Source organism: Aestuariivivens marinum, assembly GCF_022662175.1.
Classification (GTDB): domain Bacteria; phylum Bacteroidota; class Bacteroidia; order Flavobacteriales; family Flavobacteriaceae; genus Aestuariivivens; species Aestuariivivens marinum.
Map to the genome: position 1 here is coordinate 230686 of NZ_JAKMCR010000003.1, position 57671 is coordinate 288356.

The following is a 57671-nucleotide window of genomic DNA, read 5'->3' on the forward strand; positions in this document are numbered from 1 at the left end:
TTCATTATTTGATTTGTATTCATTCACGATTGAAAATGTAGGGCTGCTTACTTCATCTTTGCTTCCCAAAGCTTTTACTAAAGATTTTATCAATGTTGTTTTGCCGCTGCCCATTTCACCTCGGAAAAGCAATACTTTAAAATTTGTAAGCTTTAACAACTCATTAGCAACATTTTCTACCTGATTCAGGCCATAAACTATTTCCAATTTAAACTTAAATTTATATGCAATATTAGTAATAAAATTTAAAAAAACCTAAAAAAACATGTATTTCATCGGTAATATATGCTTTTTATGGATTTATTTAGGTTCAAAAACAACAAAAGGAATAATCATTTCTTCTAATGAAACACCACCGTGCTGATATGTATTTTTATAGTAACTCACATAATGATTGTAATTGTTTGGATAAGCAAAAAATAAATCGCCTTTTGCAAAAATATATGAGCTACTCATATTTATAGAAGGGAGATGGATGTTTTTGGGGTTTTTAGATTCAAATACATCTTTAGAATCATAAGTTAAGCTTCTGCCTGTTTTATAGCGTAAATTTAAACTGGTATCTCGATCACCGATAACTTTAGAAGGATTTTTTACATTAATTGTTCCATGATCTGTAGTTAGTATTAGTTTAAAACCTATTTGTTGAGCTAACTGAATCATTTCAAGCAAGGGGGAATTTTTAAACCAACTATAAGTTAACGACCTATAAGCCTTGTCGTTTGATGCAAGTTCTTTTACAACCTCCATTTCGGTTTTAGAATGCGATAACATGTCAACAAAATTGTAAACCACAACAGTTAAATCATTGTTTTTAAGTGAATTAAAGTTATCAACTAAGCGTTTTCCCGATTTTAAATTAGTTATTTTATGGTATTCATAATTTAAGTGATTTAAACCAAGGCGTTTCATTTGGGTTTGTAAAAATTCCGCTTCAAATAAATTTTTTCCACCGTCATCAGTATCGTTCTTCCAATAATTTGGAAATAATTTTTCCATATCCCTGGGCATTAACCCAGAAAAAATAGCATTTCTGGCATATTGGGTAGCTGTAGGTAAAATGCTATAGAAGGCCTCTTCCTTTTCCTTTTTGTAATAGTTGCTAATGATTGGCTCTAGGGATTTCCACTGGTCATAACGTAAATTATCAATAACTATAAGAAGCGTGGGCTGTTTTTTGCTAATTTCCGGCACGATACACTCTTTAAAAAGTGTATGGGACATTATTGGTGAATCTGTATTGGATTGAAACCAACTTTCATAATTTTTATCAATAAACTTGCCGAATTGAATGTTTGCTTCGGTTTTTTGAGACTCTAAAATTTCAAACATACTTGCATCTTCAATATCTTCCAATTGAATTTCCCAATAAATTAACTTTTGGTATAAACTTGCCCATGCATCATGTGAGTTTACCATGGCCATATCCATAGCTATTTTTCTAAATTCTTGTTGATAGTTTGAAGTCGTTTTTTCTGAAACCAATCTAGAATGATCTAAATTCTTTTTTAGACTTAGCAATATTTGGTTTGGATTTACTGGCTTGATAAGATAATCTGCTATTTTATTACCAATAGCTTCCTCCATAATGTATTCTTCTTCACTTTTGGTAATCATAACAACAGGAAGATTGGCTTGCTTTTCTTTAATTTCATTTAGAGTTTCTAAACCAGTAAGCCCAGGCATGTTTTCATCTAAGAAAACGATATCAAAATTTTGCTCATCAAGTACTTCAATAGCCTCCCTTCCGCTATTACACTTGGAAACTTTATAATTTTTTTGCTCCAAAAATAAAATATGGGGCTTTAATAAATCAATCTCATCATCAACCCAAAGTATATTTATCATATTATTTATATTTTAAATGTATCAGAAATTTCAAATAATCAATTTCTAATTAATTTATATTTGTAAACAGTTAATTTAAAAACTTAAAGTTTGAATAAACTTAAAATATTAAACGATCCAATTTACGGATTTATTACCATACCAAATTCGTTAATCTTTGATTTAATTCAGCACAAATACTTTCAACGGTTAAGGCGAATAACCCAAATGGGAATGTCTTATTTGGTGTATCCTGGTGCTCACCATACAAGGTTTCATCATGCTATTGGTTGTGTGCACCTCATGCAGAAAGCTGTTAATGTACTTCGTTTTAAGGGAGTTACAATATCTGAAGATGAGGAAGAAGGTTTATATGTTGCAATTTTATTGCATGATATTGGTCATGGTCCTTTTTCACATGCTATGGAGCATAGTATTGTAAATGGCATTTCCCATGAAGGTATTTCCCTGTTGTTTATGCAGGAGCTGAACGAAGAATTTAACTCAAATTTAACGCTGGCCATTCAAATATTTAAAGGTGAATACCCAAGGAAATTTATGTGCCAATTGGTTTCAGGGCAGTTAGATATGGACAGATCAGATTATCTAAAACGAGATAGTTTTTATACAGGTGTTGCTGAAGGTAATATTAACAGTGAACGATTAATTACAATGTTAAATGTTGTAAATGATGAACTTGTTGTAGAAGAGAAAGGTATTTATAGTGTTGAAAAATTTTTGATTGCCAGACGGTTTATGTATTGGCAAGTATATTTACATAAAACAGGGTTGGTAGCCGAACAATTATTGATTAGGGTGTTAAAACGAGCTAAAGAATTGACAAAAAAAGGGATAAGATTACCTTCTAGTCAAGCCTTAACGTTTTTCTTAGAAAATGATATCTTGCATGAGGATTTTAACAGTTCAACTTTGCAAATTTTTGCACAATTAGATGATTTTGATGTTATTTCTGCCATGAAGGAATGGCAGTGCCATAATGATTTTGTTCTGAGTAAACTATGCAATATGATTATTAACAGAAACTTACTAAAAATTAAGATAAAAAATAAGCCAATTAAATTACCATCCTTGACTAAAGAAATAGAAATGTTTACCCAAACAAATCAAGTTTCGGAAGCTGAAGCTGAATATTTTGTTTTTACTGGAGAAGTTTCCAATCAAGCTTATGAGCCTAAAAACAAGAAGATCAATATTTTGTTTAAATCTGGTAAAATTCAAAACATTGATATGGTATCAGATCAACTTAATTTAAAACCACTATCTAAAACAGTAACTAAGTATTATATTTGCTATCCAAAAGAATAGATTGTTTATCCAATTGCATTTCATCAATTAGAACAGGACGCAATACTTTGTTACATTTTTCATATTTTTGCGGAAATTAAATCAAAACCAACAAACTAAAACGTGTGAAATTTACAGCACAACAAATAGCAGAAATTTTAGAAGGAGATGTTGTAGGAAATGCTGAAGTTGAAGTTTCTAAACTTTCTAAAATAGAAGAGGGCACCGAAGGGTCTTTAACATTTCTAGCAAATCCGAAGTATACACAATACATTTATTCTACCAAAGCTTCTATAGCTATTGTAAACAAAACATTCAAACCAGAATATAATGTTGGCGCTACCCTTATAAAAGTAGACGATGCGTATTCGGCATTTTCAAAGGTATTGGAATATTACAACTTAGTAAAACTTAATAAAAGTGGTATTGAACAACCATCTTTTATTTCGGAAACTTCTAGTTATGGGGCCAATGTATACATTGGCGCATTTTCTTATATAGGGGATAATGTCATTTTAGGTGAAAACGTAAAAATTTACCCCAATGCATATATAGGAGATAATGTTACAGTTGGGGACAATACTATAATTTTTTCAGGTTCTAAAATTTATTCTGAATGTGTTATAGGAAGTCATTGTGTAATCAACTCTGGAGCTATAATTGGAGCAGATGGTTTTGGTTTTTCTCCAAATGAAAATGGTGAATATATAAAAGTTCCCCAAACAGGTAATGTTATTTTAGAAGATTTCGTAGACATTGGGGCTGCTACAACTATTGATAGAGCAACTTTAGGGTCTACTATTATAAGAAGAGGGGTCAAACTGGACAACCAAATTCAAATAGCGCATAATGTTGAAATTGGAAAAAATACTGTTATTGCAGCCCAAACAGGAATTGCTGGCTCCACTAAGATCGGTGAAAATTGCCAAATAGGAGGGCAGGTTGGAATAGTTGGGCACATTTCGATTGGTAATAATGTAAAGATACAAGCACAATCGGGTATTATACGAAATGTAAAAGATAATGAGGTACTTCAGGGTTCTCCAGCACTAGGTTATAATGACTATAACAAATCGTATGTTCATTTTAAAAACTTACCTAAGATTGTAAAAAATATTAATGATATAGATAAAAAATTGAATGGGAATAGTTAGTACGGAAACCAAACAAAAAACTATAAAAAAAGAAATTTCCTTAACAGGGGTGGGTTTACATACTGGAAAGGATGTAACATTAACTTTTAAATCTGCTCCTGCAAATTCTGGCTTATCCTTTAAGCGCGTCGACTTAGAAGGTGCTCCAGTTATTGAAGCTAATGCCAGTTATGTAACCAATACTCAGCGAGGTACATGTTTGGAGAAAAACGGTGTTACAATACAAACATCAGAACATGTTTTGGCAGCATTGGTAGGATTAGATATTGACAATGCTATTATTGAGCTTAATGAGTCCGAACCTCCTATCATGGATGGTTCTTCTAAGTTCTTTGTTGAGGCTTTGGAAAAAGCCGGTATTGTAGAACTTGATGCTTTTAGGGAAGAGTTTGTAGTTACCGAAATAGTTTCGTATACCGATGAGGAAACAGGGAGTGAAATTTTAATCATGCCCGCCAAAGAATATCAAATAACTACTATGGTAGATTTTGGCACTAAAGTGTTGGGTACCCAAAATGCTACTCTAAATAACATTTCAGATTTTAAAAAAGACATTTCAAACTCTCGAACATTTAGTTTTTTGCATGAGATTGAAATGTTGCTGGAAAATGGGTTAATAAAAGGTGGCGACTTAAACAATGCCATTGTTTATGTAGACAAACCTCTATCCCCTGAAACTATGAACAAGTTAAGAGTGGCTTTTAAAAAAGACAATATTGCTGTTAAGCCTAACGGGATACTTGATAATTTAACTTTGCATCATCCTAATGAAGCTGCTCGACATAAATTATTAGATGTACTTGGTGATTTGGCATTAATAGGGACTCGTATAAGAGGCAAGGTTATAGCCAATAAACCAGGACATTTTGTAAATACCCAATTTGCAAAAAAACTGTCTAAGATTATTAAGAACGAAAGGCGCAATAATGTTCCAAATATAGATTTGAATCAAGCGCCCTTGATGGATGTCACACAAATCATGGCCATGTTGCCTCATAGACAACCTTTTTTATTAATTGATAAAGTTTTTGAGCTTACTGAAAACTATGTAACAGCTACTAAGAATGTCACTATGAACGAAGAGTTCTTTAGAGGACATTTTCCAGGAGCTCCGGTAATGCCTGGAGTACTGATTGTGGAAGCTATGGCCCAAACAGGTGGGATATTGGTGTTGAACACAGTACCTGATCCAGAAAATTATTTAACTTTTTTCATGAAAATGGATAATGTTAAATTCAAGCAAAAAGTAATGCCTGGTGATACTTTGATTTTTAAATGCTCTTTAATTACTCCAATTCGTAGGGGTATTTGCCACATGCAAGGTTATGCTTATGCTAATGGAAAATTATGTGCTGAAGCAGAACTAATGGCTCAAATCACTAAAGTTAAATAAATTATGTAGCGAGTAATTTTAGAACTCACATGAATTTTTTTGTTTAAAATTCCAAGAGCACATTATTTACATATTTATTAAAATAAAACACAAAAATGAATCAACCTTTAGCATACGTACACCCTGGAGCAAAAATTGCAAAAAATGTGGTAATAGAACCCTTCACTACCATACATAATAATGTTAAAATAGGCGAGGGCACTTGGATTGGCAGTAATGTTACTATTATGGAAGGTGCTCGCATAGGTAAAAATTGTAATATTTTCCCTGGAGCTGTTATATCTGCTGTACCACAGGATTTAAAATATAACGATGAAGAAACTACTGTTGAAATTGGTGATAATGTAACTATACGTGAATGTGTTACCATAAATAGGGGAACTGCAGATCGTATGAAAACAGTTATTGGTAATAATTGCTTAATCATGGCTTATTGCCATATTGCCCATGACTGTATAGTGGGTAATAATTGTATTTTTTCCAATAACAGTACATTGGCAGGACACATTACCATTGGTGATTATGTGGTTTTGGCGGGTATGACGGCTGTTCATCAATTTTGTTCCATTGGTAATCACGCCTTTGTAACAGGTGGATCTTTAGTTAGAAAAGATGTGCCTCCTTATGTAAAAGCGGCAAGAGAACCATTGTCTTATGTCGGTATCAATTCTGTTGGACTGAGAAGAAGGGGGTTTACTTCGGATAAGATAAGGGAAATACAGAATATTTTTAGAATACTTTATCAAAAAAACTACAATAACACACAAGCTTCAGAAATCATTGAAGCTGAAATGGAAGCCACTCCAGAGCGTGATGAAATTTTACAATTCATTAAAAACTCTCATCGTGGTATTATGAAAGGATATTTTAAATCAAATTAATTATAATGGCAAGTACAAGTGATATTAGAAACGGGTTATGTATTAGATATAACCACGATATTTATAAAATTATAGAGTTTTTACATGTTAAGCCTGGTAAAGGACCAGCTTTTGTAAGAACGAAATTAAAAAGTGTTACTACAGGAAAGGTTATAGACAATACGTTTTCTGCTGGACATAAAATAGAGGATGTTCGTGTTGAAACACATAAATTCCAATTTCTATATAATGATGGTGAATACTATCATTTTATGAATACTGAAGACTACACCCAAATTCAATTACAGGAGGCTGCATTGGACAGACCCGATTTAATGAAGGAAGGTGAAATTGTAACAGTTTTAATAAATACAGAAGATAATATGCCGCTTTCTATTGAAATGCCAGCCAGTGTTATATTGGAAGTTACCCACACTGAACCTGGTGTAAAAGGAAATACAGCTACTAATGCCACTAAGCCAGCAACTGTTGAGACGGGAGCTGAGATAAATGTCCCTTTATTTATTAATGAAGGTGATAAAATTAGGATAGAAACCGAAAAAGGAACTTATAAAGAACGTATTAAAGAGTAAAATCAGTTTGCAGCTTTAATTGTATTGTCAATAGTTGCTCAGACTTTCAACATTACTAATACATACCGTTAATTACCTGCTTAATATGAAGTTTCCAAAGCAATATACCTTAAAAGAAATTGCCAGTCTAATTGGCTGTGACTTTGTTGGTAATGAAGATTTTCCTGTTTTAGGAATGAATGAAATTCATGTGGTTGAACCAGGGGACATCGTTTTTGTCGATCACCCAAAATATTATGATAAGGCCTTGAATTCAAAGGCAACTATTGTTCTAATAAATAAGAATGTTCCTTGTCCAGAAGGTAAAGCTTTGCTGATCAGTCATGATCCATTTAGGGATTTTAATAAATTAACCCAGTTTTTTAAGCCCTTTCGGCAAACGAATAAATTAATTTCAGATTCAGCGATTATTGGTGAGGGTACGATTATTCAACCTAATTGCTTTATAGGGAATAATGTGATTATTGGTAATAATTGCGTTATTCATCCCAATGTCTGTATTTATGATGATACTGTCATTGGAGACAATGTAATTATTCATGCAGGAACTGTTCTTGGAGCTAGTGCCTTTTATTACAAAAATCGTCCTGATGGGTTCGACCAACTATTATCAGGGGGTAGGGTGGTCATTAAAAACAATGTTCATATTGGTGCTTTATGTACAATAGATCGTGGAGTTACTGGCGACACAGTTATTGGTGAAGGTTCAAAATTGGATAACCAAATTCAAATTGGCCATGACACCTCTGTTGGTAAAAAATGTCTAATTGCATCACAGGTTGGCATTGCAGGTTGTGTTATTATTGAAGATGAAGTAACTATTTGGGGGCAAGTTGGTAGTACCAGTGCGATAACTATTGGAGAGAAAGCTGTAATATTGGCCCAGTCCGGTATAAGTAAATCTTTAGAAGGACATAAAACCTATTTTGGATATCCTGCCGAAGAATCTAGACTTAAGCTCAGAGAACTTGCCCTAATAAAAAAAATACCTGATATCATTCAACAATTAAAAAACAAAGTATAGACTTTATTTATACAGTGCAATACATTACTTTTGTCACACTTTTTTAAACGATTTAAAAAAAATAAAAACATGAGTGTTTTAGTAAATAAAGATTCAAAAATAATAGTACAAGGATTTACTGGTAGTGAAGGTACATTTCATGCTGGACAAATGATTGAATATGGAACCAATGTAGTTGGTGGTGTCACTCCAGGAAAAGGTGGCCAAATCCATTTGGATAAACCTGTGTTTAATACTGTAAAAGAAGCTGTAGATCAAGTTGGTGCTGATACGACCATTATTTTTGTGCCACCTGCATTTGCTGCTGATGCCATAATGGAAGCTGCCGATGCCGGTATTAAAGTTATTATAACCATAACAGAAGGTATTCCTGTTGCTGATATGATAATTGCCTCTAACTATATTAAGAACAAAGACTGTCGTTTGGTTGGTCCAAATTGTCCAGGTGTAATTACGCCTGAAGAAGCAAAAGTAGGAATCATGCCAGGTTTTGTGTTTAAAAAAGGAAAGGTAGGTATTGTGTCAAAATCCGGAACATTAACATACGAAGCGGCCGATCAAGTAGTCAAGCAAGGATTGGGTATTACTACAGCTATTGGTATTGGGGGTGATCCTATTATAGGTACTACTACCAAAGACGCCGTAGAACTTCTTATTGGTGACCCAGAAACAGAAGCTGTTGTGATGATAGGTGAAATAGGTGGGCAATTAGAAGCAGATGCTGCTAATTGGTATAAAGAAAGTGGTAGTAAAAAACCAATTGTAGGTTTTATTGCTGGTGAAACTGCACCAGCTGGACGTACTATGGGACATGCAGGTGCTATTGTTGGAGGTAGTGATGATACTGCACAAGCCAAAAAGAAAATTATGAGGGCTTGCGGTATTCACGTTGTGGATTCACCTGCCGAAATTGGTAAAAAAGTAGCCGAGGTAATGGCTTAATAATATGATCTGTTAATACTAAAGGCCTCACATTTTTTGTGAGGTTTTTTAGTATATAGTATTTTGTTATTAGTATATTTGAATTTCAACAATTTTATAAAAAATAAAGTCAATGATATGAAATTATTAGAAGGGAAAACAGCGATTGTTACTGGGGCAAGTAGAGGTATAGGAAAGGGTATCGCCCAAATTTTTGCAGACCAAGGAGCAAATGTTGCTTTTACTTATAGCTCATCGATAGAAGCTGCGAAAGCCTTGGAAGATGAATTAAATGCCAAGGGAATCAAAGCTAAAGGCTATCAAAGTAATGCAGCTAGCTTTGAAGAAGCCCAAAAATTAGCTAATGATGTTGTTGCTGAATTTGGAAGTATCGATATCTTAGTTAATAACGCAGGTATAACTAAGGATAATTTATTAATGCGTATTAGCGAAGAAGATTTTGATAAAGTTATTGAAGTAAACCTTAAATCGGTTTTCAATATGACCAAAGCAGTCCAGCGTACTATGTTAAAACAACGTAAGGGATCTATTATTAACATGAGTTCGGTTGTAGGGGTTAAAGGTAATGCAGGTCAAACCAATTATGCAGCTTCCAAGGCTGGTATCATAGGGTTTTCTAAATCTGTTGCCTTAGAATTAGGCTCTAGAAACATTAGAAGTAATGTCGTTGCTCCTGGCTTTATTGAAACCGAAATGACTGCAAAGTTAGACGAAAATGTAGTGAAGGGTTGGCGTGATGCTATTCCATTAAAACGTGGTGGTACACCTGAGGATATTGCTAATGTTTGTGTGTTCTTAGCTAGTGATATGAGCGCCTATATTACAGGGCAAACCCTTAATGTAGATGGTGGTATGCTAACTTAAAATTTGCAATTAAAGATTTACAATTTGACGGCGAAGTTTTAATGTATGTAAAAATTGTAAATCGTAAATTTAAATAATGCAGACCGAAACCGTATTATATTTTATACTCGCTGGAATAGCTGCTTTATTTATAGCAGGATTTCAATATTACAAAAACGAAAAAAGTATGTCTAAGTTAAACATGCTTTTTTTGTTTTTAAGATTTCTTACTATTTTTTCAATTTTATTATTACTCATCAATCCTAAGTTTCACCAAGAAACCATTTCAATTGAAAAGCCTAATTTGATTATAGCTGTAGATAATTCAAATTCAATTGTTTATCTAAAACAGGAGGAAAAAGTTAGGGAATTAGTTCAAAGGATTATGGATAGTGAGGCTTTAAAAAATAAGTTTAATATTGATGTTTACACCTTTGGAAAAGATTTTAGTGCTACAGACACTTTGACGTTTTCTGAAAAACAGACAGATATAAACGGTGCTATTAACCAGCTTTCCCAACTATATAAACAAACCACATCGCCTACATTACTTATTACAGATGGAAACCAAACTTATGGTAACGATTACGAGTTTTCATCTTCAAAATATAAACAGCCTATTTATCCAATTATTTTGGGGGATACCACTGCCTACACCGATTTAAAAATCCAACAATTTAATGTAAATAGGTATGCCTTTTTAAAAAATCAATTTCCTGTTGAAGCCGTTCTTGTTTATAATGGTTATGATAATGTTCAATCAAAATTTGCAGTTAAAAAAGGAGATGTCGAAGTATATTCAAAAAATATTAGTTTTTCAAAAGACAATAATTCTAGTATAATTAACTTTACGCTACCAGCTTCAACTGTAGGTGTAAGTAGCTACCGAGCGACATTAACTCCAATTGAAAATGAAAAAAATAAAATAAACAATACAAAGCTTTTTGCTATTGAAGTAATAGACCAAAAAACAAAAGTAGCCATTGTAAGTGCATTTTTGCATCCAGATTTAGGTGCCTTAAAGAAAAGTATTGAACGTAATGAACAACGTTCCTTAACACTTTTAAATCCAGATGAGGCAATAAATCAAATTGATGATTTTCAATTAATTATATTGTACCAGCCAAACCATATCTTTAGGGATTTATATAAGTTTCTAGATAAAACAAATAAGAATAGATTTATAATTGTAGGAACAAAAACGAACTTGACTTTTTTAAATGAAGTCTCTAAAAACTTTCAACATGAAATTTCTGGACAGCTAGAAGATTATCAAGCTCAATTGAATTTGAATTATTCACCTTTTTTAGTGGATGATATCAATTTTGAGTCTTTTCCTCCGTTAAGATCTAATTTTGGTGCAATTAATTTTAGTGTGCCATTTCAAACTTTATTAACCAAGACCATAAATGGCAACCCAACCATCGATCCTTTACTAGCAACTATTGAAACCAATGATAAGAGGGAAGCTATTTTGTTGGGAGAAAACATTTGGCAATGGCGAGCCCAAAGTTTTATAAGCACAAAGTCATTTAACCCTTTCGATGATTTTTTAGGGAAAGTGGTTCAGTATTTGGCATCAAATAAGCAACGAAACCGATTGAATATTGAATATGAAACATTCTATAATGGCAATACCAACATTATTGTTAAAGCACAATACTTTGATAAGAATTATCAATTTGATGCCAGGCAATCGCTAAACATTACTGTTAAGGATGATATTTCGGGTGACACCAAGATACTTCCCTTTGTGATTAAAAATAACAATTACCAAGTGGACTTGAGTAGTTTGTCGCCTTCTAAATACAGTTTTACGGTAAGCCTATCAGATGAATCTATTTCACAATCTGGAAACTTTCAAATACTGGAATACAATGTAGAGCAACAATTCTTAAGTGCCAATGTAACAAAGTTGCAACGTTTGGCTACTAATAGCAATGGAATATCTTATTTTATAGATGAAACAACTAATTTGTATAGTGATCTATTAAATGATTCACGTTATTTGCCCGTTCAAAAGAGCCATAAAAATAGCTTACCTTTGATAGATTGGAAATACTTGCTTTTAATTATAGCTTTGAGCTTATCGGCTGAGTGGTTTTTAAGAAAATATAACGGATTAATTTAAAATAAATACAATGGAAAAATTACCAAAAGTTGCCTTACCTTTTATAATAGGCGCAATCATTTTAATTATAGTATTAGCTAAATCTGCTGTAACTATAGACGCTGGACATGCAGGAGTTTTATATGAAACGCTAAGTAATGGGGTAGATCCCGAAAAAGATGCTTTGGGACCAGGTTTTCATATTATTGCTCCTTGGAATAGAGTTATTGATTATGAAACCCGTCAACAAGAAGTTCCAGAAGCAATGTCTGTGCTTTCATCTAATGGTTTGGATATTAAATTGGATGCATCTGTTCTATACGAACCTGATGTCAAGAATTTGGGAAGGTTACATAATGAAAAAGGAGAAAGTTACTTAAAAAGGGTTTTGCAACCTGCTGTTCGTAGTGCGGCACGTAGTGTTGTTGGTCGTTATACTCCAGAGCAATTATATTCCAGTAAACGTGACGCCATTCAAGAAGAGATATTTTTAGAAACCAAGAATATTGTAGAAAGCCAATATATTCAACTTAACAATATTTTAATTCGAGATGTAACACTTCCACCTACTATTAAAGAGGCTATTGAACGTAAGCTAAAGCAGGAACAAGAATCTTTAGAATATGAATTTAGATTGGTTACTGCATCAAAAGAAGCTGAAAAACAACGTATCGAAGCGCAAGGAAAGGCCGATGCCAATAAAATTTTAAGTGCATCACTTACCGATAAAATTTTACAGGATAAAGGTATAGAGGCCACTATAAAACTATCAGAATCAGCTAATAGCAAAGTTATTGTTATAGGTTCAGGAGATTCAGGGATGCCTATTATTTTAGGGAATCAATAAGTACATCAGTGTTTATTTAGTATTTGATAGAGATTCCCTGGAAGTAATGATGTGGACTTCTTTTACCTTATTGGACAAAAACTGGCAAAAACTTTTCTTGATAAGTTTTTGCCTTGTTTTTAGTGTGCTATTTTTGAATGTTTTTGTGCCTTATAATATTAATTTATGGGAGGACGATAAGGGCGTTGATCAATTTATAAGACTTTCTAAATTTTCTGCAATAGGTATTTCTGTTTTAGCTTTCTCACAATTTGTACTTAGAAAACTGTTTGGAGTCAAAAAATTTAGGCTTGTAGAATTTGTATTTTGGGTGTTTTTTGAAATAACGTTAATGGCTTTTGTGTTATCGCTTATTTACCAATACGACGGAGTAGTGTTTTGGCCTTTTTTTCTTGAATGCCTCCATTATGCATCATTAGTAATTATAATTCCATATACAATTTCACTACTTATAATTTATGTAATTCAGCTAAGGCAAAAGCGAAACATAAAAAGTAATTTGTCAAGCATTACAGATTTAATTGGTATCCCAGATGAAAATAATGCCGTTAAACTATCCATACCTGTAAACAGTTTATTATATTTTGAATCGGCAGACAATTATGTGGCTGTCAATTATATTGACGACAATAAGGTAAAAAAAAAGCTTATTCGAAATACACTTAAAAACCTAGAAATAATTTTGGATAATGCAATTGTTAAAAGGTGTCATAGGTCATATATTGTTAATCTAAAAAACATTAAGCTCATAGAAAAAGTCTCTGGAAAGTTTTTAATTCATGTAAAAAACAGTGACGTAGTCATCCCTATATCTGCCAATTATATCCCACAATTTAAAACACATATGTATTAGGGAATCTATTTATCCCATAATATTCTTTTTTGTCCCTATTTTTTCGTGTTAACACATTGGTTGTATAATTTTGGATGGAATAATGAAATAAAATATAAAATAGTAACTTAATTAATTATGAAAAAAAATCTTTTTGTATTAGTAGTAATAGCATTTCTTTTTTGTTTTAAAACAAATGCCCAAGAGTCGTTAAAAAACTTTGAAGGCCCATGGGTGTATACATGTAACGATGCTCCTTATGGATACCAATCGGGAACATTAATAATTGAACACAAAGGGAATAAATACATCGTTAAAGTTGTATATGAAGATGGAAGTGTCGTTAATGCACAATCATTAAAAGTAGAAAATGACATTTTATATTTTAATGTCAATGTAGAAAATGAATCCGTCGATGTTCAATTGAAGAAAGAAGGGGGTAAGTTAAAAGGAAAAGCAATAAATAATTATGGTGAAGAATTATTGTTAACCGCAGTAAAAAAGGTTAAATAATTGATAGGTTTGTTATATGAACTATTTTCATTGATAACCCTTAAAAATAACTGTTAGATATACGTTTATTTAAATATTTTTAGTTTGTGGCCTTATTTAATGTTTAAGTGCTAAAAAAAACAATCAAGAATTGCTTATTTTTAAAATAATAAAAAATGTATCCATAATATTTGGTATTGTTTACTATTATTATTGATATTTGTATATATAAATCAATGTAATGACTTTTATTCATGTGCATCATCATTTTCTAATTTGCTCTCAAGCGAAGTGAAGATGTATTGAATAAATTCAACATATTTTTAACCCGTTTGAGACCATCAAGCGGGTTTTTTATTTCTAATTGTTTTACAATTTGAAATAGTCTTCACCCAAGTGAAGATTTCATAATATATATAAACTCAATAAAATAAAAATGAGTAAGCTAAGAATTGCAGTACAAAAATCGGGTCGATTGAATGAAGATTCGATGCAAATTTTAAAAGATATCGGTATTTCTATTGATAACGGTAAAGACCAGTTAAAAGCCTCGGCTAGAAATTTTCCTGTAGAAGTATTTTATTTAAGAAATAGTGATATACCACAATACCTAAAAGATGGCGTTGTAGATGCTGCCATTATAGGTGAAAATGTTTTGATAGAAAAGGGAGAAGACATAGAAATAGCTGAAAAATTGGGGTTTTCAAAATGTCGTGTATGTATAGCGGTTCCAAAATCTGTAAAATATAATAGTATAAAAGATTTAGAGGGTAAGCGTATTGCAACATCCTATCCAAATACAGTTCAGGACTTCTTGAAAAAAGAGAGGGTTGATGCCAACCTTCACATTATCAACGGTTCTGTTGAAATTGCACCAAATATTGGTTTGGCTGATGCCATTTGTGATATTGTATCAAGTGGAAGTACTTTGTTTAAAAACAACCTTAAAGAGGTTGAAACCATTTTAAAATCTGAAGCCGTTTTAGCTGTTTCTCCTCTTTTAAGTGATGATAAACAACCTATTTTACAAACAGTTCAATTTAGAATACAATCAGTTCTAAAAGGCAGAAATTCGCGGTACGTTTTATTAAATGCCCCTAATGATAAGTTACAGGATATTATTAATGTGCTTCCAGGTATGAAAAGTCCAACAGTTCTACCACTGGCAGAAGAAGGTTGGAGTTCTGTTCATTCTGTAATTAGTAAAAATGAATTTTGGAATGTTATTGATGATTTAAAAGCTAAAGGAGCCCAAGGCATCTTAGTTTGTCCTATAGAAAAAATGGTATTGTAGTATGCAAGTAATAGAAAACCCAAATAGCGCAAGTTGGCCAGAAATTTTAAAACGTCCTACACAAACGGTTAATGATATTGAAGGTGTTGTTAATGAGATTTTTCAGGACGTTAAGAAAAATGGTGACTCTGCTATTCAGCAATACACCCAGCGGTTTGATGAGGTGTTCATACAAAACAATTTGGTTTCGGTTGATGAGATTGAAGCAGCAAGCAATAGCGTATCAAAACAACTAAAGGATGCCATTAAACATGCCAAACAAAACATTGAAATCTTTCATGCTGCGCAAAAAACAGCTAGGGTAGAAATTGAAACTACAATTGGCGTACAATGTTGGCAGGAAAAAAGACCTATTGAGCATGTTGGTTTATATATTCCAGGTGGTACAGCACCATTATTTTCAACAGTATTAATGTTGGCTGTTCCTGCGAAATTAGCTGGTTGTAAAGAAATAGTTCTATGTTCTCCACCTAATAAATCGGGCAAAGTGGCCCCTGAGATTTTATACACGGCATCATTGTGTGGCGTAACTAAAATTTTTAAGGTAGGTGGTATACAAGCTATTGCTGCATTAACTTTTGGTACAGATTCCATACCCCAAGTATATAAAATCTTTGGTCCCGGAAACCAGTTTGTGACTGTGGCAAAGCAACTAGCAACAAAATATGGTGTAGCCATCGATATGCCTGCTGGACCAAGTGAATTGTTGGTTGTTGCCGATGGCTTCGCCAACGCATCTTATATTGCTTCAGATTTGTTAAGTCAGGCCGAACACGGTACAGATAGTCAGGTTATTTTGGTGTCTACATCCAAGCGTTTAATTTTTGATGTTTCAAAAGAGCTTGAAAAGCAATTAGAGCTTCTTCCACGTAAAGCAATAGCCAAAATAGCTATTGCAAACTCAAAGCTTATTTATATCGAAAATGATGAATTAGCATTAAAACTGATTAATACCTATGGACCAGAGCACTTTATTATTTGTACAAAGAATGAAGGTTTTTATGTAGATGGTATTATGAATGCAGGTTCGGTTTTTATAGGTAATTATACACCTGAAAGTGCAGGTGATTATGCGTCGGGAACCAACCATACCTTACCAACTAACGGATTTAGTAAGGCTTATTCTGGAGTGAATTTAGATAGTTTTTTAAAGAGTATGACCTTTCAAAAAATAACTGAAGTGGGTATTTTAAATATTGGGAAAACAATAGAATTAATGGCAGAATCCGAAGGGTTGCAAGCTCATAAAAATGCTGTAACTATTCGGTTAAAGGATTTAGAAAAATAAATCTTTTAGACCTATCTGGGCTAATTTGTAATGATATGAATGTTTTAGATTTAATACGACCAAGAATAAAATCCATTAAGCCGTATTCATCGGCTAGGGATGAGTTTCAAGGGACTAATGATAATATGGTTTTTTTGGATGCCAATGAAAACCCTTTTGAAAATGGTATAAACCGTTATCCGGATCCATTACAAAAAAAAGTCAAATCCTTGTTGTCTGAAATCAAAAAAATTCCACAAGAACAAATTCTTTTGGGAAATGGAAGTGATGAAGTGTTGGATTTAATTTTTAGAGCTTTTTGTGAACCTAATCTAGATAATATTATTACGTTGCCACCAACTTATGGCATGTATAGTGTATTGGCAAATATCAATGCAGTTGACATAAAAGAAGTTCAATTATCAGATGATTTTCAACCTCAGGTTGATAGAATTTTAGATATCGCCGCTACCAACAGTAAATTATTATTTCTATGTTCTCCTAACAATCCATCTGGTAACAGTTTTTCATCAGAATTAATAGAGCGATTATTAAAGGAATTTAGAGGCATTGTAGTTATAGATGAGGCTTATATAGATTTTGCGCCCGAACCTAGTTGGATTGCCAAATTAGAGAAATACCCCAATTTAATTGTAACGCAAACACTTTCCAAAGCTTATGGTATGGCTGGTATACGTTTAGGTATTTGTTATGCTTCGACTAAGATTATTTCGGTTTTAAACACCATTAAGCCACCATATAATGTTAATGAACTAACACAACAAAAAGCCATTGAACAATTGCAAAATAAGGATCAGACAGAACAGCAAATACAGTCTATTCTAAAAGAACGTGACCTTATGATTTCAGAATTGGGGAAAATTTCATTCGTTTCTAAAATATATCCTTCCGATGCTAATTTTATACTCGTCAAAGTTGATAACGCAACCATGCGCTATAACCAATTGATCGATAAAGGTATAGTGGTTAGAAATAGAACTTCACAACCAGGTTGTGAAAATTGTTTGCGATTTACAGTTGGCACAAAGCAAGAGAACAATACATTAATAAAAACATTAAACTTGTTATAAATGAAACGTGTACTTTTTATAGATAGAGACGGCACTTTAATAAAAGAACCAGCCGACGAACAGGTTGATGCATTCGAAAAGTTAATATTTTATCCTATGGTATTTCAGTACTTAGGAAAGATCTGTAAAGAGCTGGATTATGAAATTGTTATGGTCACCAACCAAGATGGTTTGGGTACATTATCAAATCCAGAGGAAAAGTTTTGGCCCATCCATAATTTTGTAATGGATACCTTTAAGGGTGAAGGCATTGAGTTTAAGGAAGTGTATATTGATACAACTTATGCCAAGGATAATGCACCTACCCGAAAACCTAATACCGGCTTGTTGACTAAGTTTTTTACTGATGAATATGATTTGGAAAATTCTTTCGTAATAGGGGATAGGCTTACCGATGTAGAGCTTGCCAAAAACTTAGGAGCTAAAGGAATATTTATAAACGATGAAACGTATTTGGGAAATAATGAAATTACGGTTAAGCGTGAAGAACTGGACACTTATATTGCTATTGAAACTAATGATTGGAAGAAAATTTATGAATTTTTAAAATTAGAGGATCGTGTTGCGGAAATTACCCGTAATACGAATGAAACGCAAATTTATATTAAGCTGAACTTAGATGGTTCAGGAAATAATGATATTAGTACCGGATTATCTTTTTTCGATCATATGTTGGATCAAATAGGACGTCATGGAGCAATGGATTTAACCATTAAGGTTAATGGAGATTTAGAAGTAGATGAACACCATACTATTGAGGATACCATGATTGCTTTGGGAGAAGTATTTCATAAGACTTTAGGTAACAAATTGGGGATTGAGCGTTATGGTTTTTGCTTACCTATGGATGATTGTTTGGCTCAAATAGCTATAGATTTTGGTGGTAGAAATTGGTTAGAATGGGACGCTGAATTTAAGCGTGAAAAAATAGGAGATATGCCAACTGAAATGTTTTTTCATTTGTTTAAATCGTTTACTGATGGAGCCAAGTGCAATTTGAATATAAAAGCCGAAGGAATTAATGAACATCATAAGATTGAAGCTATTTTTAAAGCTTTTGCAAAAGCGATAAAAATGGCTGTAAAAAGAGATGCCAATAAGATGTTTTTGCCAAGTACAAAAGGTATGCTGTAATAATTAAAAACCAAGATTAACGATTCACGATTTCAATAATCGTGTATCCGAAATCGTAAATATGCAATTAAGTGAAGTTAGTTATTATAGATTATGGAGCCGGGAATATTAAAAGCATCCAATTTGCATTTAATCGTTTAGGTTATGATGCTATATTGTCTAATAATCCTGTGGAAATCAAAACCGCCGATAGGATTATTTTTCCGGGTGTTGGAGAAGCGAATTCTGCTATGAAAAAGCTTAAGGAAAGTAAGTTGGATGAATTAATACCAAACCTTAAACAGCCTGTATTGGGCATTTGCTTGGGAATGCAACTCATGTGTCAATATACTGAGGAAGGTGATACAAAGGGTTTGGGTATTTTTCAAACTAATGTAAAACGGTTTTCCAATTCCGTTAAGGTGCCACAAATGGGATGGAACGTGATTAAGGAGTTGAAATCGGATTTATTTAAAGGCATCAAGGAAAATGAATACATGTATTTGGTACATAGTTTTTATGCCGAACATTGTAATGAAACCATAGCTGCTACCGATTATGGCATCAATTATGCTTCGGCTTTACAGCATGAAAATTTTTATGGAGTTCAGTTTCATCCAGAAAAGAGTAGTGTAGCAGGAGAGCATATTTTGAATAATTTTTTAACACTCTAGAGTATACTTAACTAGTTTCAGTATCTCTTAAAAATAAATTAATATTAAAGCCTTGAAAAAAGTTCAGGGTCGATTAATAAGTTAATCAATGAGAATTATACCAGCAATAGATATTATAGAGGGAAAGTGTGTACGACTAACCAAAGGAGATTATGACACCAAAAAAATATATAACGAAAATCCATTGGAAGTCGCCAAGCAGTTTGAAGATTCAGGGATTAAGTATTTGCATTTGGTTGATTTAGATGGTGCAAAAGCACAGCATATAGTCAACTACAAGATCTTGGAACAAATTGCCTCTAAAACTAATTTAAAAATAGATTTTGGAGGTGGATTAAAAGCCTATGAAGACTTGCACATTGCTTTTAATTCCGGAGCGAAACAAATTACTGGAGGAAGTATTGCTGTTAAAGATCCCAAAACCTTTGAGGGGTGGATATCAAAATACGGTTCAGTAAAAATTATATTGGGTGCAGATAGTGATCAGGGTAAGGTATCCATTAGTGGCTGGCAGGAACGAAGCACAGAAGATGTGATTCCGTTTATCAAGACCTATCAAAATAAAGGCATTCAATATGTAATTTGCACCGATATTTCTAAAGATGGCATGCTGCAAGGGCCTTCTATCGATTTGTATAAGCAAATCATAATAGAATGTACCAATAGCAGTAGTGGACAACCTATTAAGTTAATTGCTTCGGGAGGTATTTCAAAAATAGATGAATTATCTGTTTTAAAAGAGATTGGCTGTGAAGGAACCATAATAGGCAAGGCTATTTATGAAAATAAAATTAGTTTAAAGCAATTAGAAAAGTTTGTTTGACAATATTAAGATAACCATAATATGAAATGGAAGTGTATCCTTAAACAGTTAGTATAAAAATAGATTACAGCCCTCTATTATTGGGGTTGCAATGCCATAAAATATAGAAGTTTTGCTTACAAAGAGAATTATACCTTGTTTAGATATTAAAGATGGACGTACCGTAAAAGGGGTCAATTTTGTTGATTTGAGAGATGCGGGAGATCCCGTTGTTCTTGCCAAGCAATATGCTGATTTGGGAGCAGATGAACTAGTGTTTTTAGATATTTCGGCTACTCTGGAAGAAAGAGCTACTGTACTGGACATGGTTTTGCATGTTGCTGAACAGGTTAATATTCCTTTTACAGTAGGTGGAGGTATTTCAAATGTAGAGCATGTTGATGCTTTATTGAAATGTGGTGCGGACAAAGTCTCCATTAATTCTTCTGCCATAAAACGTCCAGAATTAATAAATGAATTGGCCGATAAGTTTGGTAGCCAATGTGTGGTTGTAGCCATAGACGCTAAACAAATTGATGGAAAATGGAAAGTACATTTGGCAGGAGGCAGCATTCCAACAGAAATGGATTTATTTGATTGGGCCAAAGAAGTTGAAGAACGTGGTGCAGGTGAAATCCTGTTCACATCTATGGATCACGATGGGACTAAAAATGGATTTGCCAATAATGCACTTGCAAAGTTATCAGACGAATTAAACATTCCGATTATAGCTTCTGGTGGAGCTGGAAACATTAAGCATTTTATTGATACCTTTAAAGAGGGTAAAGCTGATGCCGCTTTGGCAGCCAGTGTCTTTCATTTTGGGGAAATACCTATTCTAAAATTAAAACAAGAATTAAAAAAGAATAATATAGAAGTACGATTGTAATTAAACCGTCTTACCTAATTTATTTAAGCATCTCAAAAATTAAGAACCATGACTATAAAATATGACGAAAATGGACTTGTTCCAGCCATTATTCAAGATGTCACAACCAAAAATGTGTTGATGCTTGGCTATATGAATGAATTAGCCTACCAAAAAACCATAGAAACTAAGCAAGTAACTTTTTTTAGTAGAAGTAAAAAACGACTATGGACAAAAGGTGAGGAAAGTGGTAATGTTTTGAATTTGGTGAGCATTAAAAACGACTGTGATAATGACACACTTTTAATTCAAGTCAATCCTGTTGGGCCAGTATGTCATACAGGTACAGATAACTGTTGGGGTGAAGAAAACAATTCTTCTTATGGTTTTTTCTCAACTTTAGAAGATGTAATAGCCGAACGTATTAACAATAAAGACACCAAAAAATCTTATGTAGCGAGTTTGTTTGCAAAAGGCATTAATAAAATCGCCCAAAAAGTAGGAGAGGAGGCTGTTGAAACTGTTATTGAAGCCATGGTTCACAATGATAAAGATTTTTTATATGAATCAACTGACCTATTGTTCCATTACCTTATTTTACTGCAAGCCAAAGGGTTTACACTTAAAGATATTGAAGAAGAGCTAAAGAGGAGACATAAGTAAAGTTGGAATTTAGATATTAGAAGTCAAAGCTTTATAACTAAATCAAATAAATTGTTGTATTTTGAAAAAGTATTTTTACGTTATCTCCATTCAATATTTAGGTTACAGATTTCATGGTTGGCAAAAACAGCCCAATGTAAAAACACTGCATTTAATGGTAGACCGAACCTTAAATTATATTTTAGAAGGTAAGTATTTTAAAACACTTTGTGCAGGACGTACCGATGCTATGGTTTCAGCCGAACAGGCGGCTTTCGAATTATTTCTGGACGAACCTATACAAGATCAAAATGCTTTTTTAGAGCTTTTTAATTATAACCTACCTCAAGATATTCGAGCATTAGATATTCTTGAAGTTGACGAAAAGTTCAACATCATTCAACATTCAAAAGTAAAAGAATACAATTACTTGTTTGCTTATGGGGAAAAATGTCATCCATTTTGTGCGCCAATTATGACAACCATTTTAGATTATTTGGATATTGAAATAATGAAACAAGGAGCTAAATTATTTGAGGGAAAACATTATTTTAAATCATATTGCTATAAGCCAACCGATAATGGCATTTATAATCGTGAGATTATAATGTCTGAACTCATTGAAAATACAATTTATAAGGCAAACTACTTTCCTGATAAAACATATTTATTTCGTGTAAAAGGACAAGGTTTTATGCGTAACCAAATCCGTTTAATGATGGGCGCTTTAATCGACTTGGGTAAAGGAAAACTAACTTTAATGGATATTGAGGATAGTTTACTTTTACATAGTAAAAAAAGAATAGAATATATTGCTCCAGCTTCCGGGTTAATACTTAAGAACATTGATTTTTTGTAAACCAAAATGTTAACTTAACCATAATAGTCCTAGTAAAATATAGGTTTTTTGTATTTTAGAAAAAAAATTCATCTATGAGTATAGTAGTACCAAAATCGGCATTAGATTTTTTTAAAAAATTAGAAAAAAACAATAATCGTGACTGGTTCAATGAAAATAAAAAAGAATTCAAGGTCATTGAAGCAGAAGTAAAACAGGTTTACAACACGGTTTTAGATAGCCTTAATAATCATGACGATATCGATAAGCTTAAAATGTTTCGCATCTATCGTGATGTAAGGTTTTCTAAAAACAAATTACCATACAAAACCCATTTTGGTGGTGCCTTTCACAGATCAAAACCCAAATTAAGGGGCGGTTATTATTTACATATTCAACCCAACAATGAGAGTTTTATTGCTACAGGTTTTTGGGAGCCAGAGCCAGTTGATTTATTGCGTATACGAAAAGAGTTTGAAATGGATGATGAAGAAATTAGGCAAATTATAAATGAAAAATCATTTAAAGCTATTTGGGGGGGCTTTGTGGGAGATGAAGTAAAGACTGCACCAAAAGGATTTAGTAAAGATCATAAAGCCATCGATTTAATAAAAAAGAAGCAATATATATTTGTTAAAAAGTTTACCGACATGGATGTATTGGATGTTAATTTTCTTAACGAAGTAGACCAAGCCTTCAAGGCCATTCGTCCATATTTTGATTATATGAGTGAGGTGTTGACTACTGATTTGAACGGAGTGTCCTTAATTTAACAAAATTAAACTGCAGTTAGATACTCAGGTTTTTCAAATAATTGAATATTGCTTAATAAGCGCTCCTTAACCAGATTCATCATGCGTTTGTTCAAGGCAGAAGAATTTTCAATGTAAATAGCGTATTCTTCCAATGTAAATTGACCTATAACCATGCCTTTTAAAGAGTTTCTAAATTTCATGTCCTTATGTATGGCATTTTCAATGTAGTCAATACGCTTTTCTAATGTTAATCCATAAAATACCGATTTGTGCTTAACGATATAATTTCTAAAAACCACAATAAACAATTCCTCTTGTAGTTTAATTACCGGGCGTAGTACTAAATTCTGAAAACGCTCATCACTACTCATGTTGTCATTAATGGTAGCAGTTAATACCTCAGGTCTCGTCTGCTTTAGGTTATGGTCTCTTGTGTTCATGATTCGGTGTTTTAAATAAAAATAGAGATTATTGGTACAGGTAATGACCATAAGTTTTCTAATTATTAACTAGGTTATCAACATAATGGTTTTCCTTATCTTTAAACCATTTAATAATTTAAATCAGCAAACGACATATGAAATTTGGAAGTGTAGACAATCCTGAAGCTATTGATTTTACCCTACCAGAAGACCATCCAGACACAAAAGAAGTATTGGTTAAGGTTAAGGATGACAGCACCCCTGAGATTTATGTGGGCTGTGCTAAATGGAACAAAGCAGACCTTAAAGGGTTTTATCCAAAGGACACCAAGGATGAATTGACATATTACTCAAAACAGTTTAATTCCATAGAGCTTAATGCTACATTCTACCGTATTTTTCCTGCGGAACAATTCTCCAATTGGTATAATAGAACACCTGAAAACTTTAAGTTTTTTCCAAAACTCAATCAGGAAATTAGCCATTGGAAGCGTTTGAACAATATAAAAGAAGTAGTTGAACATTATATCTACAACACCTCCAACTTAAAAGAAAAATTAGGCACCATGTTTTTACAAATGCACAATAATTTTGCACCAAAGGATTTTGATCGGGTAGTTGGTTTTGTAAAAGAGTGGCCAAAAGAAATACCCTTAGCCATAGAATTTCGGCATACCGATTGGTATAATGATAAGGTCGTAGCTGAAGAATTATATCAATTATTGGAAACTCATAATATTTCCAATATCATTGTAGATACAGCAGGTAGGCGTGATTTACTTCATATGCGATTGACCAATCCTACGGCATTTGTAAGATATGTAGGTGCAAACCATGTAACGGATTATACCCGATTGGACGACTGGATAGAGCGTTTAAAACTCTGGAAATTACAGGGCATTAAGGAAATTGATTTTTTCATCCATCAGAACATTGAAAAAGAATCTCCCTTATTATCGGCATACTTCATAAAAAAGATTAATACTGAGTTGGGTTACAATTTAAAAATACCCAATGAGGATGACCAACAAGAGCTGTTTTAATTAGTAGTTTGTCTATAAAAATATAGTGTTTTAAAATTATTGGCATTTATATTGTTCCGTTGAAAAAAATGCAATATTTAATGTATATGTTGGTAATTTTATAAAAATTCAACAACAAAGCTCCTTAAAGTTTTAATTAATTGTAATAAGATATAACTTTGCTAACTTTTGCAGCATAATGCTCAAAACTTAAGCATTAAATTAAATTATAGTAAATAAACATATTTATGAGCAATACATTGTTTGATAAAGTTTGGGATTCGCATGTGGTTAGAAAAATTGAAGGTGGTCCAGACGTATTTTTTATCGATCGTCATTTCATTCATGAGGTAACTAGCCCAGTAGCTTTTTTAGGCCTGAAAAACAGGGGGTTGAAGGTGTTATATCCAGAACGCACGTTTGCTACGGCCGATCACAATACACCAACCATAAATCAGCATCTGCCAGTTGAAGATCCCCTTTCTGCCAATCAGTTAAGAGCTTTGGAAGAAAACTCAAAGGAGCATGGTATAAGTCACTGGGGGTTAGGGCATAAGAAAAATGGTATTGTTCACGTTGTGGGGCCAGAGAATGGAATTACTTTTCCGGGTGCTACAATCGTTTGTGGTGATTCACACACGTCCACCCATGGTGCATTTGGAGCTATTGCTTTTGGTATTGGTACTTCAGAAGTAGAAATGGTATTGTCTACGCAATGTATTATGCAGCCTAAGCCTAAAAAGATGCGCATTAATGTTAACGGACAATTAAGCAAAGGTGTTACACCTAAAGATGTTGCGCTTTATATTATTTCACAATTAACTACTTCTGGTGCTACAGGATATTTTGTGGAATATGCTGGTGATGTTTTTGAAAGCATGACCATGGAAGGCCGTATGACAGTTTGTAACCTATCTATAGAAATGGGAGCTAGAGGTGGCATGATCGCTCCAGACAATACTACATTTGCTTATTTAAAGGATAAGCCAATGTCTCCAAAAGGAGAGGCTTGGGATAAAGCTATTACCTACTGGAGAACATTGAAAACTGATGATGGTGCTTCATTCGATAAAGAGTTCCATTTTAATGCTGGTGATATAGAACCTATGATTACCTATGGAACTAATCCGGGTATGGGTATCGGTATTTCTAAAAGTATTCCTAATGCTGAAGAAGTTGAAGGCGGTATTGCGACCTATAAAAAATCCTTGGACTATATGGGTTATAGTGAAAATGAATCCATGATTGGTAAAAAAGTTGATTATGTATTTCTTGGCAGTTGTACTAATGGTAGAATTGAAGATTTTAGAGCATTTGCCTCTATCGTGAAAGGCCGTAAAAAAGCCAATCATATTACTGCTTGGTTAGTACCTGGATCTCATGAAGTAGAAGATAAAATTAAGGAAGAAGGAATTTTAGACATCATTACAGAAGCTGGATTTAGTTTAAGACAACCAGGATGCTCTGCCTGTTTGGCAATGAACGACGATAAGATTCCTGCTGGTAAATATGCCGTAAGTACCTCGAACAGAAACTTCGAAGGACGCCAAGGACCTGGATCAAGAACTATGTTGGCCAGTCCGCTTGTTGCAGCTGCTGCTGCAGTAACTGGTGTAGTAACCGATCCAAGAGAATTATTATAATCATTGAATTGACAAACAAATCAAAGATTAAACAAAAAACAATATAAAATGGCATACGATAAATTTAATATACTAACAAGTACAGCAGTTCCATTACCATTGGAAAATGTAGATACAGATCAAATCATTCCGGCTCGATTTTTAAAAGCAACTGAACGTAAAGGATTTGGAGATAACCTATTTAGGGACTGGAGGTATAATCCAGATAATACACCCAAGGAAAGTTTTGTATTAAACAATCCATTGTATGGTGGTAAAATATTGGTAGGTGGTAAAAACTTTGGTTCAGGATCTTCAAGGGAGCATGCAGCATGGGCAGTTTACGATTATGGATTCCGTTGTGTAGTGTCTAGTTTCTTTGCCGATATCTTCAAAAACAATTGTTTGAATGTAGGTGTTTTACCCGTACAAGTAAGCCCTGAGTTCTCTGAGCAAATTTTTGAAGCTATTTATAGCGATCCTAAAACGGAAATAGAGGTAAACCTTCCCGAGCAAACCATTACCATTATATCTACTGGAGCCCAGGAATCGTTTGATATCAATAGTTATAAAAAGGAAAATTTACTTAATGGTTTTGACGATATTGATTATCTTCAAAATATGAAAGACGATATACAAGCATTTGCTAACGATTTGATGCTATAAATACATGGCAACCACAAAACGAATTGAAATAATGGATACGACACTGCGCGATGGTGAACAAACCTCGGGCGTGTCGTTTTCAGCTTCTGAAAAGCTTACCATAGCAAAACTTTTATTGGAAGAATTAAAAGTTGACCGTATTGAAATTGCTTCAGCGCGTGTCTCAGAAGGAGAGTTTCAAGCCGTTAAAGCCATAACTTCTTGGGCCAATGAAGAAGGTTTTATAGACAAGATTGAAGTATTAACTTTTGTAGATAATGGTGTGTCTATTGATTGGATGCTTGAAGCAGGCGCAAAAGTACAAAATCTGCTCACCAAGGGTTCATTAAACCATTTAACCTATCAGCTTAAAAAAACACCGGAACAGCATTTTAAGGAAATTTCAGAAGTTATTGCACAAGCTAAATCTAAGGGAATAGAAACCAATGTGTATTTAGAGGACTGGAGTAATGGCATGAGGCACTCCAAAGATTATGTATTGGAGTTTTTAGCCTTTTTGGCAACCCAACCCGTTAAGCGTATCATGCTTCCGGATACCTTGGGCATTTTAACTCCAAGGGAGTCCTATGAGTTTATTTCCGAAATACGAAGCATATATCCTTATCTGCATTTTGATTTCCATGCCCATAACGATTACGATTTAGGGGTATCGAATGTCATGGAGGCGCTTAAAGCTGGAATTGATGGTTTGCATTTAACGGTTAATGGTATGGGAGAACGTGCTGGTAATGCCCCTATGGCGAGTACTATTGCTGTTATTAATGACTTTTTACCTGAAATAAAAATAGGGGTAAACGAAAAAGTACTGTATACTGTAAGTAAATTGGTAGAAAACTTTACTGGGGTTATGATTCCTGCCAACAAACCCATTATTGGGGCTAACGTCTTTACACAAACAGCAGGCATACATGCTGATGGCGACAACAAGAAAAACCTATATTTTAGCGATTTAATGCCTGAGCGTTTTGGTAGAAAACGACAATATGCCTTAGGAAAATCCTCCGGTAAAGCTAACATTCAAAAAAATTTACAGGAGCTGGGTCTTCAATTGAATGATGAGGATCTACGTAAGGTCACACAGCGAATTATTGAGTTGGGGGATAAAAAGCAAATGGTAACCAAAGAAGATCTGCCTTATATCATTTCGGATGTTTTGGATAACAGCTATGAAGAAAAAGTTAAGGTAAACTCGTATGTGTTGACCCATTCCAAAGGTCTTAGGCCTTCAACAACGGTGTCAATAACCATTGAAGATGATACGTTTGAGGAAAACGCCCAAGGAGATGGGCAGTTTGATGCCTTTATGAATGCAATTCGTAGCATATTTAAAAGAAAAAAGACGGCATTACCAGATCTTATAGATTATGCGGTACGAATTCCTCCCGGAAGCCGTTCCGATGCCTTATGTGAAACAACCATTACTTGGAAAAATTCTGAAAAGGAATTTAAAACACGTGGTTTGGATTCCGATCAAACGGTATCGGCTATTAAAGCGACTGAAAAAATGCTGAATATAGTTGTTAACTAAGAATACAGATAGATTTAAAATAAAAATAACAAATAACTAAAATACATGAAATTTAATATAGCTCTTTTAGCTGGAGATGGTATTGGACCAGAAGTTATAGAACAAGCAGTAAAAGTAAGTGATGCGGTTGCTAAAAAATTTGGACATGAGATTAATTGGAAACCTGCATTAACAGGAGCAGCAGCCATTGATGCTGTTGGCGAACCTTACCCAGATGAAACCCATGCCGTTTGTGCCAATGCCGATGCAGTGTTGTTTGGTGCCATTGGTCATCCAAAATTCGATAACGACCCTTCGGCACCCGTACGTCCAGAGCAAGGCTTGTTGAAAATGCGTAAAAAATTAGGGTTGTTTGCTAATGTACGCCCTACGTTTACATTTCCGTCATTATTGGATAAATCACCTTTAAAACAGGAGCGTATAGAGGGCACTGATTTAGTGTTTTTACGTGAATTGACTGGTGGTATATACTTTGGCGAAAAAGGCAGAAGGGATGAAGGCGAAACGGCTTATGATAATTGCGTTTATACACGTGCCGAAGTACAACGCTTAGCTAAAAAAGGTTTTGAATTAGCCATGAATCGTCGTAAAAAACTATGTTGTGTTGATAAAGCTAATGTTTTGGAGACCTCTCGTTTATGGAGAGAGACTGTTCAAGCTATGGAAAAGGACTATCCAGAAGTAGAGGTAAGTTATGAGTTTGTTGACGCTGTTGCAATGCGTTTAGTGCAATGGCCAAACAGTTATGACGTGTTAATTACCGAGAATCTATTTGGGGATATTTTAACCGATGAAGCCTCTGTCATTTCTGGATCTATGGGCTTAATGCCATCGGCTTCTATGGGTGCAGATATTGCTTTATTTGAACCTATCCATGGTTCTTATCCACAAGCAACAGGATTAAATATCGCCAACCCAATGGCAACTGTTTTATCGGCAGCTATGATGTTTGAAACCGCTTTTAATTTACCTGAAGAAGGTAAAGCTATAAGAGAAGTGGTAAACAAAGCTCTGGCTAAAGGTATTGTTACGGAAGATTTAGCCAATGGAGGAAAAGCATTTGGTACTAAAGAAGTAGGGGATTGGTTGGCTGCGAATATCTAAAAAAAGCAAGATTAAGTTATAATATAAAAAGAGTCAGAATTACTGACTCTTTTTTTGTATAGTACCAAAACCTGTGCTGGTCGGTAATTCGTATAGCCTTAAATTGAAATACGGAACGGCAGCAATTAAATGATCAAAAATATCAGCCATGATATATTCATAATTTTGCCAACGTTTGTCTTTGCTAAAACAATAAATTTCCAAAGGCAAGCCTTGGGTTGTGGGCTCTAATTGTCTGGTCATGATGATCATATCCTTGTTCACAGCCGAATGCTTTTCTATATATGATTCAACATATTTTCTGAACACTCCAATATTGGTTAAGTTTCTACCATTCAACAATAAGGACTTATCAATATTGTGGCTTTCGTTATAAGTCTCAATATCCTTTTGACGTGTATTTAAGTATTCTGAAATTAATTGAATATCTTTAAGTTTATCTGTTTCATTTTCAGATAGATAGTGTATGCTGTTTAATTCAATTATTAAAGCACGTTTAATGCGTCGTCCATCAGAATTCACCATACCTCGCCAGTTTTTAAACGAATCGGAAATTAAAGCATAAGTTGGAATGGTGGTGATGGTTTTATCGAAGTTTTGTACTTTAACAGTTGCAAGATTAATCTCTATTACATCACCATCGGCTCCAAATTTTTCGAAGGTAATCCAATCACCAATACGCACCATGTCGTTAATGGATACCTGTATACTGGCAACAAAACCTAAAATGGTGTCTTTAAAGATTAACAGGATAATAGCCGAAGCCGTTCCTATTCCAGCCAAAAACTCTAAAAATTTGATGTTACTAACAATAGCAAATGCTCCAAAAACACCAAATATCCATGCAAAAATCATAAATACTTGGATATAACTATCAACAGGCTTGTCCTTTAACCGTGGTAAGGTTTTAAAATAATCCTCGAGTGTGTTTAAAAGACTTCTAACGATCCAAAGCGTTAGTATTATAGCAAATACTTTAAGCCCTTTTTCAACAATATTTTCCAACCATTCAAATTGAAAGAGTACATGCGGTATAAATTCCAATGCAATCAATAACGGAATAATATGCGCAATGTTCCTGGGTACTTTATTGGTAATCAATAAATCATCAAAATGGGTTCTGGTCTTTCGGGCTAAATTTATAAAGGTTACCCGTACCAGTTTTCTAATTAGAAAATCCGTTAGGTAAAGAATAATCAATAAAACCAGCAAAAGCGCAAACATATTTAGATATTTGGCCGTAACTTGATTAATTCCTGTTTCTAATAAATAGTCAAAAAGTAAGCGTCTTATATCTTTCATATTATTTTAAATATTTTCTATCAATATAAAAAGTTCCAAAAGGAACAATAGCAGCTAAAAGCACATAATTAAATTTTTTTGAACTCCAGTTTAAACTGGACTTAAGCAGCATTGCTGTGGCGATATATGCTATAAATAGTAGTCCATGGGGCATACCCAGCAACTTTACATACTGCGGATTATCTAGCGTATATTTAATTGGGGTGGCAATAAAAAGTAACAGGATATAAGACACCCCTTCCAATAGAGCTATAATTCTAAAAACACTTAAAAACGACATATTATTTTTTTTGCAAAAATAGGACAGACATTGTAATATACAGGTGAATTGATATACATTTTTGTTACGGTAGTATTAAGAATATTTATAAAATGATTTTAATCATATTTTTTCGTAAATTAAGGAATTAATTTTAGGTCATCTTAAAGCCTAAATATATCTTTTTTTATTAAGGGCTATTACAAACATTTAAACCATAAGTGTATGAAAGTATTTGACGATAAGCACATTAAAAATGTAGTTTTTGTGGGTGCTCACGATAGTGGTAAAACTACTTTGGCAGAAACCATGTTATTTGAAGCTGGTTTGATTACTAGACGTGGAACAATTGAGGATAAAAATACAACATCCGATTATCATGATATTGAGCAGGAACGTCAGGCTTCAATATTTGCAACACCCTTACACACCGAGTGGCGCAATTACAAGATCAATATTATTGATACTCCCGGTTTGGATGATTTTATTGGTGAAATCATTTCATCCATCAGGGTTGGAGACACGGTTGCCGCCGTTATAAACGGTAGGCATGGCATTGAGGTTGGCACTGAAATTATCTGGAACTATACCGATAAATATAACAAGCCAACCTTATTTATTATTAATCAAATCGATCACCCCGATTGTCATTTTGATGATGCCTTAAAAAGTATTAAAAACTTAGTTGGGAATAATGCTGTCCAGATTCAATATCCTATAAAACTAGATGGTTCACACTGCATTATCGACGTGTTAAAAATGAAGTGCTACAAATTTGGACCAAATGGTGGGAAACCGGAAAAAATAGCAATTCCAGAGAACGAAAAGGAGAAGGCAGACTATTTACACAACGAATTGGTTGAAAAAGCGGCCGAAAATGATGAGGAACTTATGGAACTGTACTTTGATAAGGGTACGCTTAGTGAGGATGAAATGCGAAAAGGTATTAAGCTGGGGATGTTAAACCACGATTTGTTTCCTGTGTTTTGTGTATCTGCACTTCAGGATATGGGTACTGGTCGATTAATGGGCTTTATTGATAACGTAGCTCCAGCTGCAGCCGACTTAAAGCCAGAACAAAGTATAGAAGGCGATGAGATAACCCCTAAAGTTGATGCAACCACATCACTTTTTGTGTTTAAGACCCTTTACCAATCCAATCTGGGGCAAATTACCTTTTTTAAGGTAAAATCTGGAGAGGTAAATGTAAATGATAAGTTCACCAATTCCAGAAATGGTGAAACCGAAGTGATAAACCAACTGTTTATTATGGATGGAAAAAATAGGGAACCCGTAAACAAATTGTCGACTGGTGATATTGGAGCGACCCTAAAACTAAAGTTCACCGAAACCAACGATACACTATATACCGGTAATAAACCCATTACCATTAAACCCATTCAGTACCCTGAACCTCGTATTCAAAAGGCTATTACTGTGACCAATAAGGCCGATGATGAAAAACTTAGTGAAGCACTTAAAAAAATCCACAAACAAGACCCTACTGTACTTATTAACTATTCTAAGGAGTCTAAAGAGCAAATATTGGGTTGTCAAGGTGAACTGCATTTAGCCATTATTGATTGGACCTTAAAAAATGAATATGGTATAAACGCAACCTATAGCAAACCAAAAATAAAGTATAGGGAAACCATACAACGTTCCTCTACGGCCAATTACCGCCATAAAAAGCAGTCGGGAGGCTCTGGACAGTTTGCCCAAGTACATTTAAAAATAGAACCTTGGTTTGAAGGTATGCCAGAGCCTGAAGGCTTTAATATAAGAGGAAAAGAAGAAGTGGATTTACCATGGGGCGGTAAACTCGTTTTTTACAATTGTATTGTGGGCGGTGTTATTGATCTACGCTATTTGCCTTCTATTATGAAAGGTGTTATGGAAGTAATGGAGGAGGGACCACTTACGGGGTCTTACATCCGTGATGTTCGTGTAATGGTGTATGATGGTAAGATGCATCCAGTAGACTCTAATGATATATCCTTTAAAATAGCTGGAGCGCATGCTTTTAAAGAAGCCTTTCTAAATGCAAATCCTAAGTTATTGGAACCCACCAACGAACTAACCGTTAAGGTGCCAGAAGATATGGTAGGTAATGTTATGACCGACCTTCAGTCCAGACGTTCCATTATTCAGGGCTTTGATAACTTGGATAATTACCAAATATTAAAGTGTACCATACCAGCAGCTGAATTGTATGGCTATTCTACCGATTTAAGGTCGTTAACTCAGGGAAAGGCCACATTTAGTTCTAAATTTTCATCGTACCAACTGGTGCCAAACAACATACAAGAACAACTCGTAAAAGAAGAAGTATAATTTAATATAAATGCCATGATAGTAAAAGCAAATTATTTAAGTGATCTTAAATTCAATTTAGACACCTGGAAAAGGGAACTACAGTTTCATTTTAATGAAATGGATACGTTTGAAGAAAAATTGGAAGAAATTGCAGGCCGAACATTCGATAAACGGGCTAACATGTCCATTGAAAATTTTCAAAATAGGATCATGATAGAAAAGGCTGCCATTTCAAAATTAAAGCACCGCTGTAGAAACAAATTGGCCAATATTTATAAGGCAGATTACAACGAAAATATTGATGGTCGCTTACAAAATGAGCAAAACACCCTAAAAGATGATATGCGAACTTATATTAAGTTACATTACGATTTAAAAGAAGAAATGATGGATTTCTTCAGAGAGTGGCTTTAAAATGAATGTAATTATTATTTCACATTCATTTTATAAATAATCAGCGTTTTTTAAAAAAGCTATTGATACGATAAAAACTGTATAAATAGCTTTTTTTTATACTACATGGAAAATAACAAGCCCATACAATAAAAAGCGCAACAGTCTCAACGACCCGTAAAGTATTACACGCTTAAACGGAAAATCAATAAGACCAGCTGCAAGACAGGAAATAGAAAAGGGTAGTGGCAATAAGGCTCCAACAATGATTAAAAAACCGCCCCATTTTCTGGATTGTTTTAGTTGGGTTTTCATTTTAACCTCCATATAATTATGAACCTTGGGTAAGCTGGTTATGCCTTTACCAATCATATAAGTTAATAATCCACCAACATAGGATAGCATAGCCAATATTGTAAGATATAACCATGGTTGTTTCATTTTTCCAGCCCAAGCAATAAATATTTCTGGAGGTACAAGACCCAAAACGGTTTCTGAACCAAAAAAGAATGCCAAAACACCAAGAGTTGGTAAAGTTTCTGTTAAATAAACTAATGCGGTATTAATATTATAAAACTCATTGACAACAAAAACAGTAATTATAATAATACTTAAAAGGGGAATAGCTTGTTTAACAGAACTCCAAACAAATGTATAAAAACCAGTATAGCTATAATATTGATGAAGGAGTTGCAAACGCGATTTAGAGGTTTTATCCTTAGGTTGGTTTTTCATAGCTGGGGTATTTAAAGGCGCAAATATAAGGGAGCATTTAAAAATAAATACTATATTTATGATGAATTTAGCAATTGTCTAGCTTCAATTACATATCAATTCATTGCTATTGTTTCATAAATTAGTACACTTATGGAAACCAAAAACACTGAAACCAAAAAGAAAAAGCATGCCGATTTTCAGGATGCCTATCGGCGATCATCAAATTTTATGTCATTTAGTAAAGAGGATTATAAATCGTTTAAACTGAAAGGCAATGGTTATTTAAAATTAAATAAAGAAGAGGATAACATTGGTTTGGACAATGAATAGGGTTATGCAATGGAGTAGCAGTAATATCCCAATAGTTTAATTAAATAATTATTAGTTCAATATTCTATTTGACATAATATAAATTATAGTACACTTTTAATATTGGATTATCCAGTGGATGATTCAATATTAAAACAACATTTAGCTATGGTTTTAATAATAACCACAAGCCGCTACCAAGCGCTCGATTGTTTTATGACACAAATGAGCAAGACATTTACTTCTAGTGTTCAAAAACAGGTTATTGACTTATAGCTTTTAAATGTGCATATACTGGATGTCCTTGTACTTTCATCTCCACTGTTCTGTTAAAAATCTTAATACCTTTTACTGCATTAAGTTTTCCGTCTGGAGCAAATGCCTTAACACCGTAAAACTCCCCATTTTCGTCAATAGCTTTAACATGAATAATATTTCCTGATCTACTAATGCCTTTTATATCTAATTTTTTCTGGTCTTCTGTCAATGCCTTAATGTCGTAAATGGTACCGTCTGTTCCAATAGCCTTAATGGGGGCATACTCCTCTGAAGTTGATCTTTGCAATATTTTTACCGGTAATTCTGTACCCTCAACAAGGGCTTTTATATCCATAAAACTATGTTGTTTAGAGTCTTGTATAGCTTTTACATCAAATATATTGCCTTTTGCATCAATAGCTTTTATATCCAGGTTTTTACCATCGGGGGTTATCGCTTTAATATTCCAGATAATTCTTTCGAAATTACTTTTATAAGGCCCTTTGGTTATGTTTTTCTTTGGTAGTGTAAAATTATCTTCATTATCAGATGGATGCATTGCTTTTACATGTGCATAAATACTATGGCCTTTTAAAGTCATCTCTCTATCTTGGGAATTGATTTTTATTCCTTTAATATCATTAAGTTGCCCCGTTGGCGAAATGGCTTTAACACCATAGAACTTTCCCTTACTGGTAAGGGCTTTGATAATAACAACATTTCCAAATCTAACGACGCCTATGATTTCAAATTCCTCCCCTTCTGGAGTTATGGCTTTAAGCTTGTAAGCACTACCAGCATCTGTTATGGCTACAACAGGTGTATATTGATTTTTACTTACTAATACCTTAACAGGCAATATCTCACCATCAACAATAGCTTTTACATCTAGTAGGTTATCTTGATCGGAGTTTTGAATAGCCTTTATATCGAAAGATTCTCCTGCGTTATCAAACATTTTGATATCGAGACTTTGTCCATTTGGATGGATGGCTTTAACATTCCAATAAATAGTCTCAAATTTTACAGTATCCTTGGTTGCTGTCTTATTTGTTTTATCTTTTGAAGGGCCATTGTTACAGGCCGTTAATAAAAATAAAAAACCAATAATAAATACATTATAGCACGTAGTTTTAATAAATGAAAGATTTGAAATTTTCATGATTACTTTTAACTTTAGAATTGTTTAAAGTTAAAAAAGTACAGCCTTTTTTTTAATGACATTCGTCATATAAAGCAAATACCTTAAAAAAGGCTGCAGCGTAGTGATTCGCTTGGATATTCGAAACTCAAGTAATTCTGCTTAGTAAATCAATAAATATGGGGATAATATGTGTTTTTTAAACTTCCGTCATCAAATAATTCTAGAATGGTATACCCGGGTGGTGTTTCGTGATACCAACATTTTCCAGCAGAATCCTCATCTCCATCACCCCACCAAAAGCCGCTCATGGAGCCATTACAATAATAGTTGACATCATTATAAACAGCCTTGTCCAATAAATGCATGTGACCGCTTATACAATGAATGTTTTTGTCTTTATGTTTATAAAATAACTTGGTGATGTATTTACTATCGGTGTGGCTACCTCCATAAGGAATTGTACTAACTCCAAGAATGGGATAGTGTGTCATTACCAACACATTTGCTTCTTTGGGCATTTTAAGAAGTTCGTTTTCTAACCAGTTGCGTTGTTCTTCATCAAGGGATCCTGCATTTTTATTGTTGCTGTCTAATATTAAAAAATACCAATGCTTTTTTTTGAAACTATAGTATCTGTTTGGGATGCCTAAATTTTTCACAACATAATCCTTACCATACATGGCATCAGCTTTATCAGGCGCTGCCCACCACATATCATGGTTCCCCAAACAACTAAACATATCATATTCTATAAACTCCTTTCTGAGCGCTTTCCATAATTCCCATTGGCTGAGTACCTGATCTCTAGTGATATGTCCATAATCGGCAGCCATAATGGTATCCCCTCCATTAAGAAAAAAATCAACCTTATGCGCTTTTATGTCTTTCAAACATTTTTTAAAGCGTTCAGGGGCATTGTTGTCTTCAGATATATGAACATCTGTAATGTGGGCTATTTTTAAAAGACGTTTACGTTTTTTGTTGATTGTACATTCCTGAGATAACACAATTGGAGGCATTGCTAACACCCCTAATGAAGCAACTATCTTTTTTAAAGTTGACCTTCTTTTTTTACTAAATTCTTGATCCATTTGATTTTTTTAGTCAAACTACAAACTAATTCTTCACTATCCAAGTATTTGTAGTATTATACTTTGCCCCTGTCCTTCCAGCCTCACTCTTTATTGTTTGATATTTTGATATAAAGTCTATTAGATTATTCAACAACCCTATAATTATCTTCCATAGGTTCTTCTACCCTTCCAAACAGCTTTTCCTTCCAATTGGTCCAGCTATATCTCTTGGCTAAAATAAAAAGCAAAATGGGAAAAATCACAAATACGGGCACAAAGATTTCACCTACTCCCATAGTTTCTGGATTGCTCATATCTTTTAAAACGGAGTGTGTTTGAAACGCTGTCCAATCTGCGGTAACCAGCAATGCCGTAAATAGGTTGTTGGCAGCATGAAAGCCTAAGGCCAATTCCAAACCTTCGTCCATTAAGGTCATAATGCCTAAAAACAAACCAGTTCCTATATAATAAACCATTATCACGTAACCCAGTTTGTCAACCTCTGGATTGGCAATGTGCAACAATCCAAAAACAACCGATGTTAGTATGAGTGGTATCCATTTGTTTTTAGCAATCACACCAATGCCCTGCATTAAATACCCTCTAAACAAATATTCCTCAAAACTGGTTTGTAAGGGTACAAAAATAATGGCTATAGCACATAATACTAAAAAGGGAATCAGTTTAAAATTAAAAAGATAATGCTCCGGACTAATGTATAAATAGTCAATAATAACCATGCTACTTGATACCACGCCCCAAAGTATAAAAATAAACCAAAACCGTTTCCAATCTATTTTAGGTCTACTGGTAGTTAAGTGGGTTAAGGACTGTTTATGCAAAATCCTGCTTACAAAAATAACTGCTACCAAACCAGCAGCAAACGACAACAACATTAAAAGCAGGTTTAAATTTGGTTCCAGTAATTGCATCATTTTAGTTTCATCCAAATTATTTAGACCCTCTCCGTTGGTAAACGATTTGTATAAAACAGCGAAGGTAAAAGGTAGCTGACCTATTATAACTGCAAAAATTACAATAAATACACCTATTAAATAACGCCACCAATCATGCAATACATTAAATGCTTGTGCTATATACATATTTAAGTTTTAAAGTTTAAAGTTCCAACCAATGTTAAGATTATAATGTAAATTACCATTTTCTACTTGTAAGGGAGAATCAAAATTATTTGTAAACAACCCTCCTGTGCCAAGGCCCTGTGGTAGTTGGCTATGCTTGCTATAGGTATATTGTGCTATAGCATTTAAACCTACATTACTCTCTAACGCACTGGTAATCCACCATCCTATGTTTTGTTGCTCGGCCAACTCTATCCATAAATCACTTCCTTGAAAGCCACCAATTAAACTGGGTTTTAAAATAATATAATGTGGATTTATGGTTTGTAGCAACTTTTGTTTTTTTGTTACAGAAAAAACACCTATTAGCTCTTCATCCAAAGCAATTGGTAATGGCGTCTGTTCACAAAGTTTAGCCATTTCTTGCCACTGGCCTTGTTTTATTGGCTGTTCTATGGAATGTAACTGATGGTCCGATAAGAATTTTAATTTTTCCATAGCTTCAGGTGCTGAAAAAGCACCATTGGCATCTACCCTAATTTCAATGTCCTTAGGGCCAAATTCTTGTCTAATGGATTTTATTAGGCCTAATTCTGTTTGAAAATCGATGGCTCCAATTTTCATTTTTATACAAGTAAATCCAGCTTCAATTTTTTCCTTTATTTGTTGCTTCATAAAGGTTTCACTGCCCATCCATATTAGGCCATTAATGGGGATACTATCGGTTCCATCAATAAATGGTGACGGAAATAAATGAAAAGGATTGTTAGAAGCTAAGGATTTGAAAGCCGTTTCTAAACCAAATTGTATGCTTGGTAGTTCCACAAGCTCACTGAACAATTTATCTAAGCCTAAGTCAATATTATCGCATGCCCATTTTAATTGTTCTTCAAAATCGGGTCGGTCATCAATAGAAAGCCCTCTAAAAAGGCCACACTCCCCCACTCCAAACTTATCTTTTTCGAATATAACAATAAACCAAGTTTCCTTAGTTTGTAATATACCTCTTGATGTACCGCTGGGTTGTTTAAATTCTAGGATGTGTTTTTGGTAACTAGCCGTCATGATGTTGCCAAAAATAATCATTTATTTTTGTATTTTAGATAACCAATATTTATGTCAACATTTCCCAACATAATTGTATATGCGATTCCTTTTTTTATAGCAGCAATGCTTATAGAATTATATGTTACCACTAGAGACAAACTTAGGTCTATCAAGGGATATGAGACTAAAGATGCTTTTGCTTCTATAGCTATGGGACTGGGTAATGTACTTTTGGGATACTTTAGCAAAGCTTTAATCTTTTGGTGTTTCTTTCTTATATATGACAATTACAGGGTATTTACAATTCCAGTTACATGGTGGAGTTTTATACTTCTTTTCTTTGCAGATGACTTGAGTTACTATTGGTTCCATAGAATTTCACATGAATGCCGATTGTTTTGGGCATCTCATGTGGTGCATCATTCGTCATTACATTATAATTTAAGTACGGCCTTGAGACAAACATGGTCTGGAGGATTCTATGCTTTTATATTTTGGATTTGGCTACCACTTGTAGGGTTTCATCCAGGTATGATTGTATTCCAGATGTCGGTTAGCTTGTTGTACCAGTTTTGGATTCATACCGAAGCTATTGATAGGATGCCAAAATGGTTTGAAGCTGTTATGAATACACCTTCACACCACAGAGTACACCATGGTAGCAACCCCTTATATTTGGATCGTAACCATGCGGGTATTTTAATTGTTTGGGATAAATTATTTGGTACTTTTCAACCTGAGCTTAAAAAAGAAAAAGTTATTTATGGTTTGGTGAAAAACATTAATACCTATAATCCTATTAAGATTGCATTTGAGGAATGGTATAATATGTTTAAAGATGCTTTTTCTGGGAATAAAGCATTTAAAGATCGATTAAATTATCTTTTAAAGCCTCCTGGATGGAAACACAATGGTAGCGGACAAATAAGTAATGATTTGCGGGAGGAATGGCTTAAAAAGAACAAACTATAGTTCAATGCTTGCTCCTATATCAAGCAACATTAGGTCTTTATTTTTATTAAAAAATTTACGTTTGGCTTCTTCATGGTCAATTTCAATATAACCAAAGGTATCGTAATGATACCCCAATACTTTATCACATTGTACAAAGTCACTAGCAATTATAGCGTCGTCTATTCCCATAGTAAAGTTGTCGCCAATAGGCAATATAGCTAAATCCAAATTAGTTTGTAACGGGATCAACTTCATATCATAAGTCAAAGCTGTATCTCCGGCAATGTAAATGTTTTTATGTTCACCTTCAATAACAAACCCCCCTGGCTGTCCACCATAACTACCATCTGGAAACGAAGAGGTGTGTATGGCATTAACATATTTTACATTTCCAAATTCAAAATCCCATTGCCCGCCATGGTTCATGGGATGTCCTTCTAAACCTAATTTTTCGAAATGGGAAATAATCTCAAAGTTTGAAACAAGTACAGCATCAGTTCGTTTAGCGATGGTTTCAACATCTAGAATATGATCTTGGTGTGCATGTGTAACCAAAATATAATCAGCTTCCAATTTATTAATATCAATATGAGATGCTTTTGGGTTTCCTGATATAAAAGGGTCTACTAGAATTGTAACATTATTAACTTCTATTCCTAGGCTAGCATGGCCGTAATAGGTAATCTTCATAAGTTTATATATTTCTATAGTTATACATCTACACGCTAAATAAAGACGTGTAACGACCAAAAATTATTTTACTACGTCACAATACTTTAACAAAGATGTTTTATTTAATACTTTTTGATTCAGAAAAATACTGATTTTAACTAAGAATTAAAAATTGTTTTAACAAAGAAATGGATAAATACTTTTATTTAAAGCAAATGTCCAATTGCCATTAAAACAGCTAGAAAAAATGTTGTAAAGGCTAACTTTTTAAGTTCAGGATCTAATAATTTAAGGTCACTTACTTTACTAACTTTATTTAGGTGAACTATTAGCGGAATATAAGTTATTACAAAAATTAAATTTAAAATATCAGTAAAGTATAGAATACCAAAAAGTGCAGATAATATCATTGCTGAAATTACTATAAAAAAATGATATGATTTAATTCGTTTTGCACCCAATTTAACAGCCATTGTAATTTTACCAGATTGTTTGTCCGATTCCAAATCGCGCATATTATTCAAGTTCAACACTGCCACACTAAGCAGTCCAATGGTACAAGCGGGTAAAACCACCACATGATCGAATGTTTTGGCATAAAGGACATAACAGCCCATAACACTCAACAATCCAAAAAATATAAATACAAATATATCACCCAAAGCTCTATAGCCGTAAGCTTTATCTCCAATTGTATAGCGCAATGCTGCCAAAATTGAGGCAATGCCCAAAATGAAGAACAAAATAGTTAATAAAAAGTGTTTAACGCCAAAAGCAGCAAAAATTAGAAAAATGGAAAGGGCTATACATATTAATATGTTAATCCTAATGGCGTTGAACATTTCATCTGGAGAAATTTTACCGCTTTGTATGGCACGTTGCGGTCCTACCCTTTCATTATTGTCCGTACCCTTAACACCATCACCATAATCGTTAGCCAGATTGGATAAAATTTGGAAACTCAGGGTAGTTAATATGGATAGGATGAAAATATCCAATCTAAAACAACCATTATATTCGGCCAGAGCAGATGCCAAAATGATACCTGAAACGGAAAGCGGTAATGTTCTCAACCGCATAGTGGATAACCACAATACTACTTTACTCATATTAAGGAATCCATTTTTTTTCGAAGTTGGGCTTACGCTTTTCTAAAAAGGCGTTTCTACCCTCAACAGCTTCATCTGTCATATAAGCTAAGCGAGTTGCTTCACCGGCAAAAACTTGTTGTCCAACCATGCCATCATCAGTTAAGTTCATGGCAAACTTTAACATTTTAATGGATGTTGGTGATTTGGCCAATATTTCCTGGGCCCATTGGTAGGCAGTACTTTCTAATTCATCATGTGGGACTACGGCATTGACCATCCCCATTTCAAAAGCTTCTTGGGCTGAATAATTACGTCCTAAGAAAAATATTTCACGCGCCTTTTTTTGACCAACCATCTTAGCTAAATAAGCTGAACCATAACCACCATCAAAACTAGTGACATCCGCATCGGTTTGCTTAAAGATAGCATGTTCCTCGCTTGCCAATGTTAAATCACAAACAACATGCAAACTATGACCGCCACCAACTGCCCATCCAGGAACAACGGCAATAACGGCTTTTGGCATGAAACGGATTAACCGTTGAACTTCCAATATATTCAATCGATGGTACCCATCTTCTCCAACATAACCTTGATGCCCCCTTGCCTTTTGATCTCCTCCACTACAAAAAGAATAAACACCGTCTTTAGTCGATGGACCTTCTGCAGATAATAATACAACACCAATATTTATATCTTCATTAGCATCATAAAATGCATCATAAAGTTCGCTGGTAGTTTTTGGTCTAAAGGCATTGCGAACATTTGGCCTGTTAAAAGCTATCCTTGCAACACCACCACTTTTTTTATAGGTAATATCTTCGTATTCTTTGGCAATAACCCAATTCGCTTGCTCCATATTTGTTATTTTAGCCAAAAATAAATTTTATTTCATAATATACCTTATACTCTGCCATGAAAAATAATCTTTTGATTCTTGTTTTTAGTTTTTATGCATCATTGCTGTTTTGCCAATCTTATGAATTTAAGACTATCATAGATTTGGAAGCAACCGAAGTTCTTAGTCAAGGAAAAACAGGAACTTGTTGGAGTTTCTCTACATCGTCTTTTTTGGAGAGTGAGATTATTAGGCTAACGGGAAATAAGATTGATATTTCAGAGATGTATAATGTTCGAAATACCTATCCAAAAAAAGCATGGAATTATGTTATGAGGCAGGGTAAAGCTCAGTTTAGCGAAGGTGGACTGGCACATGATGTTATAAATAGTATTTCTGAAAACGGCTTGGTTCCTGCAAATGTTTACAGTGGGTTGCCAAAAGGAAAAAATATTCATGATCATGAGAAGTTAATAAACAATATGAAAATAGTTTTAGATGAGTATCTTAAAAACCCTAAAGCATATAATGGAAATTGGAAAAAAGATATAGACAACATCTTAGATGAACATTTAGGAAATAATATTACCAATTTTGAATTTAACGGTGAAATTTTTACACCTCTAAGTTTTTTAGAATATACTAAAATAAATCCAAAGGATTATATTACTATAACATCCTTTACCCATATACCCTATTATTCTAACTTTATATTAAATATCCCTGATAATTTTTCAAATGGAACTTTTTTTAATGTGCCTTTAGAAGATATGGTTTCAATAACAAATCATGCTTTAAAAAATGGATACACAATAGAATTGGATTGTGATGTTAGTGAAAAAACATTTTCATCAAAATATGGTTTGGCTGTAATTCCCAATACCGAAGAAGATACAATGAACATTCTATCTAAAATTCGGCCAGAAAGAGAAATAACTGTGGCTTATAGGCAGCAAGAATTTGAAAACTTTAACACAACGGATGATCATTTAATGCACATTACGGGTATTGTTGAAGATCAAAATGGAAATCGTTATTATAAGGTTAAAAATTCATGGGGATTCGACTCTGCTAGAGTATCAAATGGTGGATATATTTATATGAGTGAGGCTTATTTTAAATTGAAAACCATTTCGATCATGGTTCATAAGAATGCCATCCCTAAAGCTTTGTTAAAAACCTAACCTCATCATTTAACTAAATCGATTAGTTATTTGTTACTTTTCTGTCATTTTTGTATGATTAAACAATAATTTATTAGTATTTTTGTAAAAAAATTATATACAATCTGTTAATGATTTGAATATTATCGGATTTTTATGTATTTTAACGAAACACGAACCCCTTGTCTATGTTACTCAAAATTACACTTTGCATTTTAGCCTTAGTTGCTGTTAATTTCCTGCTCTTATTTTTTAGTTGCTCAAAGACAAAAAAACAACAAAGAACTGCTACTAAAAGACCGGTTGTTATTAGACCAACACTTACCAAAGTATTGCAGGAAGATCCGCTTGCTCCAACAGGGAGTTAGTTTTACTAAAATGTTTATTGCCAAACCAATGCCCTCTATTAGCACTTAGTGGTGAAGGGTGTCCTGAGCTTAAAATGTGGTGTTTAGATTCATTAATTAATATCGATTTTCTTTTGGCATATCCTCCCCATAGCAAAAACACAATATTGCCCTGTTTTTTATCACTTATTAACTTTATTACAGCGTCGGTAAACCTTTCCCATCCCTTATTTTGATGACTACCGGCTTGGTTAGCCCTTACCGTTAATGTAGCATTTAACAACAATACCCCTTGATTGGCCCAACGCAATAAATTTCCACTTTTAGGGTAAGTAATACCTAAATCAACTTCTATTTCCTTAAAGATGTTAATGAGTGATGGTGGATGTGGTACCCCATCACTAACTGAAAAGCATAATCCGTTAGCTTGACCAGCTCCATGATAAGGATCTTGACCAATAACAACAACTTTTACATTATCAAAATTACATTGGTTAAACGCATTAAAAATCTGATTTCCTGGCGGGTAGCAAGTGTTGTTTTTATATTCACATTTTACAAAATCGACTAATTGACTAAAATAGGGTTTGTTAAACTCATCCTCTAAATGTGGTTTCCAGCTAGGGTGTATATCAACATTCATGGTGCAAATTAAAATTAAAACTAAAATAATGTTATATTTATTTTTATAAAAATGTAATCGTTTGAAAAAAATTAAATTCCCAACCGCCCAAACCATTTTATTATTGATTGCAGCTTTTGTGGCTGTTCTTACCTTTATAGTTCCTGCTGGGAAATACGATACCTTATCCTATGATAAGTCACAAAATATATTTACAAAAATCACTCCTAAGGAGAATTATTTCTTAGCAGCTACCCAACGTACATTAGATAGTTTACAAATAAAAATCCCTTTGGAAAAATTTACCAATGGCGATATATGGAAACCCATAAGCATACCAAATACATATCAAAAATTGGAGGCTAAGCCTCAAGGTATTTCGGCATTTATAAAGTCACCCATCAAAGGTATAATTGAAGCTGCCGATATAATTTTTTTGGTCCTTTTTATAGGTGGTTTAATAGGTATTATGAACCATACAGGAGCTTTTGATGCTGGAATTGCATGGTTGTCGGTCGTCCTGAAAGGTAGGGAGTATTGGTTAATCATATCAGTTACTTTTTTAATTGCAATTGGTGGTACAACGTTTGGTTTGGCAGAAGAAACCATTGCCTTTTACCCTATTCTTATCCCTATATTTTTGGCAGCAAAATACGATGCCTTGGTTCCCTTGGCCTCTATTTATATTGGGTCAAGTGTTGGTACCATGTGCTCAACAACTAATCCCTTTAGCTCAATAATTGCTTCTGATGCAGCTGGTATTAACTGGACAGCAGGTTTTAATTTTAGATTAATAATGCTCTTGTGCTGTACTATAATCTGTTTAATATATATTCTTAGGTATGCCAAGCGAGTAAAAAAGGACGTTAAGGCATCCATTATTTACGAACAAAAAAGTGAAATTGAAAGTTTATTTGGAAATACAACCAATGTCACTGTTAAACTCAACAATCAATTACGTTTTATTCTTGTCATTTTTATATTATGCTTTATTGTTATGATATATGGTGTTTCGCAGTTAGATTGGTGGTTTGTTGAGATGACTAGCGTGTTCTTGGTTGGTTCTATTTTCATTGGGATAATAGCCAATATAAAGGAATTAACTTTTGTTGATTTGTTTGTAAAAGGGGCCAGTGATTTATTAAGCGTTGCTTTGATTATTGGTATTGCACGAGGGGTTACGGTATTGATGGAAGACGGATTAATAAGTGATACCATGCTTTATTACACAAGTAATTTTACAAATGGTATGAACAAAGGACTCTTCACTAACGCCATGTTGTTTGTGTATGCAGGTCTTTCCTTTTTCATACCGTCTTCATCTGGAATGGCCGTATTGACCATGCCTATAATGGCGCCTCTTGCCGATGGTGTTGGCTTAGACCGAGAAGTGGTGGTAAACACCTATCAATATGGCATGGGATTATTTGCTTTCATTAACCCAACAGGACTAATACTCGCTTCACTGGCTATTGTAAAAGTAGGTTTTGATAAATGGTTAAAGTTTGTCACCCCATTATTAATTATCCTAACCCTTTTTACAATGTTAATGTTAACATTTCTGGTTTATATGTAAAAGTCCAACTGGGTTACAAAATTTTAACTAGCAGTTCCTTAAGTAAATCGCCTTGGGAAATGGCATTTGCCCCTACTCCTTTACTTTTTACATCAAATTCCCTTAAAGTGGCCACTATAGTACTTACTTTTTTCATTGGGTAGTTTCTTGCGGCATTTATGTATTCATTAACAAAATAGGGGTTTATCTTTAATGCTGAAGCAACACTTCGTGGAGATTTATCATTTAATCCATGAAAATGCAACAATTGGGAAAAAAAATTAAAAAGCAGGGATATTGTCATGACCATTGGATTGTCTTTGGGGTTTTCAGAGAAATAATTCACAATTTGATGTGCTTTAACAACATTGCGTTCACCTATGGCCTTGCGTAACTCAAAATTGTTGAAGTCTTTGCTAATACCTATATTCTCTTCAATCAATTCTGGTGTAATCTGACTTCCTATAGGTAGAATGATTTGAAGTTTTTGCAGTTCATTACTAATTTTACTGAGATCGGTCCCCAAAAATTCAACAAGCATTTGGGAAGCTTTTGGTGTAATGGTATAATCCTTAGGCGATAATACACGTCTTATCCAATCAGATACCTGATTTTCGTAAAGTTTTTTACTTTCATAAACAACACCTACTTTATTTATACCCTTATAAAGTGCCTTACGTTTATCAATTTTTTTATATTTATAATTTATGACCAGTATGGTTGATGGCTGCGGATTTTCAGCATAAGACGTCAGTTTTTCAATAGTACGTGATAAATCTTGGGCTTCCTTTACAATAACTACTTGATACTCTGCCATCATGGGGTATCGTTTAGCGTTACTAATAATATCTTCAACTGTTATATCCCGTCCGTAAAGTACAACTTGGTTAAACCCCCTTTCTTCTTCACTTAAAACAGTCTCTTCAATAAAATCAGAAATCTTATCAATATAATAGGGTTCTTCACCCATTAAAAAATAAATGGGTTTTAAATTACCATTTTTAATATCCTGTACCAGTTGTTTTACTTCATCCAAATCGTAATAAAATTTCAAAAATTAAATTCCAAAGTACATCTTTTGGAATTTGGGATTTATAAATTGGGATTTTATGATTTCGAAACTTAACTTTGAAAACTATAAAACACAAACATTGCAAGCGCTTAACTTTCCAAAGTACTCATTCCGATTCAAAAATAGCGAAAATAAAGTTTCAATATTTGATACTATTCGCAAAAAATTTGTGGTGTTACAACCTGAAGAATGGGTTAGGCAACATTGTGTTCAATTTCTAGTCAAGGAAAAAAAATACCCAAAATCTTTAGTGAATGTAGAAAAGGAATTGAAAGTTAATGATTTAAAAAAACGATATGATATTGTAGTTTATAATCCAAATGGAAGCATTCGATTAATTGTGGAATGTAAAGCACCTAGCGTAAGTATAAACCAAAGTACATTTGACCAAATTGCTCAATACAACTTAGTCTTAAACGCCTCCTATCTTATGGTTACCAATGGTATTAATCATTATTATTGTGTAATGGATTTTAAGGAAAAATGCTTTCTGTTTTTAAAAGATTTACCAGATTATAAGTTATGAAGGTTGCTATTGTTATATTGAATTGGAACGGAAAAGAGCTATTAAAAAAGTTTTTACCATCTGTTATTGAGTATTCCAAAGGTTGTGATATTTATGTTGCAGATAACGCTTCAACCGATGATTCTGTAGAATTTACCAAAACTTATTTCCCAACTATTAATATTATCCAGAATAAAATAAATGACGGCTACGCTAAAGGTTACAATGATGCTTTGAAACAAGTTGATGCTGATGTGTTTTGTCTATTAAATAGTGATGTTGAGGTGTCTAAAGGCTGGTTGCAACCAGTTATTGACATTTTTGAATCAGAACCCAATACGGCCATCATTCAACCAAAACTTCTAGATTATAATAATAGGGGTTACTTTGAGTATGCTGGGGCTGCAGGGGGATTTATTGATAAATATGGCTATCCCTATTGCCGTGGCCGTATTTTTAATACCATTGAAAAAGACAATGGACAATACAATGATATTATGACCATATTTTGGGCTTCTGGAGCTTGTTTTTTTATTAGAAGTTCTGTTTTTAAAGCGCTCAATGGTTTTGATGAATCGTTTTTTGCCCACATGGAAGAAATTGATTTGTGCTGGCGAGCATATAATTCCGGTTACCTTATTAAGTATTGTGGTGAATCTGAAGTATACCATGTAGGGGGTGCAACTTTAAATAATCAAAACCCCAAAAAAACATTTCTTAATTTTAGAAATAGCCTATTTACGCTAGTCAAGAACGCTAAAGGCCATATTTTGTTGCTACTCATTCCAAGGTTGATATTGGATGGTATGGCTGGAATAAAGTTTCTTTTAGAATTAAAATTCAAACACACATTTTCTGTAATAAGGGCTCATTTTTCATTTTACAGACGGTTTTTAATTCTAATTGAACAACGAAAATCTCAAAAAAACAAAAGAAATTATTACAAAAAAAAATCTATTGTGATTAATTATTTCGTAAATAATAAAAAACATTACGAAACTTTGTAAAAACTTAACAAAAGTTATGTTAAAGTGCTGAAAACAGCTCATTTTTATATACTTTTGTGTAATTCTAATTTTAAAAATTAATCCGAAAAACAATTATGAAAAAAATTGTATTACTTAGCTTATTATCAATGATTTTTTTGAGTTCATGTGTTTCTAAAAAAGAATTCATGGCGCTTCAAGAAAAACAAAAAGAAACACAAGATTTACTTAATTCAGCAACTGTTAAATTAAATGCCTGTTTAGAAGATAGAGCAGCAGCTACAGCAAGAGCAACTGCTTTAGAGGAGCAAGTGTCCGACTTGAGAAAAAGTGCTGAAAACCTACAAGTATTATCAGCTAAAAGTGCGAGTAACATTGAAAAAACTTTAGAAAGCATTAAAGAAAAAGACCTGAAAATTTCTCGTTTACAAGATGCAATTACTAAAAAGGACAGTGTTACTTTGGCCTTGGTTACCAGCCTAAAACGTGAAGTTGGCATTAACGACCCAGACATTGAGGTAAATGTAGAGAAAGGTGTTGTGTTTATTTCTATTGCTGACAAATTATTATTTAAAAGTGGTAGCTACAACGTAACATCACAAGCAAAAGACGTACTTGCTAAAGTTGCAAAAGTGGTTAACAGTAAGCCTGACTTTGAGTGTATGGTTGAAGGACATACTGATAATGTGCCTTATAGAAAAGAGCCTTTATTGGATAACTGGGACTTAAGTGTTAAGCGTTCTACTTCTATTATTCGAGTGTTAGAGGAATTAGGTGTTAAATCAAGTCAGTTAATTGCTGCTGGACGTAGCTACTATGTGCCTCTAGTAGATAATGATACCGCTGAGAACAGGGCGACTAACAGACGTACACGTATAGTTATTCTTCCAAAAATTGATCAGTTCTATGACATGATTGAAAAAGAAATGAAGAATTTAGCTGCAGGAGGAAACTAATGACCTAGTAAACTATTTCAATAAAAACCCAACGTATACGTTGGGTTTTTTTGTTTAGAAGATTTCTAAACTACCTTTGCCTTCCCTAATTATTAAAGGGTCATTTTCAGACAGGTCTACAATTGTAGATGCTTCATTTCCCCCATAACCAGCATCTATAACACAATCTACAAGGCTTCCCCATTTTTCTAGAATAAGTTCTGGATCGGTTGTATATTCCAAAACTTCATCTTCATCCCTAATCGAAGTCGATACAATAGGATTTCCCAATTGTTTAACAATTTCTAAGGCAATGGCATTATTGGGTATGCGTATACCAACTGTTTTTTTCTTTTTAAATGGATTGGGTAATGTTCTGGCGCCAGGAAGAATAAAGGTGTAAGGTCCTGGTAAAGCGCGTTTTAATATTTTAAATGTTACTGAATCTATTTGCTTGACATAATCACTTAGATTACTCAAATCATGGCAAACAAACGAAAAATTAGCTTTTTCCAGTTTAATGCCCTTAATTCTTGAAATACGCTCCAAAGCCCTAAAATTGGTAATATCGCAGCCCAAACCATAAACCGTATCTGTTGGATATATAATTAATCCTCCAGATTTTAGGATATTAACCACCTTGGAAATTTCTCTAGGGTTAGGGTTTTCTTCATAAATTCTATAAAATACCGCCATAATAATTGAACAGGTTTCCCCAAAACAAAGTAAATACTATTTCTAAATATTATTTTTATGTTGAAATGTGCCTTATAGCAATTTTTTGTAAAGCCAATTATCTATAAACTAAAATCACAAAAAACTTCATACATCTTAATTATTATCCTATAACTTTCAATTTTGCAAAGCGTAGCAATAACTTTTTTATACCGCCGTGAGTAAATTTAATTTCAGCTTTGGTATCGGCACCCCTGCCTTCTATTTTTAATACCTCACCGTTACCAAAACGAATATGCTCTACCATATTTCCAACAACCAAATCGTTATCAAATAAATTACTGGGGGTTTCCTCTTGGGAAGTTATGGAAGCTTTAGATATTGACTTTAATTTTTTTGGAACATTACTTTTAAATTTTTCTGGTTGTTTTTTTGTTAGATCCTTGTTTTTAAAATCCAGTTGTTTTGCTGGTTTAAATCTTAAAACATTGGGCTCTGCCTTATTAGTATTTTGCTCAGCAATAACATCACCAAAAATATCAGCGCTAAGCATAGGGTTAAAACGACGTTCTTCAATAGGGGTAACAATATCCAAATAGGCATCGTCAATTTCTTCAATGAAACGGCTAGGTTCTGCATCAACCAGTTTTCCCCAGCGATACCTAGACATAGCATAGGTCAGATAAGCTTGTTTTTCTGCGCGTGTTAGGGCTACATAAAATAGCCTTCGTTCCTCTTCCAATTCACTACGGGTGTTCATACTCATAGCACTAGGGAATAAATCCTCCTCCAGACCAACTATATAAACATAAGGAAATTCCAGTCCCTTAGCCAAATGTATAGTCATTAATGCCACACTATCAGTGTCATCTTTATCATTATCTAAATCTGTAGCGAGTGCAACATCTTCTAAAAACTCAGCCAACGAACCTGTGGAATCCACCAGTTCTTTTTGACCCTCAACAAAATCTTTCATCCCATTAAGTAACTCTTCAATATTTTCCATTCTGGTAACACCTTCGGGTGTTCCATCCTTATTGAATTCCCTTATTAATCCGCTGGTTCTTGTAACATGTTCGGCTAATTCAAAAACATCGGCAGATTGATTCATAACTTGATAACTCTCAATGAGCGTGACAAAATCCTGTAATTTATTCTTAGTTCCACTATTAATTTTTACATCAATAGTATCAATACGCTTCATAACATCAAAAATAGGTTTATCATAAGCATTGGCAACTACAATTAGTTTATCAACCGTAGTCTGGCCAATCCCACGTGGAGGAAAGTTTATCACACGTTTTAAGGCCTCTTCATCAGCAGGATTTATGATTAATCTCAAATACGACAAGACATCCTTAATTTCCTTACGCTGATAAAAGGATAGCCCACCATAAATCCTGTATTTAAGATCACGCTTTCGCAGTGCATCTTCAATTGCTCGAGATTGGGCATTGGTACGATAAAGCACCGCAAAATCACTATTTTTTAACTGATGTTGCATCTTATTTTCAAAAATAGTACTAGCTACATAACGTCCTTCATCACTATCAGTTATCGAGCGGTTTACTTTAATTTTTTGACCTTCTTCATTAGCAGTCCAAACCACTTTATCTAATTTGGTTTGATTTTTATCTATGACAGAATTAGCAGCATTGACAATATTTTTAGTGGAACGGTAATTTTGTTCTAATCGGTAAACACTCACATCATCATAGTCCTTTTGAAAATTGAGTATGTTATTAATATTCGCTCCTCGGAAAGCATAAATACTCTGTGCATCATCCCCTACTACACATATATTTTGAAACTTATCAGAAAGCGCTCTAACAATCAAGTACTGTGAATGGTTTGTATCTTGGTACTCATCCACCAAAATGTATTTAAAACGATTTTGATATTTTGCCAAGACTTCAGGGAAACGAGTTAATAATTCATTGGTTTTCAATAGTAAATCATCAAAATCCATCGCTCCAGCTTTGAAACAACGATTTACATACTCTTTATAAATATCTCCCATTCTGGGACGACGCGCCATAGTATCCGATTCAATAAGCTCTGGGTTTTGAAAATAGGCACGTACCGTAATCAAGCTGTTTTTATAAGATGAAATTCTAGAACGTATTTGTTTATACTTATAAATATCTTTATCAAGATTCATCTCTTTGATAATCGAAGCTATCAATCGGTCAGAATCTTGGGTGTCATAAATAGTGAAATTGCTCGGATAACCAAGTTTATCGGCTTCTATACGTAATATTTTGGCAAACACAGAATGAAAGGTCCCCATCCATAAATTTTTGGCCTCACTACTACCAACTATGTTAGCAATACGTTCCTTCATTTCACGAGCCGCCTTATTGGTAAAAGTCAATGCCAAAATATTGAAAGCATCAATTCCTTTACTCATTAAATAGGCTATGCGGTAGGTCAGCACCCTTGTTTTGCCAGAGCCAGCACCAGCAATAACTATCATAGGCCCTTCAATTTGCAATGTTGGGGCCAGCTGTGCTTCATTTAACTGACTTAAATACTTCTCCAATTCACTATAATTTTAAATGGTGAAAATAACCAATGTTACACTTTTAACTAAGTCATTTTATGAATAATTATAAACAATCTTCTATATTTAATTTTAATATCTTTAAGCTTAAAATATAGTCTTTATGAAATATACATTTCTTTTTCTAACCTACTTTATAGTTTCATTTGTTTTTGGTCAAACTGCTTTAGAACAACAATTTAAGGAAATAGAGCCTAAGGTTATTGAATGGAGACGTTATTTCCATCAAAATCCAGAACTATCAAATAGAGAGTTTAAAACTGCTGAAGTTATCGCTGATCACTTAAACCGTTTGGGTTTGGAAGTAAAAACAGGAGTTGCACACACAGGAGTAGTAGGTATTTTAAAAGGTATTGGACCAGGCAAGGTCATTGCCCTTCGTGCAGATATTGATGCATTGCCTGTCACAGAACGTAATGACCTACCGTTTAGATCGGATGTAAAGACTATCTTTTTGGGTACTGAAACTGGTGTGATGCATGCTTGCGGACATGATGCACATACGGCCATTTTAATGGGTGTTGCAGAGATTCTTTCACAACACAAAGACAAGATTAAAGGAACGGTTAAGTTTATTTTTCAACCTGCAGAGGAAACACCACCCCCTGGTGAAGATGGAGGATCTAGAATGATGATAAAAGAAGGTGTGTTGGAAAACCCAAAGGTAGATGCCATTTTTGGTTTACATATACGGTCTGGTGTTAATATTGGAGAAATCCACTATAAGCCGGGTGGTGCTATGGCAGCGGTAGAACGTTTTGTTATTAACGTTAAAGGGAAGCAAACTCACGGTTCCGAACCTTGGAATGGTGTAGACCCTATACTTATATCGGCTAAAATAATTGATGGGCTACAAACCATTATAAGTCGTGAAAGTGAACTTATTAATGAAGCAGCCGTAATTAGTGTTGGAAAAATTACTAGTGGTGTACGTTTTAACATTATCCCGGAATCCGCCGAAATGATTGGAACTATAAGGACTTTGGATCCTGACATGAAAACACTGATTATTAAAAGAATGACAGAAATGACAGAAACTATTGCCAAAGCTTATGGTGGCTCGGCGACAATTTCGTTCAGTAATGAAACCGCTATCACCTATAACGATCATAAATTAGTTGAACTAATGTTGCCCTCATTAAAAAAGGCAGCTGGCGAAAACAATGTGAGGCAAATTAAAGCGGAAACTATTGGGGAAGACTTTTCTTATTTTCAAGAACTGATTCCGGGTTTTTACTTTTATTTGGGAGGAATGACCAAAGGCAATACCCAAGTATTTCCACATCATACCCCAGATTTTTATATTGATGAAAAAGGATTGCTTCTAGGTGTAAAGGCATTTACACAAATAACTTTTGATTATTTACAATGATTTTTTAGTGTGCTATTAATTCTATCAAATATTGAAATAAATGTGGATGTCCATAATCTTTACTTGAAATCAAGTCGAGCTTACACCTGATAGAAATCATCGGTACCCTTTCAGGTATGTAAAGCCTAAAAGATTGTGTATATTTGGGAGGTTAAATCACATCAAATTAAATCCTATGGATTATTCTCAAAGATTAATTGACCTATTTATGTATATGATTCCATCCATTGTGGTTGGACTTTTGGCATATTACTTTTTTAAGGAACATACCAAAAATGAAGATGGACGAAGACGGTTTTTATTAAAAAAGGATTTGGAAGTTTCTGCGCTTCCTTTGCGTCTTCAAGCTTATGAACGGATGGCTTTATATTTAGAGCGAATATCGCCAAACAAACTATTAGTTAGAGTATCCCCAACATCTTCAAATAAAGAAGATTATGAATCCTTATTGATACAAACCATTGAACAGGAAATGGAGCACAATTTATCGCAGCAAATCTATATTAGTGAGAAATGTTGGAATATTATTTCGGCCGCTAAAAATGCGACCATCCAACTCATTAGAAAAGCCAGTTTGTTAAAAAAATCCGAAACAGCCGAAAAACTACGTGAGGTTATCTTAACTGAAATGATGGAACGTAGAGCGCCAAGCGATGCTGCTTTATCCTTTATCAAGGAAGAAGTTAGCGAGATATTTTAATCATTTCTCAATTCGTTGTACTTGGCTTGTGATAGCTTTTCCTTTGCATAATCAAAACCTTGCTGCCACCAAGATGTCATTAGTTTTTTGTTGAATATCAAAGAGTTTTCCGTAAGCTTGGATGGGGTGTAATACAGGTTAAGTTGAACATCCTTTGTTTTTGCTGCTAATTTTCCAATAGTAATATCGTTACGCTCTATTTGATCAGATAAATGCCCGAAGAGATTAATTAGTAAGGAAAAAGGATTCTTACCCAATATTTTATTATACTCCATCGATTCCGATTCCAATACAATCGCATCAACTTCGGTTGCACCGCGTAAAATGGCCTCCCGAATGGGCACGACACAGCCCAAACCCCCGTCGGCATATTCAAATCCGTTTTTCTTCACTAAGGACATAAACGGAATATAATTGCAGGATATCCATATCCAATCGCAAAACTCTTGGTAACTATAATCCTTAATGGACTTGTACTCTACTCTATTTTTAGACAAATTGGACACAGTTACAACCACATCGTCTTTAGCATTCCTAATGAAATGATATTCTTCTTCGGTAAAATGCTTTTTAATATGACGTCTTAAAGCCTTGCTTTCTCCAAATGTCCGCTTCATTTTAATGAATTGCCAAAGTGTATTTATAAAATCAATGGAAACAAACTCCCTTCTACCTTTTCTACGTAATACGAATGGGTTGACGCTAAAAATATCATGCTGTTGGACGTTAGTATAAATCTGGTAAAGCTTTTCAATTTTACCCGCTGCCAAATGGGGCACCAATAAGCTTCCTGTAGATGTGCCTAAGAAAATATCGTAGTCATAACCCATCTCTTGAATAAGATACTGTGCTACTCCCCCAGCATACGCTCCTTTACTACCACCTCCTGATATTACTAGTGCTTTCATTTAATCTATCTCCTTTAATAATTGTTTGGCAAACTTTGAAAACTGCCACACATGATGCTTTGCTGCTTGTTCTAAGTTTTCTTTACAAACCGCATCACAGCCCTTAATGGAACTAAGATATTGAAAAGCGTTTTGTCTGACCTCAAAATGATATTTTGCATCGGTATACCCTCTTAATTCCTCAAAATACATTTGCTTATTTTCGGGTTCAAAATCTGGTGTTACTAAAGCCAAGGTAAGCCATAGTACTCTTATGTTTTTATTGTTAAACCCAACAATGTCTTCGGTTTGAATAAGATATTTGGTTCTGTCTTCTGGAAAATTACGCCATAAATTGTACAGAGCCGCTTCTATTGTAATGTAGGACTTGTCATTTAAAAGCGATTCATAATCTATTTTTAAATCCAATGGAATTTCGACTAATGTTTGCGCTATAGCCTGACGCACCTTTAAATCATTTGTATTTAGGATAGACTTTGCTAAAATAGTTTTGTTAATTGTTGAATCATTCCATAATTCTTGAAAAACTTTAATTCTTGAAAAGTCATTGATTTCTTTTGAAATTGATTCCCAGTTTGAATTTGCTTTCAAAGATTCATAATGGGTTTTGCACGCCGACGAAATACTTTTGATCTTTTGTATTGTTAATATCCCTAAAGTACGCTTCATTAATATAAGGCGAAAAGATTCCGTATCAACTAAAGTTTCTTGAGCAAATTTGTCTAAATTCTCTCCACTAGTCTTTTCAACTTCAGAAATAAAATCATTGGTTTCTACGTTTTTAAACTGATGCTTTAACAAATAGTTTTTAACCGCTTTTTTAAAAGCTATATCTCCAACCTTTTCACGAAGTATGTGCAATACCCATGCGCCCTTTTTATAA

The 57671-nt window shown here is 33.9% G+C and carries 57 protein-coding genes (2 of these 57 only partly in view); 38 read left to right on the forward strand and 19 right to left on the reverse strand.

Translation table 11 applies throughout. From position 1 onward, the window contains the following. Positions 1-207 carry the 5' portion of a tRNA (adenosine(37)-N6)-threonylcarbamoyltransferase complex ATPase subunit type 1 TsaE gene (gene tsaE / locus MR053_RS10250; protein ID WP_242132344.1) on the reverse strand. 201 nt of this gene lie to the left of the window's left edge, so 207 of the gene's 408 nt are visible here — the first part of the coding sequence; the start codon lies at positions 205-207; its stop codon lies off the left edge, out of view. A 93-nt stretch (positions 208-300) separates the two neighbouring features. Further along, complete coding sequence (porX, locus tag MR053_RS10255; RefSeq protein ID WP_242132345.1) at positions 301-1848, reverse strand: T9SS response regulator signal transducer PorX; 1548 nt, start codon at positions 1846-1848, stop codon at positions 301-303. Between the two features lie 90 nt (positions 1849-1938). On the opposite strand from porX, the gene MR053_RS10260 reads away from it, so the two are divergent. The 22 genes from MR053_RS10260 (at position 1939) to MR053_RS10365 (ending at position 23584) form a co-directional block, all read left to right on the forward strand. Then, positions 1939-3153, forward strand: coding sequence for an HD domain-containing protein (locus MR053_RS10260; protein WP_242132346.1), 1215 nt, complete (start codon positions 1939-1941; stop codon positions 3151-3153). Positions 3154-3257: 104 nt separating this feature from the next. Further along, positions 3258-4286: a UDP-3-O-(3-hydroxymyristoyl)glucosamine N-acyltransferase gene (gene lpxD, locus MR053_RS10265; protein WP_242132347.1), complete on the forward strand. Its 1029-nt coding sequence runs from the start codon at positions 3258-3260 to the stop codon at positions 4284-4286. After that, on the forward strand, positions 4273-5679 hold the full coding sequence (locus MR053_RS10270; protein ID WP_242132348.1) for a bifunctional UDP-3-O-[3-hydroxymyristoyl] N-acetylglucosamine deacetylase/3-hydroxyacyl-ACP dehydratase: 1407 nt from the start codon (positions 4273-4275) through the stop codon (positions 5677-5679). The genes lpxD and MR053_RS10270 overlap by 14 nt, the downstream gene beginning before the upstream one ends. A 95-nt stretch (positions 5680-5774) precedes the next feature. Continuing rightward, a complete protein-coding gene (lpxA, locus tag MR053_RS10275) occupies positions 5775-6560 on the forward strand; it encodes an acyl-ACP--UDP-N-acetylglucosamine O-acyltransferase (protein ID WP_242132349.1) in 786 nt (261 codons plus the stop codon). A gap of 5 nt (positions 6561-6565) precedes the next feature. Beyond that, complete coding sequence (gene efp / locus MR053_RS10280; protein WP_242132350.1) at positions 6566-7132, forward strand: elongation factor P; 567 nt, start codon at positions 6566-6568, stop codon at positions 7130-7132. An 85-nt stretch (positions 7133-7217) separates the two neighbouring features. Beyond that, positions 7218-8156 (forward strand): UDP-3-O-(3-hydroxymyristoyl)glucosamine N-acyltransferase, encoded by a 939-nt coding sequence (locus MR053_RS10285; protein ID WP_242132351.1) that lies wholly within the window; start codon positions 7218-7220, stop codon positions 8154-8156. 69 nt (positions 8157-8225) lie between these two features. Next, positions 8226-9098, forward strand: a complete 873-nt coding sequence (gene sucD, locus MR053_RS10290; protein ID WP_223548407.1) for a succinate--CoA ligase subunit alpha — start codon at positions 8226-8228, stop codon at positions 9096-9098. A gap of 117 nt (positions 9099-9215) precedes the next feature. Then, positions 9216-9962, forward strand: a complete 747-nt coding sequence (gene fabG, locus MR053_RS10295; RefSeq protein WP_242132352.1) for a 3-oxoacyl-[acyl-carrier-protein] reductase — start codon at positions 9216-9218, stop codon at positions 9960-9962. A gap of 76 nt (positions 9963-10038) precedes the next feature. Then, the gene (locus MR053_RS10300; protein WP_242132353.1) at positions 10039-12072 is read left to right on the forward strand and encodes a vWA domain-containing protein; all 2034 of its coding nucleotides are present in this window, start codon (positions 10039-10041) and stop codon (positions 12070-12072) included. Positions 12073-12082: 10 nt separating this feature from the next. Beyond that, positions 12083-12898, forward strand: a complete 816-nt coding sequence (locus MR053_RS10305; RefSeq protein WP_242132354.1) for a prohibitin family protein — start codon at positions 12083-12085, stop codon at positions 12896-12898. A gap of 145 nt (positions 12899-13043) precedes the next feature. After that, on the forward strand, positions 13044-13751 hold the full coding sequence (locus tag MR053_RS10310) for a LytR/AlgR family response regulator transcription factor (RefSeq protein ID WP_242132355.1): 708 nt from the start codon (positions 13044-13046) through the stop codon (positions 13749-13751). Between the two features lie 117 nt (positions 13752-13868). After that, the gene (locus tag MR053_RS10315; protein WP_242132356.1) at positions 13869-14243 is read left to right on the forward strand and encodes a hypothetical protein; all 375 of its coding nucleotides are present in this window, start codon (positions 13869-13871) and stop codon (positions 14241-14243) included. A 415-nt stretch (positions 14244-14658) separates the two neighbouring features. Next, positions 14659-15516 (forward strand): ATP phosphoribosyltransferase, encoded by an 858-nt coding sequence (gene hisG, locus MR053_RS10320; RefSeq protein ID WP_223548417.1) that lies wholly within the window; start codon positions 14659-14661, stop codon positions 15514-15516. Position 15517: 1 nt separating this feature from the next. After that, positions 15518-16804, forward strand: a complete 1287-nt coding sequence (hisD, locus tag MR053_RS10325) for a histidinol dehydrogenase (protein WP_242132357.1) — start codon at positions 15518-15520, stop codon at positions 16802-16804. Positions 16805-16839: 35 nt separating this feature from the next. Continuing rightward, entirely contained in the window at positions 16840-17874 is a 1035-nt protein-coding gene (hisC, locus tag MR053_RS10330) for a histidinol-phosphate transaminase (protein ID WP_242132358.1), read from the forward strand. Then, positions 17875-19008 (forward strand): bifunctional histidinol-phosphatase/imidazoleglycerol-phosphate dehydratase HisB, encoded by a 1134-nt coding sequence (gene hisB, locus MR053_RS10335; protein ID WP_242132359.1) that lies wholly within the window; start codon positions 17875-17877, stop codon positions 19006-19008. It begins immediately after the preceding gene. Between the two features lie 71 nt (positions 19009-19079). Further along, entirely contained in the window at positions 19080-19661 is a 582-nt protein-coding gene (gene hisH / locus MR053_RS10340) for an imidazole glycerol phosphate synthase subunit HisH (RefSeq protein WP_242132360.1), read from the forward strand. Positions 19662-19749: 88 nt separating this feature from the next. Continuing rightward, complete coding sequence (gene hisA / locus MR053_RS10345) at positions 19750-20484, forward strand: 1-(5-phosphoribosyl)-5-[(5-phosphoribosylamino)methylideneamino]imidazole-4-carboxamide isomerase (protein WP_242132361.1); 735 nt, start codon at positions 19750-19752, stop codon at positions 20482-20484. A gap of 112 nt (positions 20485-20596) precedes the next feature. Beyond that, the gene (gene hisF, locus MR053_RS10350) at positions 20597-21352 is read left to right on the forward strand and encodes an imidazole glycerol phosphate synthase subunit HisF (protein WP_242132362.1); all 756 of its coding nucleotides are present in this window, start codon (positions 20597-20599) and stop codon (positions 21350-21352) included. Between the two features lie 48 nt (positions 21353-21400). Next, positions 21401-21994 (forward strand): bifunctional phosphoribosyl-AMP cyclohydrolase/phosphoribosyl-ATP diphosphatase HisIE, encoded by a 594-nt coding sequence (gene hisIE / locus MR053_RS10355; protein WP_242132363.1) that lies wholly within the window; start codon positions 21401-21403, stop codon positions 21992-21994. 61 nt (positions 21995-22055) lie between these two features. Further along, a complete protein-coding gene (locus tag MR053_RS10360) occupies positions 22056-22832 on the forward strand; it encodes a tRNA pseudouridine synthase A (protein WP_242132364.1) in 777 nt (258 codons plus the stop codon). 74 nt (positions 22833-22906) lie between these two features. After that, a complete protein-coding gene (locus MR053_RS10365; RefSeq protein WP_242132365.1) occupies positions 22907-23584 on the forward strand; it encodes a DUF2461 domain-containing protein in 678 nt (225 codons plus the stop codon). A gap of 5 nt (positions 23585-23589) precedes the next feature. Here the strand turns inward: MR053_RS10365 and MR053_RS10370 are convergent, their stop codons facing one another. Next, the gene (locus MR053_RS10370; RefSeq protein ID WP_242132366.1) at positions 23590-24006 is read right to left on the reverse strand and encodes a glyoxalase; all 417 of its coding nucleotides are present in this window, start codon (positions 24004-24006) and stop codon (positions 23590-23592) included. 137 nt (positions 24007-24143) lie between these two features. On the opposite strand from MR053_RS10370, the gene MR053_RS10375 reads away from it, so the two are divergent. The 5 genes from MR053_RS10375 (at position 24144) to leuB (ending at position 29930) form a co-directional block, all read left to right on the forward strand. Further along, positions 24144-25031: a DUF72 domain-containing protein gene (locus tag MR053_RS10375; RefSeq protein ID WP_242132367.1), complete on the forward strand. Its 888-nt coding sequence runs from the start codon at positions 24144-24146 to the stop codon at positions 25029-25031. 227 nt (positions 25032-25258) lie between these two features. After that, entirely contained in the window at positions 25259-26653 is a 1395-nt protein-coding gene (leuC, locus tag MR053_RS10380; protein WP_242132368.1) for a 3-isopropylmalate dehydratase large subunit, read from the forward strand. A gap of 48 nt (positions 26654-26701) precedes the next feature. Continuing rightward, positions 26702-27298, forward strand: coding sequence for a 3-isopropylmalate dehydratase small subunit (gene leuD / locus MR053_RS10385; protein WP_242132369.1), 597 nt, complete (start codon positions 26702-26704; stop codon positions 27296-27298). 4 nt (positions 27299-27302) lie between these two features. After that, positions 27303-28826, forward strand: a complete 1524-nt coding sequence (locus tag MR053_RS10390; RefSeq protein ID WP_242132370.1) for an alpha-isopropylmalate synthase regulatory domain-containing protein — start codon at positions 27303-27305, stop codon at positions 28824-28826. Positions 28827-28871: 45 nt separating this feature from the next. Further along, a complete protein-coding gene (gene leuB / locus MR053_RS10395; RefSeq protein WP_242132371.1) occupies positions 28872-29930 on the forward strand; it encodes a 3-isopropylmalate dehydrogenase in 1059 nt (352 codons plus the stop codon). A gap of 39 nt (positions 29931-29969) precedes the next feature. Here the strand turns inward: leuB and MR053_RS10400 are convergent, their stop codons facing one another. Continuing rightward, positions 29970-31232 carry a mechanosensitive ion channel family protein gene (locus tag MR053_RS10400; protein ID WP_242132372.1) on the reverse strand — a complete coding sequence of 421 codons (1263 nt, stop codon included), beginning with the start codon at positions 31230-31232 and terminating at the stop codon, positions 29970-29972. A 1-nt stretch (position 31233) separates the two neighbouring features. Next, complete coding sequence (locus tag MR053_RS10405) at positions 31234-31512, reverse strand: DUF3817 domain-containing protein (RefSeq protein WP_242132373.1); 279 nt, start codon at positions 31510-31512, stop codon at positions 31234-31236. 204 nt (positions 31513-31716) lie between these two features. Between MR053_RS10405 and MR053_RS10410 the strand changes: the two genes are divergently transcribed. After that, positions 31717-33825 carry an elongation factor G gene (locus MR053_RS10410; RefSeq protein WP_242132374.1) on the forward strand — a complete coding sequence of 703 codons (2109 nt, stop codon included), beginning with the start codon at positions 31717-31719 and terminating at the stop codon, positions 33823-33825. A gap of 15 nt (positions 33826-33840) precedes the next feature. Next, a complete protein-coding gene (locus MR053_RS10415; RefSeq protein ID WP_223548450.1) occupies positions 33841-34221 on the forward strand; it encodes a hypothetical protein in 381 nt (126 codons plus the stop codon). Between the two features lie 96 nt (positions 34222-34317). On the opposite strand, the gene MR053_RS10420 is transcribed toward MR053_RS10415, so the two are convergent. After that, a complete protein-coding gene (locus tag MR053_RS10420) occupies positions 34318-34935 on the reverse strand; it encodes a YqaA family protein (protein ID WP_242132375.1) in 618 nt (205 codons plus the stop codon). Between the two features lie 132 nt (positions 34936-35067). Between MR053_RS10420 and MR053_RS10425 the strand changes: the two genes are divergently transcribed. After that, the gene (locus MR053_RS10425) at positions 35068-35247 is read left to right on the forward strand and encodes a hypothetical protein (RefSeq protein WP_242132376.1); all 180 of its coding nucleotides are present in this window, start codon (positions 35068-35070) and stop codon (positions 35245-35247) included. Positions 35248-35488: 241 nt separating this feature from the next. On the opposite strand, the gene MR053_RS10430 is transcribed toward MR053_RS10425, so the two are convergent. From MR053_RS10430 to MR053_RS10445, 4 genes are all read right to left on the reverse strand, one after another. Continuing rightward, on the reverse strand, positions 35489-36646 hold the full coding sequence (locus MR053_RS10430; protein WP_242132377.1) for a DUF7486 family protein: 1158 nt from the start codon (positions 36644-36646) through the stop codon (positions 35489-35491). Between the two features lie 149 nt (positions 36647-36795). Then, positions 36796-37719, reverse strand: a complete 924-nt coding sequence (locus MR053_RS10435) for a metallophosphoesterase family protein (RefSeq protein ID WP_242132378.1) — start codon at positions 37717-37719, stop codon at positions 36796-36798. Between the two features lie 125 nt (positions 37720-37844). After that, positions 37845-38804 carry a CPBP family intramembrane glutamic endopeptidase gene (locus MR053_RS10440; RefSeq protein ID WP_242132379.1) on the reverse strand — a complete coding sequence of 320 codons (960 nt, stop codon included), beginning with the start codon at positions 38802-38804 and terminating at the stop codon, positions 37845-37847. A 9-nt stretch (positions 38805-38813) separates the two neighbouring features. After that, positions 38814-39848 (reverse strand): o-succinylbenzoate synthase, encoded by a 1035-nt coding sequence (locus MR053_RS10445; protein WP_242132454.1) that lies wholly within the window; start codon positions 39846-39848, stop codon positions 38814-38816. A gap of 51 nt (positions 39849-39899) precedes the next feature. Between MR053_RS10445 and MR053_RS10450 the strand changes: the two genes are divergently transcribed. Next, positions 39900-40802, forward strand: coding sequence for a sterol desaturase family protein (locus MR053_RS10450; protein ID WP_242132380.1), 903 nt, complete (start codon positions 39900-39902; stop codon positions 40800-40802). Here the strand turns inward: MR053_RS10450 and MR053_RS10455 are convergent. The 3 genes from MR053_RS10455 to MR053_RS10465 form a co-directional block, all read right to left on the reverse strand. Further along, a complete protein-coding gene (locus tag MR053_RS10455) occupies positions 40797-41474 on the reverse strand; it encodes a metal-dependent hydrolase (protein ID WP_242132381.1) in 678 nt (225 codons plus the stop codon). The genes MR053_RS10450 and MR053_RS10455 overlap by 6 nt on opposite strands. Positions 41475-41662: 188 nt before the next feature. Then, a complete protein-coding gene (gene menA, locus MR053_RS10460) occupies positions 41663-42565 on the reverse strand; it encodes a 1,4-dihydroxy-2-naphthoate octaprenyltransferase (RefSeq protein WP_223548477.1) in 903 nt (300 codons plus the stop codon). Between the two features lies 1 nt (position 42566). Continuing rightward, on the reverse strand, positions 42567-43406 hold the full coding sequence (locus tag MR053_RS10465; RefSeq protein WP_242132382.1) for a 1,4-dihydroxy-2-naphthoyl-CoA synthase: 840 nt from the start codon (positions 43404-43406) through the stop codon (positions 42567-42569). A 56-nt stretch (positions 43407-43462) separates the two neighbouring features. Between MR053_RS10465 and MR053_RS10470 the strand changes: the two genes are divergently transcribed. Further along, positions 43463-44569: a C1 family peptidase gene (locus tag MR053_RS10470; RefSeq protein WP_242132383.1), complete on the forward strand. Its 1107-nt coding sequence runs from the start codon at positions 43463-43465 to the stop codon at positions 44567-44569. A 300-nt stretch (positions 44570-44869) separates the two neighbouring features. Here MR053_RS10470 and ung read toward each other — a convergent pair whose 3' ends face one another. After that, entirely contained in the window at positions 44870-45538 is a 669-nt protein-coding gene (ung, locus tag MR053_RS10475; RefSeq protein ID WP_242132384.1) for a uracil-DNA glycosylase, read from the reverse strand. 61 nt (positions 45539-45599) lie between these two features. Between ung and MR053_RS10480 the strand changes: the two genes are divergently transcribed. Then, positions 45600-47093 (forward strand): YfcC family protein, encoded by a 1494-nt coding sequence (locus MR053_RS10480; RefSeq protein WP_242132385.1) that lies wholly within the window; start codon positions 45600-45602, stop codon positions 47091-47093. 13 nt (positions 47094-47106) lie between these two features. On the opposite strand, the gene holA is transcribed toward MR053_RS10480, so the two are convergent. Beyond that, the gene (holA, locus tag MR053_RS10485) at positions 47107-48108 is read right to left on the reverse strand and encodes a DNA polymerase III subunit delta (RefSeq protein ID WP_242132455.1); all 1002 of its coding nucleotides are present in this window, start codon (positions 48106-48108) and stop codon (positions 47107-47109) included. A gap of 115 nt (positions 48109-48223) precedes the next feature. Between holA and MR053_RS10490 the strand changes: the two genes are divergently transcribed. The 3 genes from MR053_RS10490 to MR053_RS10500 all read left to right on the forward strand — a co-directional run bounded on the left by MR053_RS10490 (position 48224) and on the right by MR053_RS10500 (position 50591). Next, positions 48224-48670 carry a type I restriction enzyme HsdR N-terminal domain-containing protein gene (locus tag MR053_RS10490; protein ID WP_242132456.1) on the forward strand — a complete coding sequence of 149 codons (447 nt, stop codon included), beginning with the start codon at positions 48224-48226 and terminating at the stop codon, positions 48668-48670. Continuing rightward, the gene (locus tag MR053_RS10495; protein WP_242132386.1) at positions 48667-49656 is read left to right on the forward strand and encodes a glycosyltransferase family 2 protein; all 990 of its coding nucleotides are present in this window, start codon (positions 48667-48669) and stop codon (positions 49654-49656) included. The genes MR053_RS10490 and MR053_RS10495 overlap by 4 nt, the downstream gene beginning before the upstream one ends. Before the next feature lie 95 nt (positions 49657-49751). Beyond that, on the forward strand, positions 49752-50591 hold the full coding sequence (locus MR053_RS10500) for an OmpA/MotB family protein (RefSeq protein ID WP_223548492.1): 840 nt from the start codon (positions 49752-49754) through the stop codon (positions 50589-50591). 54 nt (positions 50592-50645) lie between these two features. Here the strand turns inward: MR053_RS10500 and MR053_RS10505 are convergent, their stop codons facing one another. Both MR053_RS10505 and MR053_RS10510 read right to left on the reverse strand, forming a co-directional pair. Continuing rightward, positions 50646-51266: an L-threonylcarbamoyladenylate synthase gene (locus MR053_RS10505; protein WP_242132387.1), complete on the reverse strand. Its 621-nt coding sequence runs from the start codon at positions 51264-51266 to the stop codon at positions 50646-50648. A gap of 142 nt (positions 51267-51408) precedes the next feature. Further along, the gene (locus MR053_RS10510) at positions 51409-53787 is read right to left on the reverse strand and encodes an ATP-dependent helicase (RefSeq protein WP_242132388.1); all 2379 of its coding nucleotides are present in this window, start codon (positions 53785-53787) and stop codon (positions 51409-51411) included. A 124-nt stretch (positions 53788-53911) separates the two neighbouring features. Between MR053_RS10510 and MR053_RS10515 the strand changes: the two genes are divergently transcribed. Together MR053_RS10515 and MR053_RS10520 are read left to right on the forward strand one after the other, a co-directional pair. Then, on the forward strand, positions 53912-55180 hold the full coding sequence (locus MR053_RS10515) for an amidohydrolase (RefSeq protein WP_242132389.1): 1269 nt from the start codon (positions 53912-53914) through the stop codon (positions 55178-55180). Positions 55181-55355: 175 nt separating this feature from the next. Beyond that, positions 55356-55880, forward strand: coding sequence for a DUF7935 family protein (locus MR053_RS10520; protein ID WP_242132390.1), 525 nt, complete (start codon positions 55356-55358; stop codon positions 55878-55880). Here MR053_RS10520 and MR053_RS10525 read toward each other — a convergent pair. Both MR053_RS10525 and MR053_RS10530 read right to left on the reverse strand, forming a co-directional pair. Further along, entirely contained in the window at positions 55877-56788 is a 912-nt protein-coding gene (locus MR053_RS10525; RefSeq protein WP_242132391.1) for a patatin-like phospholipase family protein, read from the reverse strand. The genes MR053_RS10520 and MR053_RS10525 overlap by 4 nt on opposite strands. Further along, a protein-coding gene (locus tag MR053_RS10530) for a M1 family metallopeptidase (RefSeq protein ID WP_242132392.1) crosses the window boundary here: on the reverse strand, positions 56789-57671 show its end. The gene runs 1154 nt beyond the window's last position; 883 of the gene's 2037 nt are visible here — the last part of the coding sequence; its start codon lies beyond the right edge, outside the window; it ends in the stop codon at positions 56789-56791.

What these genes read in the sequence shown, in the direction of transcription:
- porX (WP_242132345.1), bottom strand. Translation starts at nt 1,848, where the DNA reads ATGATAAATATACTTTGGGTTGATGATGAGATTGATTTATTAAAGCCC.
- MR053_RS10270 (WP_242132348.1), top strand. Translation starts at nt 4,273, where the DNA reads ATGGGAATAGTTAGTACGGAAACCAAACAAAAAACTATAAAAAAAGAA.
- lpxA (WP_242132349.1), top strand. Translation starts at nt 5,775, where the DNA reads ATGAATCAACCTTTAGCATACGTACACCCTGGAGCAAAAATTGCAAAA.
- efp (WP_242132350.1), top strand. Translation starts at nt 6,566, where the DNA reads ATGGCAAGTACAAGTGATATTAGAAACGGGTTATGTATTAGATATAAC.
- MR053_RS10285 (WP_242132351.1), top strand. Translation starts at nt 7,218, where the DNA reads ATGAAGTTTCCAAAGCAATATACCTTAAAAGAAATTGCCAGTCTAATT.
- sucD (WP_223548407.1), top strand. Translation starts at nt 8,226, where the DNA reads ATGAGTGTTTTAGTAAATAAAGATTCAAAAATAATAGTACAAGGATTT.
- fabG (WP_242132352.1), top strand. Translation starts at nt 9,216, where the DNA reads ATGAAATTATTAGAAGGGAAAACAGCGATTGTTACTGGGGCAAGTAGA.
- MR053_RS10300 (WP_242132353.1), top strand. Translation starts at nt 10,039, where the DNA reads ATGCAGACCGAAACCGTATTATATTTTATACTCGCTGGAATAGCTGCT.
- MR053_RS10305 (WP_242132354.1), top strand. Translation starts at nt 12,083, where the DNA reads ATGGAAAAATTACCAAAAGTTGCCTTACCTTTTATAATAGGCGCAATC.
- MR053_RS10315 (WP_242132356.1), top strand. Translation starts at nt 13,869, where the DNA reads ATGAAAAAAAATCTTTTTGTATTAGTAGTAATAGCATTTCTTTTTTGT.
- hisG (WP_223548417.1), top strand. Translation starts at nt 14,659, where the DNA reads ATGAGTAAGCTAAGAATTGCAGTACAAAAATCGGGTCGATTGAATGAA.
- hisD (WP_242132357.1), top strand. Translation starts at nt 15,518, where the DNA reads ATGCAAGTAATAGAAAACCCAAATAGCGCAAGTTGGCCAGAAATTTTA.
- hisC (WP_242132358.1), top strand. Translation starts at nt 16,840, where the DNA reads ATGAATGTTTTAGATTTAATACGACCAAGAATAAAATCCATTAAGCCG.
- hisB (WP_242132359.1), top strand. Translation starts at nt 17,875, where the DNA reads ATGAAACGTGTACTTTTTATAGATAGAGACGGCACTTTAATAAAAGAA.
- hisA (WP_242132361.1), top strand. Translation starts at nt 19,750, where the DNA reads ATGAGAATTATACCAGCAATAGATATTATAGAGGGAAAGTGTGTACGA.
- hisIE (WP_242132363.1), top strand. Translation starts at nt 21,401, where the DNA reads ATGACTATAAAATATGACGAAAATGGACTTGTTCCAGCCATTATTCAA.
- MR053_RS10365 (WP_242132365.1), top strand. Translation starts at nt 22,907, where the DNA reads ATGAGTATAGTAGTACCAAAATCGGCATTAGATTTTTTTAAAAAATTA.
- MR053_RS10370 (WP_242132366.1), bottom strand. Translation starts at nt 24,006, where the DNA reads ATGAACACAAGAGACCATAACCTAAAGCAGACGAGACCTGAGGTATTA.
- MR053_RS10375 (WP_242132367.1), top strand. Translation starts at nt 24,144, where the DNA reads ATGAAATTTGGAAGTGTAGACAATCCTGAAGCTATTGATTTTACCCTA.
- leuC (WP_242132368.1), top strand. Translation starts at nt 25,259, where the DNA reads ATGAGCAATACATTGTTTGATAAAGTTTGGGATTCGCATGTGGTTAGA.
- leuD (WP_242132369.1), top strand. Translation starts at nt 26,702, where the DNA reads ATGGCATACGATAAATTTAATATACTAACAAGTACAGCAGTTCCATTA.
- MR053_RS10390 (WP_242132370.1), top strand. Translation starts at nt 27,303, where the DNA reads ATGGCAACCACAAAACGAATTGAAATAATGGATACGACACTGCGCGAT.
- leuB (WP_242132371.1), top strand. Translation starts at nt 28,872, where the DNA reads ATGAAATTTAATATAGCTCTTTTAGCTGGAGATGGTATTGGACCAGAA.
- MR053_RS10400 (WP_242132372.1), bottom strand. Translation starts at nt 31,232, where the DNA reads ATGAAAGATATAAGACGCTTACTTTTTGACTATTTATTAGAAACAGGA.
- MR053_RS10405 (WP_242132373.1), bottom strand. Translation starts at nt 31,512, where the DNA reads ATGTCGTTTTTAAGTGTTTTTAGAATTATAGCTCTATTGGAAGGGGTG.
- MR053_RS10410 (WP_242132374.1), top strand. Translation starts at nt 31,717, where the DNA reads ATGAAAGTATTTGACGATAAGCACATTAAAAATGTAGTTTTTGTGGGT.
- MR053_RS10415 (WP_223548450.1), top strand. Translation starts at nt 33,841, where the DNA reads ATGATAGTAAAAGCAAATTATTTAAGTGATCTTAAATTCAATTTAGAC.
- MR053_RS10420 (WP_242132375.1), bottom strand. Translation starts at nt 34,935, where the DNA reads ATGAAAAACCAACCTAAGGATAAAACCTCTAAATCGCGTTTGCAACTC.
- MR053_RS10425 (WP_242132376.1), top strand. Translation starts at nt 35,068, where the DNA reads ATGGAAACCAAAAACACTGAAACCAAAAAGAAAAAGCATGCCGATTTT.
- MR053_RS10430 (WP_242132377.1), bottom strand. Translation starts at nt 36,646, where the DNA reads ATGAAAATTTCAAATCTTTCATTTATTAAAACTACGTGCTATAATGTA.
- MR053_RS10435 (WP_242132378.1), bottom strand. Translation starts at nt 37,719, where the DNA reads ATGGATCAAGAATTTAGTAAAAAAAGAAGGTCAACTTTAAAAAAGATA.
- MR053_RS10440 (WP_242132379.1), bottom strand. Translation starts at nt 38,804, where the DNA reads ATGTATATAGCACAAGCATTTAATGTATTGCATGATTGGTGGCGTTAT.
- MR053_RS10445 (WP_242132454.1), bottom strand. Translation starts at nt 39,848, where the DNA reads ATGACGGCTAGTTACCAAAAACACATCCTAGAATTTAAACAACCCAGC.
- MR053_RS10450 (WP_242132380.1), top strand. Translation starts at nt 39,900, where the DNA reads ATGTCAACATTTCCCAACATAATTGTATATGCGATTCCTTTTTTTATA.
- MR053_RS10455 (WP_242132381.1), bottom strand. Translation starts at nt 41,474, where the DNA reads ATGAAGATTACCTATTACGGCCATGCTAGCCTAGGAATAGAAGTTAAT.
- menA (WP_223548477.1), bottom strand. Translation starts at nt 42,565, where the DNA reads ATGAGTAAAGTAGTATTGTGGTTATCCACTATGCGGTTGAGAACATTA.
- MR053_RS10465 (WP_242132382.1), bottom strand. Translation starts at nt 43,406, where the DNA reads ATGGAGCAAGCGAATTGGGTTATTGCCAAAGAATACGAAGATATTACC.
- MR053_RS10470 (WP_242132383.1), top strand. Translation starts at nt 43,463, where the DNA reads ATGAAAAATAATCTTTTGATTCTTGTTTTTAGTTTTTATGCATCATTG.
- ung (WP_242132384.1), bottom strand. Translation starts at nt 45,538, where the DNA reads ATGAATGTTGATATACACCCTAGCTGGAAACCACATTTAGAGGATGAG.
- MR053_RS10495 (WP_242132386.1), top strand. Translation starts at nt 48,667, where the DNA reads ATGAAGGTTGCTATTGTTATATTGAATTGGAACGGAAAAGAGCTATTA.
- MR053_RS10500 (WP_223548492.1), top strand. Translation starts at nt 49,752, where the DNA reads ATGAAAAAAATTGTATTACTTAGCTTATTATCAATGATTTTTTTGAGT.
- MR053_RS10505 (WP_242132387.1), bottom strand. Translation starts at nt 51,266, where the DNA reads ATGGCGGTATTTTATAGAATTTATGAAGAAAACCCTAACCCTAGAGAA.
- MR053_RS10515 (WP_242132389.1), top strand. Translation starts at nt 53,912, where the DNA reads ATGAAATATACATTTCTTTTTCTAACCTACTTTATAGTTTCATTTGTT.
- MR053_RS10520 (WP_242132390.1), top strand. Translation starts at nt 55,356, where the DNA reads ATGGATTATTCTCAAAGATTAATTGACCTATTTATGTATATGATTCCA.
- MR053_RS10525 (WP_242132391.1), bottom strand. Translation starts at nt 56,788, where the DNA reads ATGAAAGCACTAGTAATATCAGGAGGTGGTAGTAAAGGAGCGTATGCT.